Origin of the sequence: Arthrobacter ipis, assembly GCF_014694315.1 — a bacterium.
Classification (GTDB): Bacteria; Actinomycetota; Actinomycetes; order Actinomycetales; family Micrococcaceae; genus Arthrobacter; species Arthrobacter ipis.
The window spans coordinates 816,152-869,042 of record NZ_JAAOXD010000003.1 but is presented as its reverse complement, the minus strand read 5'-3'; the positions used below and the strand labels follow the sequence as shown (position 1 = coordinate 869,042).

43 protein-coding genes, 3 rRNA genes and 1 pseudogene (2 of these 47 cut by a window edge) are annotated in these 52,891 nt (G+C 66.1%); 13 read left to right on the top strand and 34 right to left on the bottom strand.

All coding sequences use genetic code 11. The features are described from left to right. From rrf to G9E11_RS11020, 7 genes are all read right to left on the bottom strand, one after another. Positions 1–6: ribosomal RNA gene (gene rrf, locus G9E11_RS11050) — 5S ribosomal RNA — on the bottom strand (it extends 109 nt beyond the left edge of the window). Between the two features lie 195 nt (positions 7–201). After that, positions 202–3,327, bottom strand: a 23S ribosomal RNA gene (locus G9E11_RS11045). A gap of 523 nt (positions 3,328–3,850) precedes the next feature. After that, positions 3,851–5,374 (bottom strand): 16S ribosomal RNA (locus tag G9E11_RS11040). Together the 16S, 23S and 5S rRNA genes form the textbook arrangement of a ribosomal RNA operon. A 499-nt stretch (positions 5,375–5,873) precedes the next feature. Continuing rightward, positions 5,874–7,187, bottom strand: coding sequence for a tyrosine--tRNA ligase (tyrS, locus tag G9E11_RS11035; protein WP_190605533.1), 1,314 nt, complete (start codon positions 7,185–7,187; stop codon positions 5,874–5,876). A gap of 91 nt (positions 7,188–7,278) precedes the next feature. Beyond that, the gene (locus G9E11_RS11030) at positions 7,279–9,507 is read right to left on the bottom strand and encodes a HelD family protein (RefSeq protein ID WP_190605531.1); all 2,229 of its coding nucleotides are present in this window, start codon (positions 9,505–9,507) and stop codon (positions 7,279–7,281) included. Positions 9,508–9,650: 143 nt separating this feature from the next. Beyond that, positions 9,651–10,208 carry an adenine phosphoribosyltransferase gene (locus G9E11_RS11025; RefSeq protein WP_190605529.1) on the bottom strand — a complete coding sequence of 186 codons (558 nt, stop codon included), beginning with the start codon at positions 10,206–10,208 and terminating at the stop codon, positions 9,651–9,653. A gap of 9 nt (positions 10,209–10,217) precedes the next feature. Continuing rightward, the gene (locus G9E11_RS11020; RefSeq protein WP_190605527.1) at positions 10,218–10,856 is read right to left on the bottom strand and encodes a DNA-3-methyladenine glycosylase; all 639 of its coding nucleotides are present in this window, start codon (positions 10,854–10,856) and stop codon (positions 10,218–10,220) included. A gap of 112 nt (positions 10,857–10,968) precedes the next feature. Between G9E11_RS11020 and G9E11_RS11015 the strand changes: the two genes are divergently transcribed. Continuing rightward, positions 10,969–12,597 (top strand): DNA-3-methyladenine glycosylase 2 family protein, encoded by a 1,629-nt coding sequence (locus G9E11_RS11015; protein ID WP_190605525.1) that lies wholly within the window; start codon positions 10,969–10,971, stop codon positions 12,595–12,597. Positions 12,598–12,651: 54 nt separating this feature from the next. Then, entirely contained in the window at positions 12,652–13,161 is a 510-nt protein-coding gene (locus G9E11_RS11010; RefSeq protein ID WP_190605523.1) for a methylated-DNA--[protein]-cysteine S-methyltransferase, read from the top strand. Between the two features lie 36 nt (positions 13,162–13,197). On the opposite strand, the gene G9E11_RS11005 is transcribed toward G9E11_RS11010, so the two are convergent. The 9 genes from G9E11_RS11005 to argC form a co-directional block, all read right to left on the bottom strand. Further along, positions 13,198–13,968 (bottom strand): maleylpyruvate isomerase family mycothiol-dependent enzyme, encoded by a 771-nt coding sequence (locus tag G9E11_RS11005; protein WP_190605521.1) that lies wholly within the window; start codon positions 13,966–13,968, stop codon positions 13,198–13,200. Positions 13,969–14,102: 134 nt separating this feature from the next. Beyond that, positions 14,103–15,566: an argininosuccinate lyase gene (argH, locus tag G9E11_RS11000; RefSeq protein WP_190606023.1), complete on the bottom strand. Its 1,464-nt coding sequence runs from the start codon at positions 15,564–15,566 to the stop codon at positions 14,103–14,105. Positions 15,567–15,601: 35 nt separating this feature from the next. Next, positions 15,602–16,807, bottom strand: a complete 1,206-nt coding sequence (locus G9E11_RS10995; protein ID WP_190605519.1) for an argininosuccinate synthase — start codon at positions 16,805–16,807, stop codon at positions 15,602–15,604. Between the two features lie 94 nt (positions 16,808–16,901). Next, positions 16,902–17,432 carry an arginine repressor gene (locus G9E11_RS10990; protein WP_190605517.1) on the bottom strand — a complete coding sequence of 177 codons (531 nt, stop codon included), beginning with the start codon at positions 17,430–17,432 and terminating at the stop codon, positions 16,902–16,904. Continuing rightward, positions 17,432–18,439, bottom strand: a complete 1,008-nt coding sequence (argF, locus tag G9E11_RS10985) for an ornithine carbamoyltransferase (RefSeq protein WP_190605515.1) — start codon at positions 18,437–18,439, stop codon at positions 17,432–17,434. The genes G9E11_RS10990 and argF overlap by 1 nt, the downstream gene beginning before the upstream one ends. After that, positions 18,436–19,785 carry an acetylornithine transaminase gene (locus G9E11_RS10980; protein ID WP_194718003.1) on the bottom strand — a complete coding sequence of 450 codons (1,350 nt, stop codon included), beginning with the start codon at positions 19,783–19,785 and terminating at the stop codon, positions 18,436–18,438. Before G9E11_RS10980 ends, argF begins: the two co-directional genes overlap by 4 nt. Next, positions 19,782–20,741: an acetylglutamate kinase gene (gene argB / locus G9E11_RS10975; protein WP_190605513.1), complete on the bottom strand. Its 960-nt coding sequence runs from the start codon at positions 20,739–20,741 to the stop codon at positions 19,782–19,784. The genes G9E11_RS10980 and argB overlap by 4 nt, the downstream gene beginning before the upstream one ends. Before the next feature lie 102 nt (positions 20,742–20,843). Continuing rightward, positions 20,844–22,010 carry a bifunctional glutamate N-acetyltransferase/amino-acid acetyltransferase ArgJ gene (argJ, locus tag G9E11_RS10970; protein ID WP_190605511.1) on the bottom strand — a complete coding sequence of 389 codons (1,167 nt, stop codon included), beginning with the start codon at positions 22,008–22,010 and terminating at the stop codon, positions 20,844–20,846. Next, positions 22,007–23,038, bottom strand: coding sequence for an N-acetyl-gamma-glutamyl-phosphate reductase (gene argC / locus G9E11_RS10965; protein WP_190605509.1), 1,032 nt, complete (start codon positions 23,036–23,038; stop codon positions 22,007–22,009). The genes argJ and argC overlap by 4 nt, the downstream gene beginning before the upstream one ends. 196 nt (positions 23,039–23,234) lie before the next feature. Here argC and G9E11_RS10960 point away from each other — a divergent pair, with 196 nt between their 5' ends. The 5 genes from G9E11_RS10960 to G9E11_RS10940 all read left to right on the top strand — a co-directional run bounded on the left by G9E11_RS10960 (position 23,235) and on the right by G9E11_RS10940 (position 32,010). Beyond that, entirely contained in the window at positions 23,235–24,326 is a 1,092-nt protein-coding gene (locus G9E11_RS10960) for a fatty acid desaturase family protein (RefSeq protein ID WP_190605507.1), read from the top strand. Between the two features lie 125 nt (positions 24,327–24,451). Then, on the top strand, positions 24,452–25,417 hold the full coding sequence (locus tag G9E11_RS10955; RefSeq protein WP_190605505.1) for a quinone oxidoreductase family protein: 966 nt from the start codon (positions 24,452–24,454) through the stop codon (positions 25,415–25,417). 137 nt (positions 25,418–25,554) lie between these two features. After that, positions 25,555–29,529: a Pls/PosA family non-ribosomal peptide synthetase gene (locus tag G9E11_RS10950; protein WP_190606019.1), complete on the top strand. Its 3,975-nt coding sequence runs from the start codon at positions 25,555–25,557 to the stop codon at positions 29,527–29,529. Between the two features lie 23 nt (positions 29,530–29,552). Next, positions 29,553–30,902, top strand: coding sequence for a M1 family metallopeptidase (locus tag G9E11_RS10945; RefSeq protein ID WP_190605503.1), 1,350 nt, complete (start codon positions 29,553–29,555; stop codon positions 30,900–30,902). A 67-nt stretch (positions 30,903–30,969) separates the two neighbouring features. Beyond that, on the top strand, positions 30,970–32,010 hold the full coding sequence (locus G9E11_RS10940) for an AAA family ATPase (RefSeq protein ID WP_190605501.1): 1,041 nt from the start codon (positions 30,970–30,972) through the stop codon (positions 32,008–32,010). A 178-nt stretch (positions 32,011–32,188) separates the two neighbouring features. On the opposite strand, the gene pheT is transcribed toward G9E11_RS10940, so the two are convergent. Both pheT and pheS read right to left on the bottom strand, forming a co-directional pair. After that, complete coding sequence (pheT, locus tag G9E11_RS10935; protein WP_190605499.1) at positions 32,189–34,732, bottom strand: phenylalanine--tRNA ligase subunit beta; 2,544 nt, start codon at positions 34,730–34,732, stop codon at positions 32,189–32,191. Positions 34,733–34,734: 2 nt separating this feature from the next. Continuing rightward, positions 34,735–35,796, bottom strand: coding sequence for a phenylalanine--tRNA ligase subunit alpha (gene pheS, locus G9E11_RS10930; RefSeq protein WP_190605497.1), 1,062 nt, complete (start codon positions 35,794–35,796; stop codon positions 34,735–34,737). 330 nt (positions 35,797–36,126) lie between these two features. On the opposite strand from pheS, the gene G9E11_RS10925 reads away from it, so the two are divergent. Further along, positions 36,127–36,609: a hypothetical protein gene (locus G9E11_RS10925; protein ID WP_246468851.1), complete on the top strand. Its 483-nt coding sequence runs from the start codon at positions 36,127–36,129 to the stop codon at positions 36,607–36,609. Further along, entirely contained in the window at positions 36,602–37,279 is a 678-nt protein-coding gene (locus G9E11_RS10920; protein ID WP_190606015.1) for an SIMPL domain-containing protein, read from the top strand. Before G9E11_RS10925 ends, G9E11_RS10920 begins: the two co-directional genes overlap by 8 nt. An 18-nt stretch (positions 37,280–37,297) precedes the next feature. On the opposite strand, the gene G9E11_RS21490 is transcribed toward G9E11_RS10920, so the two are convergent. After that, positions 37,298–37,723 (bottom strand): pyroglutamyl-peptidase I, encoded by a 426-nt coding sequence (locus G9E11_RS21490; protein ID WP_311764346.1) that lies wholly within the window; start codon positions 37,721–37,723, stop codon positions 37,298–37,300. 43 nt (positions 37,724–37,766) lie between these two features. Further along, positions 37,767–37,958 (bottom strand): annotated as a pseudogene (locus G9E11_RS21485) (pyroglutamyl-peptidase I family protein); the annotation flags it as partial. A 125-nt stretch (positions 37,959–38,083) separates the two neighbouring features. Between G9E11_RS21485 and G9E11_RS10910 the strand changes: the two are divergent. Further along, positions 38,084–39,238 (top strand): Rv2578c family radical SAM protein, encoded by a 1,155-nt coding sequence (locus tag G9E11_RS10910; RefSeq protein WP_190605495.1) that lies wholly within the window; start codon positions 38,084–38,086, stop codon positions 39,236–39,238. Positions 39,239–39,403: 165 nt separating this feature from the next. Here the strand turns inward: G9E11_RS10910 and G9E11_RS10905 are convergent, their stop codons facing one another. From G9E11_RS10905 to G9E11_RS10890, 4 genes are all read right to left on the bottom strand, one after another. After that, positions 39,404–40,207 (bottom strand): MetQ/NlpA family ABC transporter substrate-binding protein, encoded by an 804-nt coding sequence (locus G9E11_RS10905; RefSeq protein WP_190605493.1) that lies wholly within the window; start codon positions 40,205–40,207, stop codon positions 39,404–39,406. 60 nt (positions 40,208–40,267) lie between these two features. Then, entirely contained in the window at positions 40,268–40,969 is a 702-nt protein-coding gene (locus G9E11_RS10900) for a methionine ABC transporter permease (protein ID WP_190605491.1), read from the bottom strand. Next, positions 40,966–41,946, bottom strand: a complete 981-nt coding sequence (locus tag G9E11_RS10895; protein WP_190605489.1) for a methionine ABC transporter ATP-binding protein — start codon at positions 41,944–41,946, stop codon at positions 40,966–40,968. The genes G9E11_RS10900 and G9E11_RS10895 overlap by 4 nt, the downstream gene beginning before the upstream one ends. Before the next feature lie 149 nt (positions 41,947–42,095). Next, positions 42,096–42,554: a (deoxy)nucleoside triphosphate pyrophosphohydrolase gene (locus tag G9E11_RS10890; RefSeq protein WP_190605487.1), complete on the bottom strand. Its 459-nt coding sequence runs from the start codon at positions 42,552–42,554 to the stop codon at positions 42,096–42,098. Between the two features lie 144 nt (positions 42,555–42,698). Here G9E11_RS10890 and G9E11_RS10885 point away from each other — a divergent pair, with 144 nt between their 5' ends. Continuing rightward, entirely contained in the window at positions 42,699–43,904 is a 1,206-nt protein-coding gene (locus tag G9E11_RS10885) for an MFS transporter (protein ID WP_190605485.1), read from the top strand. 122 nt (positions 43,905–44,026) lie between these two features. Here G9E11_RS10885 and G9E11_RS10880 read toward each other — a convergent pair whose 3' ends face one another. Continuing rightward, positions 44,027–44,980, bottom strand: coding sequence for a cation diffusion facilitator family transporter (locus G9E11_RS10880; protein ID WP_190605483.1), 954 nt, complete (start codon positions 44,978–44,980; stop codon positions 44,027–44,029). 232 nt (positions 44,981–45,212) lie between these two features. On the opposite strand from G9E11_RS10880, the gene G9E11_RS10875 reads away from it, so the two are divergent. After that, complete coding sequence (locus tag G9E11_RS10875; RefSeq protein ID WP_003798714.1) at positions 45,213–45,488, top strand: GlsB/YeaQ/YmgE family stress response membrane protein; 276 nt, start codon at positions 45,213–45,215, stop codon at positions 45,486–45,488. Between the two features lie 198 nt (positions 45,489–45,686). Here the strand turns inward: G9E11_RS10875 and G9E11_RS10870 are convergent, their stop codons facing one another. The 4 genes from G9E11_RS10870 to infC all read right to left on the bottom strand — a co-directional run bounded on the left by G9E11_RS10870 (position 45,687) and on the right by infC (position 48,611). Beyond that, entirely contained in the window at positions 45,687–46,583 is an 897-nt protein-coding gene (locus G9E11_RS10870; RefSeq protein ID WP_190605481.1) for a TrmH family RNA methyltransferase, read from the bottom strand. A 53-nt stretch (positions 46,584–46,636) separates the two neighbouring features. Then, complete coding sequence (gene rplT, locus G9E11_RS10865; RefSeq protein ID WP_111904720.1) at positions 46,637–47,092, bottom strand: 50S ribosomal protein L20; 456 nt, start codon at positions 47,090–47,092, stop codon at positions 46,637–46,639. Positions 47,093–47,209: 117 nt separating this feature from the next. Beyond that, the gene (gene rpmI / locus G9E11_RS10860) at positions 47,210–47,404 is read right to left on the bottom strand and encodes a 50S ribosomal protein L35 (RefSeq protein ID WP_009358635.1); all 195 of its coding nucleotides are present in this window, start codon (positions 47,402–47,404) and stop codon (positions 47,210–47,212) included. Positions 47,405–47,522: 118 nt separating this feature from the next. Further along, entirely contained in the window at positions 47,523–48,611 is a 1,089-nt protein-coding gene (gene infC / locus G9E11_RS10855; RefSeq protein WP_311764345.1) for a translation initiation factor IF-3, read from the bottom strand. A gap of 383 nt (positions 48,612–48,994) precedes the next feature. Between infC and G9E11_RS10850 the strand changes: the two genes are divergently transcribed. Beyond that, positions 48,995–49,381 carry a DUF1844 domain-containing protein gene (locus tag G9E11_RS10850; RefSeq protein WP_190605479.1) on the top strand — a complete coding sequence of 129 codons (387 nt, stop codon included), beginning with the start codon at positions 48,995–48,997 and terminating at the stop codon, positions 49,379–49,381. Between the two features lie 137 nt (positions 49,382–49,518). Here G9E11_RS10850 and G9E11_RS10845 read toward each other — a convergent pair whose 3' ends face one another. From G9E11_RS10845 to hisH, 5 genes are all read right to left on the bottom strand, one after another. Next, positions 49,519–50,817 (bottom strand): MFS transporter, encoded by a 1,299-nt coding sequence (locus G9E11_RS10845; protein ID WP_190605477.1) that lies wholly within the window; start codon positions 50,815–50,817, stop codon positions 49,519–49,521. A gap of 59 nt (positions 50,818–50,876) precedes the next feature. Continuing rightward, positions 50,877–51,788, bottom strand: coding sequence for an SseB family protein (locus G9E11_RS10840; RefSeq protein ID WP_414635189.1), 912 nt, complete (start codon positions 51,786–51,788; stop codon positions 50,877–50,879). A gap of 9 nt (positions 51,789–51,797) precedes the next feature. Continuing rightward, the gene (gene priA, locus G9E11_RS10835) at positions 51,798–52,544 is read right to left on the bottom strand and encodes a bifunctional 1-(5-phosphoribosyl)-5-((5-phosphoribosylamino)methylideneamino)imidazole-4-carboxamide isomerase/phosphoribosylanthranilate isomerase PriA (protein WP_087873510.1); all 747 of its coding nucleotides are present in this window, start codon (positions 52,542–52,544) and stop codon (positions 51,798–51,800) included. Between the two features lie 75 nt (positions 52,545–52,619). Further along, positions 52,620–52,778 carry a hypothetical protein gene (locus G9E11_RS10830; RefSeq protein WP_190605475.1) on the bottom strand — a complete coding sequence of 53 codons (159 nt, stop codon included), beginning with the start codon at positions 52,776–52,778 and terminating at the stop codon, positions 52,620–52,622. Further along, on the bottom strand, positions 52,779–52,891 hold the 3' portion of the coding sequence (gene hisH, locus G9E11_RS10825) for an imidazole glycerol phosphate synthase subunit HisH (protein WP_190605473.1). The gene runs 625 nt beyond the window's last position; only the last 113 of its 738 coding nucleotides appear in the window; its start codon lies off the right edge, out of view — the gene reads right to left on this strand; the stop codon is at positions 52,779–52,781.

Genomic DNA, 52,891 nt, shown 5'->3' with positions numbered 1-52,891 from the left:
GCGGGGGGTGGGAAATCTGTGGTTACACGTTCCCGCACCTGGTGGTGCGGTGGTGGTGTTGTTATTCAGTTGTGTTCCTGCAACCAGTACCCGGCGGGTTTGTTGGTTGGGAACCACATAGTGGACGCAAGCAGTCTTGTTTTCTTTTTACCCTCTCCCGGGTGCGAACCCCTTTTGAAACGGGTTCGCGGGAGGGGGTGTGTGGTGTAAGTTATCGGCCTATTAGTACCGGTCAGCTTCACGAGTCGTTAGTCCTCGCTTCCACATCCGGCCTATCAACCCAGTGGTCTGGCTGGGGGCCTCTCACACACAAGGTGTATGGAAATCTCATCTCGAAGCGAGCTTCCCGCTTAGATGCTTTCAGCGGTTATCCCATCCGAACGTAGCTAATCAGCGGTGCACTTGGCAGTACAACTGACACACCAGAGGTTCGTCCGTCCCGGTCCTCTCGTACTAAGGACAGCCCTTCTCAAATTTCCTGCGCGCGCAGCGGATAGGGACCGAACTGTCTCACGACGTTCTAAACCCAGCTCGCGTACCGCTTTAATGGGCGAACAGCCCAACCCTTGGGACCTACTCCAGCCCCAGGATGCGACGAGCCGACATCGAGGTGCCAAACCATGCCGTCGATATGGACTCTTGGGCAAGATCAGCCTGTTATCCCCGAGGTACCTTTTATCCGTTGAGCGACGGCCATTCCACAATGTACCGCCGGATCACTAGTCCCGACTTTCGTCCCTGCTCGAGATGTCTCTCTCACAGTCAAGCTCCCTTGTGCACTTACACTCGACACCTGATTGCCAACCAGGCTGAGGGAACCTTTGGGCGCCTCCGTTACTTTTTAGGAGGCAACCGCCCCAGTTAAACTACCCATCAGGCACTGTCCCTGACCCGGATTACGGGCCGAAGTTAGATGTCCAAAGTGACCAGAGTGGTATTTCAACGATGACTCCACCCGAACTGGCGTCCGGGCTTCAACGTCTCCCACCTATCCTACACAAGCCACTCCGAACACCAATACCAAACTATAGTAAAGGTCTCGGGGTCTTTCCGTCCTGCTGCGCGTAACGAGCATCTTTACTCGTACTGCAATTTCGCCGAGTTTATGGTTGAGACAGCGGGGAAGTCGTTACTCCATTCGTGCAGGTCGGAACTTACCCGACAAGGAATTTCGCTACCTTAGGATGGTTATAGTTACCACCGCCGTTTACTGGGGCTTAAATTCTCAGCTTCGCCTTGCGGCTAACCGGTCCTCTTAACCTTCCAGCACCGGGCAGGAGTCAGTCCGTATACATCGTCTTGCGACTTCGCACGGACCTGTGTTTTTAGTAAACAGTCGCTTCCCCCTGGTCTCTGCGGCCCCGATCCCCTCCCACCAGCAAGTGGTGTTCAAGGTTGGGGCCCCCCTTCTCCCGAAGTTACGGGGGCATTTTGCCGAGTTCCTTAACCATAATTCTCTCGATCGCCTTAGTATTCTCTACCTGATCACCTGTGTCGGTTTGGGGTACGGGCGGCTAAAACCTCGCGCCGATGCTTTTCTAGGCAGCATAGGATCACCGAATCCCCCCTTTACGGGAGTCCCGTCAGATCTCAGGCACATGAACAGCGGATTTGCCTACCGTTCGCCCTACATCCTTGGACCGGGACAACCATCGCCCGGCTCGGCTACCTTCCTGCGTCACACCTGTTAATACGCTTGCCTCCCAGGATCAGGTCCCGCGCTCCACCAAAACCCTTCACCCACAAGGGGTGTCGGGCAGGTCTCGGGCGGTTAGTATCCCCTGTTCAACATGGGCGGTTTTTCGCCGGTACGGGAATATCAACCCGTTGTCCATCGACTACGCCTGTCGGCCTCGCCTTAGGTCCCGACTTACCCAGGGCAGATTAGCTTGACCCTGGAACCCTTGATCATCCGGCGGACGGGTTTCTCACCCGTCTTTCGCTACTCATGCCTGCATTCTCACTCGTGTAGGCTCCACCGCTGGTTTACACCGCGACTTCACCGCCCACACGACGCTCCCCTACCCATCCACACTCCTGAACCACGAAGGCTTGGAAAATATGTGAATGCCACAACTTCGGCGGTGTACTTGAGCCCCGCTACATTGTCGGCGCGGAATCACTTGACCAGTGAGCTATTACGCACTCTTTTAAGGATGGCTGCTTCTAAGCCAACCTCCTGGTTGTCTTCGCAACTCCACATCCTTTCCCACTTAGCACACGCTTAGGGGCCTTAGTTGGTGGTCTGGGCTGTTTCCCTCTCGACTATGAAGCTTATCCCCCACAGTCTCACTGCTGCGCTCTCACTTACCGGCATTCGGAGTTTGGCTGACGTCAGTAACCTTGTAGGGCCCATTAGCCATCCAGTAGCTCTACCTCCGGTAAGAAACACGCAACGCTGCACCTAAATGCATTTCGGGGAGAACCAGCTATCACGAAGTTTGATTGGCCTTTCACCCCTACCCACAGCTCATCCCCTCCATTTTCAACTGAAGTGGGTTCGGTCCTCCACGACGTCTTACCGTCGCTTCAACCTGGCCATGGGTAGATCACTTCGCTTCGGGTCTAGATCACGCCACTGCAACGCCCTGTTCAGACTCGCTTTCGCTACGGCTTCCCCACACGGGTTAACCTCGCGACGTAACACTAACTCGCAGGCTCATTCTTCAAAAGGCACGCCGTCACAACTACAAGGCTGCTCCGACGGATTGTAAGCACACGGTTTCAGGTACTGTTTCACTCCCCTCCCGGGGTACTTTTCACCTTTCCCTCACGGTACTGGTCCGCTATCGGTCATTAGGGAGTATTTAGGCTTATCAGGTGGTCCTGACAGATTCACACGGGATTTCTCGGGCCCCGTGCTACTTGGGATACTCATCAAAGGCGGTGCACAGCATTACGGTTACGGGGCTCACACCCTCTGCGGCCGGCCTTTCAAGACCGTTCACCTATACCAGCACTCACACCTCCCCGGTCCGGCAGAACCAGGACAACAAGTCCCACAACCCCGCCCATGCAACGCCCGCCGGCTATCACACATGGGTCGGTTTAGCCTGATCCGCGTTCGCTCGCCACTACTAACGGAATCACTGTTGTTTTCTCTTCCTGCGGGTACTGAGATGTTTCACTTCCCCGCGTTCCCTCCACGCACCCTATGTGTTCAGATGCGGGTCACCAGATCACTCGCGCGTCTGGCGGGGTTTCCCCATTCGGACACCCTGGGATCACAGTCCGGTTATCGACTCCCCCAGGCTTATCGCAGATTCCTACGTCCTTCTTCGGCTCCTAATGCCAAGGCATCCACCGTGTGCTCTTAAAAACTTGACCACAAAAGATCAAGGAGTAATTTTCGAGAGAACCACAGAAACCAACCACACCAACAACACCCCAAAAGGGCATCACCAGCACAGCCAGATCCAGGTTCATATTCTTGGAAATTGCTTCTTATAAAAGATGCTCGCGTCCACTATGTAGTTCTCAAACAACAACCCCGTACCACACACCCCACACACACCCCCAAACAGGGAAACCATGCGATCGGTGCAGCCAGGAAACCAGAAACAAACATCCCGGGAAGAACAAAACCCTCCCCGGTCCTGTTGCCTCAGGACCCAACAGTGTGCCAAACACTAAACCGCATGAACCCCGCCCCGCACCGTTCCAGGACGACAACCCCCCAAAGAGGGAACCCGTCCGTACTAGACACAGGACAAAACCACGCGGCCGCTATTTGCTGATATTCCACCCATGAGCACCCGCCGCAGAACGATCGCCTGCGCAGCGGGCCTTTACTCCTGACAAACCACACACCCCGCATACACGGGAGAGCAGGCCTGTAGGTGCTCCTTAGAAAGGAGGTGATCCAGCCGCACCTTCCGGTACGGCTACCTTGTTACGACTTAGTCCCAATCGCCAGTCCCACCTTCGACGGCTCCCTCCCACAAGGGGTTAGGCCACCGGCTTCGGGTGTTACCAACTTTCGTGACTTGACGGGCGGTGTGTACAAGGCCCGGGAACGTATTCACCGCAGCGTTGCTGATCTGCGATTACTAGCGACTCCGACTTCATGGGGTCGAGTTGCAGACCCCAATCCGAACTGAGACCGGCTTTTTGGGATTAGCTCCACCTCACAGTATCGCAACCCTTTGTACCGGCCATTGTAGCATGCGTGAAGCCCAAGACATAAGGGGCATGATGATTTGACGTCGTCCCCACCTTCCTCCGAGTTGACCCCGGCAGTCTCCCATGAGTCCCCACCCGAAGTGCTGGCAACATGGAACGAGGGTTGCGCTCGTTGCGGGACTTAACCCAACATCTCACGACACGAGCTGACGACAACCATGCACCACCTGTGAACCGGCCCCAAAGGAGAAACCACATTTCTGCGGCGATCCGGTCCATGTCAAGCCTTGGTAAGGTTCTTCGCGTTGCATCGAATTAATCCGCATGCTCCGCCGCTTGTGCGGGCCCCCGTCAATTCCTTTGAGTTTTAGCCTTGCGGCCGTACTCCCCAGGCGGGGCACTTAATGCGTTAGCTACGGCGCGGAAAACGTGGAATGTCCCCCACACCTAGTGCCCAACGTTTACGGCATGGACTACCAGGGTATCTAATCCTGTTCGCTCCCCATGCTTTCGCTCCTCAGCGTCAGTTAATGCCCAGAGACCTGCCTTCGCCATCGGTGTTCCTCCTGATATCTGCGCATTTCACCGCTACACCAGGAATTCCAGTCTCCCCTACATCACTCTAGTCTGCCCGTACCCACCGCAGATCCGGAGTTGAGCCCCGGACTTTCACGGCAGACGCGACAAACCGCCTACGAGCTCTTTACGCCCAATAATTCCGGATAACGCTTGCGCCCTACGTATTACCGCGGCTGCTGGCACGTAGTTAGCCGGCGCTTCTTCTGCAGGTACCGTCACTTTCGCTTCTTCCCTACTGAAAGAGGTTTACAACCCGAAGGCCGTCATCCCTCACGCGGCGTCGCTGCATCAGGCTTTCGCCCATTGTGCAATATTCCCCACTGCTGCCTCCCGTAGGAGTCTGGGCCGTGTCTCAGTCCCAGTGTGGCCGGTCACCCTCTCAGGCCGGCTACCCGTCGTCGCCTTGGTGAGCCATTACCTCACCAACAAGCTGATAGGCCGCGAGTCCATCCAAAACCGCAAAAGCTTTCCACCCCCCACCATGCGATGAGGAGTCATATCCGGTATTAGACCCAGTTTCCCAGGCTTATCCCAGAGTCAAGGGCAGGTTACTCACGTGTTACTCACCCGTTCGCCACTAATCCCCGGTGCAAGCACCGGATCATCGTTCGACTTGCATGTGTTAAGCACGCCGCCAGCGTTCATCCTGAGCCAGGATCAAACTCTCCGTTGAAGAAAAACAGACACAACCGGAAACCACGGAAATAACGCGGAAACCAGCTGCACAAAATTTGAAACCAGCCAAAAACACCAGACCACACCACGGAGGCGGATAGGCCCGGCAAATTCAACCAATTTAATAAAAAATCGGTATCAACAAACTTGGCACACTATTGAGTTCTCAAACAACAGACACATTCGAATACTTCCCGAAACAATTCCCGATAAAAACCGGTAACTTCCGCTTCGTATTTCGTCGCTGCGATGTTTCTAGCATATTTCATTCATTTTCACTTTGCAAATCCGGTTTATTCACCCGATATTCACTCCGTGGAACGAATCCGCCCAGCACTAAGGGAAGCTTTTCTTCATTCATGCTTTGAAGTCGAAGAATTGCTTCTCAGTGAAGGGGTTTGTCACCGCTCAGCGGCGGCGACTCAGAAGACATTACACGCTCCCCCGCGGCCGGGCAAATCGGCTGCGGAGGAGCGTGCAATCGGTCGGTTCCGGTGCTAGCCGCCGGTCACCTGGACCGTGGCCAGGTTCTTCTTGCCGCGGCGGAGGAGCAGGTACTTGCCGTGCAGGAGTTGGGACGGGGAGATCACGGCGTCCGGGTCCGTGACCTTGGCGTTGTTGACATACGCGCCGCCCTCGCCGATGACCCGGCGTGCCGCGGACTTGCTGTCCGACAGCCCGGATGCCACGAGCAGGTCGATGATGCCCAGGCCCGCTCCGTCCACGGAAGCTGACGGCAGTTCGGCCGTCGCCGCGGCCAGCGTCTGCTCGTCGAGTACCGACAGATCGCCGTTTCCAAAGACAGCGGCAGAAGCGGCAATGACCTTTTCTGTGGCTTCGGCCCCGTGGACCAGGGCCGTCACTTCGTAGGCGAGCTTCCGCTGGCCTTCGCGGGCGAAGGGGCGCTCGGCGACAGAAACCGCCACGTCCTCGATCTCGGCCCGGGTCAGGAAAGTGAACACCTTCAGCCGGTCCACCACGTCCGCATCAGCGGTGTTCAGCCAAAACTGGTAGAAGGTGTACGGGCTGACCATGGCAGAGTCCAGCCAGATGGCGTTGCCCTCACTCTTGCCGAACTTGGTGCCGTCGGCGTTGGTGATGAGCGGAGTGCCCAGAGCATGAACCGTCTTGCCCTCAACCTTGCGGATGAGTTCGGTACCGCTGGTGAGGTTGCCCCACTGGTCGGATCCGCCGGTCTGCAGCATGCAGCCGTAGTCCCGGTAGAGCTGGAGGTAATCCATGCCCTGCAGGATCTGGTAGCTGAACTCCGTGTAGCTGATGCCCTCGTCGGAGCTGAGGCGTGAAGCCACGGCGTCCTTGCGCAACATGGTGCCCACGCGGAAGTGCTTGCCCACCTCGCGGAGGAAGTCGATCGCGCTCAGCGGCGCGGTCCAGTCGAGGTTATTGACCATCCGGGCGGCGTTGGCGCCGTCGAAGCTGAGGAAACGGCGGACCTGGGCCTGCAGGTAGCCGACCCACTCCGAAACGGTGTCCTTGGTGTTCAGGGTGCGTTCCGCCGTCGGACGCGGATCGCCGATCAGCCCGGTGGAGCCGCCCACGAGGCCCAGCGGCTTGTGGCCGGCCAGCTGAAGCCGCCTCATGAGGAGAAGCTGGACCAGGTTTCCCAGGTGAAGGCTCGGCGCCGTGGGATCGAATCCGCAGTAATAAGTGACCGGTTCCCCGGCGAGAAGCTTCTCCAGTTCCACCTCATCGGTGGACACGTGGACAAGGCCGCGCCATTTGAGCTCCTGCCAGATGTTGGCGAAGCTGGGATCGTTCTGCTGGGATTCGAGGTCGTTTAGTTGTGACACGCCTTCTAAGTTAGCAGGATCAGCGGCCCCTGGACCCTCGTGAAGGGCTGAAGACAGGCCGGGCCGCGAACGGCCGGCCCGCCCGCGAACACTAACGCTCGATGCCCGCCGGAACGTCCGCGGCGGCGATCAGCCGTAGCCGCTGGGTGGGGCGGGTCATGGCGACGTACAAATCACCCACCCTGCCGTGCTCGTGGTTCAGCATGGCGCTCGGTTCAAGGACCACGACGCCGTCGAACTCAAGTCCCTTGGCTTCCCGCGGGCTGATGACCACCACGTCCTGTTCGTAACTGCCGGCACCCGTACCGAGCCGGGAGCCATACTTCGCGCGCAGCGCGGCGGTGGCCTCCCGCAGCAGGTCGCCGTCGGCAATCACGGCGAGCAGGCCGCCGTCGAGCGCCTGGAGCTCCTCGGGAAGGACCTCCACCAGCCGGTTCACGAGGCCCGACCTCTCCACGCGGTCGATGATCGGCGACCAGCGGCCTTCCCGGACGGCCTTCGGTGCGGAGACCACCAGGCCGGCGGCGTTGGCCATGCGTGCCGCCGCTTCGGCGATTTGCGACGGCGTCCGGTAGTTCACCGTGAGCTCCTCGAGCTGCCAGCGGTCGCCGAACATCGGAGCGAGGGCTCCCTGCCAGGACTTCGCACCGGCCACGGAACTGGTCTGCGCGATATCCCCCACGATCGTGAAGGACTTGAGCGGGCAGCGCCGGACCAGGAGCCGCCACTGCATGGGCGACAGTTCCTGCGCCTCGTCGACGACGATGTGGCCGAAGGCCCAGGTGCGGTCGCTGGTGGCGCGCTCGGCGGCCGTCAGGCGGGCCTCGCGTTCCTCGTTTTGATCAACGAGTTCCTCGGCAGACATCAGGACATCGACGCCGGCGGACTCCATGTTGACCAGCGTCTGCCGGGCGTTGGCCAGCGCGCGGGCCCGGTCCTGCTCCTGCTGGGCGAGGCCGCGGCCTGCAGCGGGATCCAGTTCACCGAGCAGTTCAGCTGCTTCGTCGAGCAGGGGGACGTCGGCCTCGGTCCAGGGGGCACCCGGAGCCCGCAGCAGGAGCTCGCGTTCCCTGGCGGTCAGCCCTGGGGTGCAGGCTTCAAGGAGCGCCGGCTTGCTGAGAAGTTCGCCCACGAGCTTCTCAGGCGTCATCGGCATCCAGCACAGGTTCAGCGCGACGCGCACATCACGTGCTGTCCGGACGTCCTCGGCAAGGTAGGAACGGTCGGCGTTGTTGCCGATGTTGCCGGCCTCAACGAGCTCAGTCATCTGCTCAGTCAGCTCGCGGAGCAGGATCTTGACGAACGTAACGCGGGCCTCGTTGTGCGGCTTGCCGGTGGAGCGTGCGCGTTCACGGGCGCGGCGGACCTGCCGGGGCGTGAGGGTCAGCCTGCGGCCGTCCACTTCCAGAATGCGGTTTTCCGCCGGAATGCGCTGCCGGTTGGCCACGGCATTGGCAATGACCTCGGCCATCTCCAGCCGGCCCTTGATGGCGGCAACGTCCGCCTCCTGCTCAGGCACCGCGTTGATGCCCGGCATGAGCCGGCCGAGGCTGGCCATGACCACGCCGGTTTCACCCAGCGACGGCAGGACGCGTTCGATGTATTTCATGAACGACGACGACGGGCCCACCAGCAGCACGCCCGCGGACTTGAGCCTGTCGCGATGGGTGTACAGCAGATAGGCGGCGCGGTGCAGGGCCACGGCGGTTTTTCCGGTGCCGGGGCCGCCTTGCACCACAAGGGCGCCGGAGATGGAGGACCGGATGATGCGGTCCTGCTCGGACTGGATGGTGCCCACGATGTCCGACATGCGGCCCGTGCGCTTGGAGTTCAGGGCAGCCAGCAGGGCGCCCTCGCCCTGCAGCGAGTCGGCGTCCGAAAGCATGTCGGCGTCCAGGACGTCATCCTCGATGGCCTTGACCTCGCGGCCCTGCAGGATGAGGTGCCGGCGCCGGCGCACGCCCTGGCGGTCAAACGCTGTGGCCTGGTAAAAATGGCCGGCCTCCGGCGCGCGCCAGTCGACCATGAGCCGGACGAGGTCCTCGGTGGTGAGCCCGATGCGGCCGATGTACTGTGCCTCGCCGGAGTCCAGGTCCAGCCGGCCGAACACCAGGCGGTCATCGACGGCGTCGAGCTGGGCGAGGCGGTCCTCGTACAGGGCCGCGAAGGCATCGCGTTCGGAGACGTTCTGCATGGTGCCGATTGCTCCCGCGCGGCGCACCTGGGCCAGCTGGGCGCGCTTTTCCGCGCGCAGTTCATCAAGCCGTGTGTACAGGCCGGCTACATAGTCCCGTTCGTGGGCCAAATCGGCGTCGTGCATCGTTCCCCTATCGCAAAAGACAGACCGTCCATTCTATAACCTTTTCGGCTTGCGTGGCGGCTGTTGAGCTGCATACAGCAGGTTATCTGACGCAGCAGGTTATCTGACGGCGCGGCTCCGCTGCTCGCCGGCAAGACCGCTGGTCAGAGACGCAGCAGCGACCGCACGCGGTGCCCGGCCAGGGCGGAGCGGCCGCGCAGCTCGCCGAGTTCCATCACCACGCCCACGCCCGAGACATGGACCCCGCAGCGTTCAAACAGACGGGCGGCTGCCCCGAGGGTGCCGCCCGTGGCGAGGACGTCGTCGAGGATCAGCACCCGGCTGCCGCGGGCCAGGTCAGTGGTGTGAAGTTCCAGCGTGGCATTGCCGTATTCCAGGGCGTAGTCCTCCGCGTAAACCTCGCGCGGCAGCTTCCCGGCCTTCCGCACCGTCACCACGCCAGTGCCGGTGGCGTAGGCCGCGGCGGCAGCGAGCAAGAAGCCCCGTGCCTCGACACCGGCCACAGCATCGAACTGCCCCTTGAACGGTTCCACGAGCGCGTCGACGACTGCCCGGAACGCGGGGCCGTCGGCGAAGACGGGGGTCAGGTCCTTGAAGGTGATTCCGGGTTTGGGGTAGTCCGGAACGGTCGCGCAGAGGCTGGTAATGAGTTCGTCCACGGGGACGGGCCTGCGGGCAGGGGCTTGTTCGCTGTGGTTCACCCGTCCAGCCTACGCCCGCGGTGGACGCGCCTTCGCCGCCTTGTAGCGGGACACTGTGGGGTCGCCGGTGAGCCAGAACCGCCATGGATAATCATGTGTGCCGCCATGACCGGCGACGCCCACCCGCGGCCCCGTGCTGACGTGGGCGGCGGGTGCGGGCGGCAGCATCAGGCCAAACGGTGGGCCCAGGGCGTCCCGCCCGCTGTCCTCGGTAGTCAGCCCGAGTGCTGTGGCTAGCCGGGCGGGTCCACTGGCCAGGTCCTTGGCGGCTTTCGACGTCGGGCGCCGGGCGAGGGCCAGCTCCCGGCCCTCAACGATCTCGCCAGCGCGCAGGAGGACTGCGGAGGCGTGGCCGGCCGGACCGCAGACGATGTTGGCGCAGTAGTGCATGCCATACGTGAAGTAGACGTAAAGGTGGCCGGCCGGACCGAACATGGGGACGTTCCTGCGGGTGGGCCCGCGGTAGGTGTGGGAGCCGGGATCAGGATGCAGGGAATCCACGGGGCCCATGTAGGCCTCGAGTTCGGTGATCCGTACGGCGACGGAACCTTCGTCGCTGTCGTGCGTCAGGACGGCTCCCAGGAGCAGCGGGGCGATTTCGCGGGCATCGCCGGACAGGAACTGCCGGACAGGGCCGCTGGTGGTCATGCTCCGACTTTACCCAAGCGCCTGTGGTGCGGGCCTGATGCCTTGGGAAGCCGTCCACGGCCATGTCCGATTTCCGCTAGCACACCCCCTTGGGGACTGGCAGGATGGAGTCATGGACTTCTGGCAGCGCTACCGCGCGATCGACGCGCGGGACACCCGTTTCGACGGGCAGTTCTTTACGGCGGTGCGTACCACGGGCATTTACTGCCGGCCGTCGTGCCCGGCGAGGACGCCCAAGGCGGAGAACGTCACCTTCTATGAGACGTCCGCCGCCGCCCACGACGCCGGTTACCGCGCCTGCAAGCGCTGCCTGCCTGAGGCAGTGCCGGGCACACCGGCCTGGAACCTCCGCTCAGACATTGCCGGCCGGGCCATGCGGCTGATCAATGACGGCGTGATCAACCGCGACGGCGTTGAGGGGCTCGCCTCGCGGCTGGGCTATTCGTCCCGGCAGCTGAACCGGATCCTCAGCCATGAACTCGGCGCCGGTCCCCTGTCCCTGGCCCGGGCCAGCAGGGCACAGACCGCGCGCACGCTGCTGGTCTCCACCACGATGAAGCTCGCAGATGTCGCCTTCGCGGCGGGCTTCAGCAGCGTCCGCCAATTCAACGAGACCGTGGCCGAGGTGTTCGACATGACGCCGACGGCGCTGCGCAGCACCGCCCGGCACCATCCGTCAGCCCCCGCGAGCACCTCACTCACGTTGGCGCTCCCCTACCGCGAACCGTTCGACCCCGGCGTGTTCAGCTTCCTCGCCGTCCGCGCCATTCCGGGGATCGAGGCCGGAACCGCAACGTCCTATGCCCGTACACTGCGGCTTCCGCACGGGGACGCGCGGTTCAGCGTGGAGTACACGGGCGCGGAATACTCCGGTACAGGGATCGGCACCAGAGAGGGCGGAACTGTAAAGTACGACGGCGGGCCGCACGGGAGGCCGCTGGTGCTCACCATCGGTGCTGTGGACCTCCGGGATCTGCCGGCCCTGCTGAGCAGGGTACGCCGGCTTTTTGACCTCGACGCCGATCCCGTCTCCATTGATGGCGCGCTCAGTGCCGATCCCCGGCTTTCGGCGTCCGTGGCGGCAGCGCCGGGGATCCGGCTGCCGGGCGCCCTCGACCCGCAGGAACTGCTCATCCGGGCCATGGTCGGGCAGCAGATCACGGTGGCAGCCGCCCGCACGGCGCTCACTCAGCTGGCCGCGGCCGGCAGTCCCAGCGCGGCACCGGGCGACGGGCTTTCCCGACTGTTCCCGTCGCCGGCGCAGATCGCCGGGGCCGGCGCGGAACTGCTGCGCGGCCCGCGGCGCAGGATAGAGTCGCTGCTGGCCGTTGCCACCGCGCTGGCCGAAAACACGCTGGACCTTGGCTACGGGGACGACCTGCCCAGCCTCTCGGCCAAATTGCTGCCGCAGCGGGGCGTCGGGCCGTGGACCGTGGGATACGTGGCCATGCGGGTCATCGGTGCGCCTGACATCTTCCTCGCCAACGACGCAGCGGTACGCAACGGCATCCGGGCGCTGCCCGGCGGCGCCAGCCCGATCACCGGCGCCAGCCCGATCACCGGTACGCCTGGCAGTGGCGGCGCGCCGTCGTCGGACTTCCCGTTGTCGGACTTCCGCGAAGTCAGCCCCTGGCGTTCGTACGCCACCATGCACCTCTGGCGCGCGGCTGCAGCTGCGCCCAGAACTGCTGTATCCCGAACTCCCGCCGCGCGCAGGGCTCGGCCGAAAGCGACAGTGTGAAGTGAAAGTGACAAGTGCAATGACAAGCGACCGTGCAATGAAAGCGACAGTGCAATGAAAGCCCAGCTGCTCACCATGACCACGCCGGACGGGCCGTTCACCATCATCGCCCGCGACGGCGTGGTGCTCGCCTCGGGCTGGACAGCCGACCCCCTGGACCTGACGGGCCAGATTCATCCGCAGCTGCTGCCGGACGCCTACGAGGCAGTGGAGCATCTCGGCCCGATTTCGGCCGCCGTGGAGGCCTTCTACGCGGGCGATCCGGCTCCTGCCATGAACGTGCCCGTCCTGCAGAAATCGGGCCCGTTCCGCGCCCACGCGTGGGACGTGCTCCGCACCGTCAGCCCGGGTGCACCGGTCACCTACACCCAATACGCTGAGCTGTCCGGCAATGCCAAAGCAGTCCGCGCTGCCGCCAGCGCCTGCGCCTTCAACGCGGCGGCGCTGTTCGTTCCGTGCCACCGGGTGGTCCGCACGGACGGCACGATGGGCGGCTTCCGCTGGGGGCTGCGGATCAAGGAAAGCCTGCTGGCCCGCGAAAAGCAGGGGCTCGCCGCCGGTTGAGCGACTAACGAAGCGGCTAGCGCCCCGGGTTAGGGGCTATTTCGCCGGAACCCCGGATGGCCACGGCAGCAGTTCCGGCAGGTCCACGCCGTCGGCCGCAGCTGAGGCGCGCAGGCTGCCAAGCGACGGTTCCCGGCCCGCGAGCCACGCGGCGACATCGGTGAGCATGCCGCTAATGACCGTGGAGCGGCGGCCGGTCCCGATCGTCACCGGTGGCAGGCCAAGCGGCTGCAGCACCAGCTTCTGCTCCTCCGGCACCCGTGCGGCCAGGAAGGTGAACAGGTGCTCGCAGAACGGCCTGCTCCACGTTTCCGGGCCGCGGCCCGTGTTCAGGTCGGAGGCGTGGATCACGAGCTCGCGCCACAGGGCAAGGCCGCCGTCCAGTACCACTCCCCCTCGGTAGGAAATGGGCGCACGCCAGCCCGCCGCGCCGGCCGCATCAGCGTTCCCGGCATCCGTATCCGCATCGAGCGAATCGAAGGCGCGCAGCGCCCGCTCCAGCGCTGAGTCCAGGTCTGCACGGTGCTGGACCAGTGCGTGCCCGGCGCTCATTTCGATGGCCTTCGTGCGGCCGTCATAGCCGCCGTCGTACAGTTCCACCGTTTCGCCGCGCGCGGCGTATTCGAGCTGCCGCGCCATCGCGTTGGAGATGCCGGTGATGTGCGCGAGGACGTGGCCGCGGGTCCAGCCCGGAAGGACCGAGGGCGCCGGGACGTCAGCTTCGGTGAGTTTGGCCGCCAAGGAGGAAACGGCGTCGGCCGCCTTGTGGAGTTCGGCGAGCAAAGTGTCAGGTGTGATCGCGGTCATGCCGTAATCCTAAACGCTCCCCACCGGCTCCCTGCCTTCGCAAGCTCAGGCCGGGGCCCTCGCCGGCGCGGGCCCCGCCGGTGTGGGCCCCCGCGAAGGAATCTTGCACGCGGGGGCCCAATCTTTGCTGGTGGCTAGCCCGCGTACTCGCGGACGCCGTTGAGCTCAGCTTCCAGCGCGGCCAGTTGGCGTTCGACGGCGGCCGGTGCCGTGCCGCCCTGCGAGTTCCGGCTGTTGAGCGAGCCTTCCGTGCTGAGGACGCTGCGGACCTCCGGGGTGAGGTGCTCCGAAATGGCGGCATACTCCTCGTCCGTCAGGTCCCACAGCTCCACGTTGCGGCTTTCGGCCTGCTTCACGGCCGCGCCGGACAGTTCGTGCGCCTCGCGGAACGGCACGCCCTGGCGGACCAGCCACTCGGCGATGTCCGTGGCCAGCGCGAAGCCCTGCGGGGCCAGCGACTCCATCCGGTCGGCGTTGAACTTCAGCGTGGCGATCATGCCCGAAACGGCCGGCAGCAGCAGCTCGAGCGTGTCGGCGGCGTCGAATACCGGTTCCTTGTCCTCCTGCAGGTCGCGGTTGTACGCAAGCGGCAGGCCCTTCAGAGTGGCCAGCAGACCTGTAAGGTTGCCGATCAGCCGGCCGGCCTTGCCGCGGGCCAGCTCTGCCACGTCCGGGTTCTTCTTCTGCGGCATGATGGACGATCCTGTGGAGTAGGAATCGTGCAGGGTGACGAAGGAGAACTCCTTGGTGGCCCAGAAGATGACCTCCTCTGAGATCCGGGACAGGTCGACGCCGATCATCGCGGCCACCCAGCCGAACTCGGCAAAGACATCGCGGGACGCGGTGCCGTCGATCGAGTTGTGGACGGCGGAGAAGAAGCCCAGGTCCGCGGCCACGGCCTCGGGGTCAAGGCCCAGCGAGGAGCCCGCGAGGGCGCCGGAGCCATACGGCGAAACGCCGGCGCGCTTGTCCCAGTCCTGGAGCCGCTGCACATCGCGCAGCAGCGCCCAGGCGTGGGCCAGCAGGTGGTGGCTGAGCAGGACCGGCTGCGCGTGCTGCAGGTGCGTGCGCCCCGGCATCGCCACGCCGGGGTGGGCCTTGGCCTGCTCCACCAGCGCGTCGATGGTGGCCAGCACGCCGCGGGCGATGATCCGGGCGTGGTCACGCAGGAACATGCGGCCCAGCGTGGCCACCTGGTCGTTGCGCGAACGCCCCGCCCGGAGCTTGCCGCCCAGCTGGGTTCCGGCGCGCTCGATCAGGCCGCGCTCCAGCGAACCGTGCACGTCCTCATCGGATTGAGCCGGCACATAGGCGCCCGAGGCGACGTCCGCATCCAGCTGGTCCAGGGCTGCGAGCATGCCTTCGAGCTCAGCAGCATCCAGCAGCCCGGCCTTGTGGAGCACGCGGGCGTGCGCCTTGGAGCCGGCAATGTCGTACCGGGCCAGGCGCCAGTCGAAGTGCGTCGACTTGCTCAGCGCGGCGAGGGCGTCGGCGGGGCCGCCGGCGAACCGGCCGCCCCAGAGCGCGCCGGTGTTGGTCCCCGAGCGCGCCCCAGCCTCGCTTCGCTCGGCCGGGGACCCCTGCGCTCGTGGGCCCATCTCGGATTTGGTGGTATTCTGCTCAGCCACCGGGGCTACTTTCCTGCGACGCGGATGTCGCGGCCGGACGCAACCTTGGCGGACATGCCCCACAGCTCGATGAAGCCGCGCGCCATGGACTGGTCGAACGTGTCGCCGGTGTCGTAGGTGGCGAGGTCGAAGTCGTAGAGCGAGGTCTCGGAGCGGCGCCCGTTGACGATCGCCTGGCCGCCGTGCAGCACCATGCGGATGTCGCCGGAGACGTACTTCTGGGTGTCGTCAATGAAGGCGTCCAGGGAGCGCTTCAGCGGGGAGAACCACTGGCCGTCGTAGACCAGTTCGGCCCAGCGCTGGCCGACGGTGGCCTTGAAGCGGGCCTGCTCGCGCTCGATGGTGATGTCTTCGAGGTGCTTGTGCGCGGTGATCAGCGCCATGGCACCCGGGGCTTCGTAGATTTCGCGGGACTTGATGCCGACGAGGCGGTCCTCGACGACGTCGATCCGGCCCACGCCCTGGGCGCCGGCGCGGCGGTTCAGTTCCTTGATGGCCTGCAGCGGGGTGACCTTGACGCCGTCGATCGCTACCGGAACGCCGGCTTCGAAGGAGATGGTGACCTCGTCCGGGGCCGGCGGGAATTCCGGCGTGGCGGTGTAGTCGTAGATGTCCTTGGTGGGGGCGTTCCAGATGTCCTCGAGGTAGCCGGTTTCGACGGCGCGTCCCCAGACGTTCTGGTCGATCGAGTACGGGTTCTTCTTGGTGGTCTCGATCGGCAGGCCCTTCTCCTCGGCGAAGGCGATGGCCTTGTCGCGGGTCAAGGCGAGGTCGCGGACGGGCGCGATGCACTTCAGGTCCGGGCCGAGGGTCTGGATGCCCACCTCGAAGCGGACCTGGTCGTTGCCCTTGCCGGTGCAGCCGTGGGCCACGGTGGTGGCGCCAAACTCACGGGCAGCCTTGACCAGGTGCTTGACGATCACCGGGCGGGAGATGGCGGACACCAGCGGGTAGTGGCCCTGGTAGAGGGCGTTGGCCTTCAGCGTGGGCACGCAGTATTCGTTGGCGAACTCGTCAGACGCGTCGGCCACGTAGGCCTCGACGGCGCCGCAGCCGAGGGCGCGCTGGCGGATGGTCTCCAGCGATTCGCCGCCCTGTCCGACGTCGACCGCCACAGCGATGACCTCGGCGCCTGTGGCTTCACCGATCCAGCCGATGGCTACGGAAGTATCCAGGCCGCCTGAGTAGGCCAGAACAATACGCTCAGTCACGGAATATGCTCCTTAGTTGTTGTTTCTGTTTCTTGTTTGTCTGTGTTTATTTGTCGTGGAAGAACTCGGCCGGACGCTACGGGCGCTTTGCGGCTTACTGGCCGGCTTCCTCGGCGAGCTGCAGGAACCGCGCAGCCAGCTCCGGTCCGCCCAGCGGGTCCCGGGCGACGAGCAGCACGGTGTCGTCCCCGGCGATGGTGCCCAGGATCGAGGGCATCACGGAATGGTCGATGGCCAGGGCGAGGAAGTTCGCCGCGCCCGGCGGCGTCCGGAGCACAGCGATGTTGGCCGAGGCTTCCGCCGTGACCAGCAGTTCGCCGCACAGCCGTGCCAGCCTGGCGTCGAGGATTTCCTGGCTGACCCCGCTCTTGGCCGCCCGCTCCCCGCCTTCACCGGGGACGGCGTACACCAGCACGCCTTCCTTGCCGCGGACGCGGACGGCACCAAGCTCCACGAGGTCACGCGACAGCGTGGCCTGGGTGACCTGCACGCCGTCGTCCGCGAGCAGCGCCGCAAGCTCCGCCTGCGAACGCACCGATTCGCCGGTCAGGATCGCGGTGATCCGCGCCTGGCGGGCGGTTTTGGTGGCCGGGCTCGCGCCCGGGGCCGCCGGGTTGGTGGACACTAGAACGTGCTCTCCCCGGTACCCTCAACGGGAGAAAGACCGTCGACAAACGCCAGCCCGGACCGGTGCATGAGCCAGGCCATGAGTCCCTTCTGCGCGTGCAGCCGGTTCTCGGCCTCGTCCCACACGATCGACTGCGGGCCGTCAATCACAGCGGCCGAGATCTCGTAGCCGCGGTAGGCGGGAAGGCAGTGCAGCACGACGGCATCAGCGGCAGCCTGCGCCAGCGCGGCCTCGTCCACGGAGTATTCACGGAACAGCTTCATCCGTGCTTCCTTCTCCGCTTCCTGGCCCATGGATACCCAGGTGTCGGTGGCGACGACGTCGGCTCCCTTGAGCGCCTCCGCCGCATCCGTCGTAATGAGGACGGATCCGCCGGTTTCTGCGGCACGTTCCTCGGCGGCGGCCACCATGCCGGCCGCAGGCAGGTAGCCCTCCGGACCGGCGACGCGGACGTGCATGCCTGCCGTGACGCCGGCCAGCAGGTAGGAGTTGGCCATGTTGTTCGCGGCGTCACCGAGGTACGCCATGGTGAGGCCCTTAAGTTCGCCCTTGTGCTCCTTGACGGTCAGGAGGTCGGCCAGCAGCTGGCAGGGGTGGTAGTCGTCGCACAGGGCGTTGATGACCGGAACCTTGGAGTTTTCAGCCATGGCAACGAGGCCGGAGTGCGCGCCGGTCCGCCACACGATCGTGGAGACCATGCGCTCGAGGACCTTGGCGGTGTCCTCCACGGATTCCTTGTGGCCGATCTGCGCCTCGCCCGGGTTGATGATCAGGGCGTTGCCGCCCATGTCCGCGACGCCGGTGGCGAAGGAGACCCGGGTCCGGGTGGAGGTCTTGTCGAAAATCACCGCAACGGTCTTGCGGCCGCTGCCCTCGGCGGCGAAGGGCTGGACGCTGTACGGCGCCGCCTTCATGCGTCCCGCGAGTTCCAGGACTTCCGCCTGTTCGGCTGGGCTCAGGTCCGTGTCCTTGAGGAAATGGCGGATGGTGCCGGTGGAAGTCACTGTGCGTCCTTTGCGGTTTGCAGGATGGCCGGAAGGGCGGCCAGGAAACGGTCCGCCTGCTCGGTGGTCAGGATGAGCGGCGGGGCCAGGCGGATGGTGCGGGGGCCGGGGCTGTTGATGATGAAGCCGGCGTCCAGGGCCGCGGTCACCGCGGCAGGGGCGACGTCGGCGTCCAGGTCGAAGCCGATCAGCAGGCCTTCGCCGCGCACCCCGGTGACACCGTCGACGGCGGCCAGAGTCTGACGGATGTGCTCACCCACGGCGCGGACATTGTCCAGCACGTGCTGGCTTTCGATGGCGTGCAGGGTGGCCAGGGCCGCCGCGGTGGCCACCGGGTTGCCGCCGAACGTGGTGCCGTGCTGCCCGGCCGACAGCAGCGACGAGGTCTGCTCGCCGAATGTGATGAGCGCACCGATCGGGAAACCGCCGCCGAGGCCTTTGGCCAGGGTGATGGCGTCCGGCACGATCCCGGCGTCCTCGCTGGCCAGCCACTTGCCGGTGCGGGCGATGCCGGTCTGGACCTCGTCCAGGATCAGCAGGGCACCGGCCTCCGCGGTGAATTCGCGGGCGGCCTTCAGGTAGCCGGCCGGAAGGGGGCGGACGCCTGCCTCGCCCTGGATCGGCTCCAGGAAGACGGCAGCCACGGTGTCATCGACGGCGTTGCGCAGCGCTTCGATGTCGCCGAACGGGATGTGCTCAACGCCGCCGGGCATAGGCTCGAAGGGTGCGCGGTAGGCCTCCTTGGCGGTGAGCGCCAGTGCGCCCATGGTCCGGCCGTGGAATGCGCCTTCAAGCGCGATGATCCGGGTGCGGGGCTTGCCGCCGGCCTCCCCGGCGGCAGAACCGGAGTTCCGGCGGGCGAGCTTAAAGGCGGCCTCGTTGGCCTCGGTGCCGGAGTTGGTGAAGAACACCTTGGACCCGGTCGGCGCTGCACTGAGTTCCAGCAGTTTTTCGGCCAGGGCGATCTGGGTGGGGCTGGTGAAGAAGTTGGAGACGTGCCCCAGGGTGGCCAGCTGGCTGGAGATCACCGAGGTCACGAACGGGTGGGCGTGGCCCAGCGCGTTGACGGCGATGCCACCGAGGAGGTCCAGGTATTCCTTGCCGTCGGCGTCCCAGACGAGGCAGCCCGCACCGCGGACCAGCACCCGCTGGGGCGTGCCGAAGACACCCATGAGCGACGAGGAGTAGCGGGCCAGCCACTCGGAGCCACTGCTGTTGGCGACGAGCGTGGTTGCGGCGGCCTCCGCAGCGATGGGGGCCCCGCCCGCTTCACGGTGCCCGACCACACCCGGGCCCCCATCGCTGCTGCGGCCTTCGGCGGAATGGCTTAGTTCAGTGTGACTCATGAATTCACTTCCTCATCGGGAACCACTTGGGTGCCTATTCCGGCGGTGGTGAAAGTTTCAAGAAGCATTGAGTGGGGCAGCCGGCCGTCCACGATGTGCGCCCGTTCCACGCCCTCGTCGATGGCCTTGAGGCAGGCGGCCATCTTGGGGATCATGCCTGATTCGAGGCTGGGCAGCATGTCCCGCAGCTCTGAGGCCGTCAGGGACGAAATGAGCGAGGACTTGTCCGGCCAGTTGGCGTAGAGGCCTTCGACGTCGGTCAGGATGACCAGCTTCGAGGCGCCCAGCGCGGAGGCCACGGCCGCCGCTGCGGTGTCCGCGTTGACGTTCAGGACCTGGCCGGTGGGCTGGAAGCGCGCGGTGCCCGGCACGCTTTCGCCACCGTCGGTGATCTCCGGGGCGACGGTGGAGATCACGGGGATCCGGCCGGCGTCGAGAATGTCCACGATGCCTGCGGGGTCCACTCCCACCACCTCGCCCACGAGCCCGAGGTCAACCTGCTCGCCGTCAACGACGGTTCCGGTGCGGACGGCGCGCAGCAGGCCGCCGTCTTCACCGGACATGCCGACGGCGTAGGGCCCGTGTGAGTTGATCAGGCCCACCAGTTCCCGGCCCACCTGGCCGGTGAGGACCATGCGCACCACGTCCATGGCCTCGGGCGTTGTCACGCGCAGGCCGCCCTTGAACTCCGACTCGATGCCGAGCCGGCCCAGCATGGAGTTGATCTGCGGGCCGCCGCCGTGAACCACGACGGGGTGGATGCCCACGTGGTGGAGGAACACGACGTCCTCGGCGAAGGCGCGCCGCAGCTCGTCGTTGACCATGGCGTTGCCGCCGTACTTGATCACCATGGTGGTTCCGGCAAAGCGCTGGATCCACGGCAGGGCTTCGATGAGCGTGCCTGCCTTGTCTTGGGCATCACTCATGGACGTTGACTCGCGGGTCTGGGTGTTCATGCGGCTGGTTCTCCAGGGTTGCCGGCGGATCTGGCTTGAGTAGGCGGTCTAGCTTGAGTAGGCGGTCTAGCTTGAGTAGGCGGTCTAGCTTGAGTAGGCGGTCTAGCTTGAGTAGGCGCTGTTCTCGTGGACGTAGTCGTGCGTGAGGTCGTTGGTCCAGATGGTGGCCTCCGCATCGCCCGCCTGCAGGTCGATCTCCACGAGCACCTCACGCGGTTCCAGGTCCACGAGCTTGCGGTCCTGGCCGATGCCTCCGTTCTGGCAGATCTGGATGCCGTTCATGGAAACGTTGAGCTGGTCCGGCTCGAACGCAGCGTCGGTGGTGCCCACGGCGGAGAGCACGCGGCCCCAGTTGGGGTCCTTGCCGAAGATGGCTGCCTTGAAGAGGTTGGAGCGGGCCACGGCGCGGCTGACGGTTTCGGCGTCGCGCTCGGTGGCGGCGTTGAACGTCCGGATCGCGATGTCGTGGCTGGCGCCCTCGGCGTCGCCGATCAGCTTGCGGGCCAGTTCGGCGCAGACCTGGGTGAGGCCCTGGCCGAAGGTTTCGGCCGACGGGACGGCCGTGGAAGCGCCGGAGGCCATCAGCACCACGGTGTCGTTGGTGGACATGCAGCCGTCGGAGTCGGCACGGTCGAAGGTGACGCGCGTGGCGTCGCGGAGGACGAGGTCGAGCATTTCCGGCTGGACGTCGGCATCGGTGGTGAGCACCACCAGCATGGTGGCAAGCCCGGGCGCCAGCATGCCGGCACCCTTGGCGATCCCGCCAATGGTGAACTCATTTCCGCCGGCATCCGCCCCGGTGAAGACCGCCTGCTTGGACACCGAATCGGTGGTCATGATGGCCGTGGCGGCGTCGGGTCCGCCGTCGGTGCTAAGGGCGGCCGCAGCGGCGTCGATGCCCGGGACGATCTTGTCCATGGGCAGCTGCTCGCCGATCAGGCCGGTGGAACAGACAAAGACGTCGGTGGCGGACAGGCCCAGCGCCTCGGCCGTCTTCTCCGCCGTCGTGTGCGTGTTCTGGAAGCCCTGCGGGCCGGTGCAGGCGTTGGCACCGCCGGAGTTGAGGATCACCGCGTCGACGCGGCCGTCGGAGACCACCTGGCGCGACCAGTGCACCGGGGCCGCGGCCACCCGGTTGGAGGTGAAGACGGCGGCTGCTGCCTTGGACGGTCCGTCGTTGACCACGAGGGCGAGGTCCGGATTTCCTGAGGCCTTGAGGCCGGCCGTGACGCCGGCGGCGCGGAATCCCTTGGGGGCGGTAACGGTCACGGGGCAACTCCCTGCAGGTTGAGCCCGGCGGTCTCCGGCAGGCCAAGGGCAATGTTCATGGACTGCACCGCTCCACCGGCGGTGCCTTTGGTCAGATTGTCAATGGCGCACGTGACAATGACGCGGCCGACGTGCGCGTCGAACGCCAGCTGCATGGCAGCGTGGTTGGAGCCCTGCACGGACTTGGTGGTGGGCCACTGGCCTTCGGGCAGCAGGTGGACGAACGGCTCGTCGTCGTACGCCTCCGCCCAGGCACGGCGCAGTTCCTCGGCGCCGACGCCGGGCTTGACCCGTGCGGTGGCGGTGGTGAGGATGCCCCGGCTCATGGGGGCCAGTGTGGGCGTGAAGGAAACCGTGACCGGCTCGCCGGAGGCGTTGGACAGGCCCTGCTCGATCTCCGGCGTGTGCCGGTGGCCGCCGCCCACACCATAGGGGCTCATGGAGCCCATGACCTCGGCGCCGATGAGGTTCACCTTCGCTGCCTTGCCTGCGCCGGAGGTGCCAGAGGCGGCGACAATGACGACGTCGTTCCCCTCGAGCAGGCCGCCGGCGAAGCCGGGCGTGAGAGAGAGCAGGGCCGACGTCGGGTAGCAGCCCGGAACGGCGATCCGGTTGGCACCCTTGAGTTTCTCGCGCTGGCCCGGCAGCTCAGGCAGGCCGTACGGCCACGTTCCGGCGTGGTCCGAGCCGTAAAACTTTTCCCAGGCAGTGGCGGACTCCAGGCGGTGGTCCGCGCCGGCGTCGATCACCACCGTTCCCTCGGGGAGCTTGGCCGCGATCTCGGCGGACGCCCCGTGCGGAAGGGCCAGGAACACGACGTCGTGCCCGGAGAGGTTCTCCACGCTGGTGTCCTCGAGAATCCTGCTGGCCAAGCCATGGAGATGCGGCTGCAGTTCGCCTAGTCTTGAACCGGCGTTGCTGTGTGCCGTAATGGCTCCGATGGTGACGTCCGGATGGCCGGCCAGGAGGCGGAGGACTTCGCCGCCGGCGTAGCCGCTGGCCCCGGAAACGGCAACAGAAATAGTCATGAAAACGACTATACAGTAAGACTATGCATAGGTCCCGATATTTATGCAGACCTTCCCGCTGCCTTGATGAGTCGGAAAGCAGCTAAACGGCGATAGACCCTGACCTGACAGCGTATGCTGAGTGGAGGGTGATCCAGACCGTGCAGGCCGAGTGTCGGATGCAGCGTTGCCCGTAACAGTGGCGAGGCAGACATCTATGACCCCAACCATCACCTCGGAGCGCCCGAAATCGCGTGTTGTGAAGGCAAACCCGGTTGTTCAAAGCTATTCCGAACTCTTGAAGAGCGTCAAAGCCGCAGGCCTGCTTGAGCGTCGTGTCGGCTTTTACGTCACAGTCTTCTCCAGCCTTGTCCTCCTGATGACCGCTACCTGGTTCGGTTTCGCCCTGATCGGTGACAGTTGGTTCCAGCTCCTGATTGCCGCGGCCCTGGGCGTCCTTTGCACCCAGCTGAGCTTCCTGGCGCATGAGGCGGGCCATCGCCAGATCTTCGCCTCGCGCCGCGCCAACGACTGGGCGGCAAGACTGCTCGCCACCTCTGTGGCCGGGATGAGTTACTCCTGGTGGGAACAGAAGCACGGCGCCCACCACAATCATCCGAACGTGATCTCCAAGGATCCGGACATCATGGACAGCCCCATCGCTTTCCACGTGGAAGAATCTGCCTCCCGGCAGGGAAGGCTCTCCTCCTTCCTGACCCGAAAGCAGGGATGGTTGTTCTTCCCGCTTCTCCTGCTTGTGGGACTGGGCCTCCAGATCGACTCGGTCAAGTTCGTCTTCCGCCGCGCCAAGGTCACGCACCGCTGGGTTGAACTGCCCATCCTGGTCGTCCGGCTAAGCATTCTTCCCTTTCTGGCTTTCTCGTTCCTGCCGCTTGGAATGGCCTTTGCCTTCCTCTCCGTTCAACTCGCGGTCTTCGGCTTCTACATGGGCGCATCATTTGCCCCCAATCACAAAGGCATGCCCGTCCTGCCGACGAACAGTCGTGTTGACTTCCTCAGCCGCCAGGTCCTGACGTCCCGCAATATTTCCGGCGGGCGTTTCATGGATATCCTCCTGGGTGGCCTGAACCGCCAGGTGGAACATCACCTCTTCCCCGACATGGCCCGTCCCCAGCTGCACCGGGCAAGCGCGATTGTCCGGCAGTACTGTGACAAGCACGGGATTCCCTTCACCGAAACCACTCTGCTTCAGTCCTACGGAATAATCGTGCGTTACCTCAACGAGGTCGGGCTGGCAGCAGGGCGTCACTTTGAGTGCCCAATGGCCACTGTGACCCGCCGGTACTGACCCCCAGTTCTCCGGCTCCGCGTCACCTGACGTCGTATTCGGCTTCGCCGTGACAGTCATGGGTACCTAGGATGGGATTCACGACCCGGACACAGGAAGTCCCTGCCCGGAGAAGGAGTTCCCCCATGACGCACGCCATCGTCGCCCGGCAGCCGGGTGGACCGGAGGTTCTGGACTTTACGGAGATCGACCGCCCTGTCCCCGGCCCCGGCCAACTGCTGGTGAAGGTTGCGGCAACGGGCGTCAACTTCATCGAGACCTACCAGCGCAGCGGCACGTACAAGGTGAAATACCCCTTTACTCCGGGATCCGAAGCGGCCGGCGTCGTCGAGGAAATCGGCGAGGGCGTTGAGGACTACACCGTGGGAAGCCGGGTGGCCACGGCCGAGGGAACAGCGTGCTACGCCGGGTACACCCTGCTGGACGCCGTGAAGGCCCTGCCCGTGCCGGACGGAGTGGACGACCACACCGCCGCCGCGCTCCCCCTCCAGGGCATGACGGCGCATTACCTGATCAACTCCTCGTTCCGCGTTGAGCCCGGACACAACGTGCTGGTCCACGCCGGCGCCGGCGGGGTGGGCCTGCTGCTCATCCAGCTGCTGAAAGCCCGCGGCGCCCGCGTCATCACCACCGTCTCCACTGATGAGAAGGAATCTTTGGCCCGCGGTGCCGGCGCAGACGAGGTGCTGCGCTACGACGGCTTCGCCGACGCCGTCCGGGACCTGACTCACGGTGCAGGCGTGAACGTGGCGTACGACGGCGTCGGGAAGGACACGTTCGACGGTTCCCTGGCCAGCCTGCGCACCCGCGGTTCGCTGGTGCTCTTCGGCGCGGCGTCCGGCCCGGTTCCGCCGGTGGATCCGCAGCGGCTTAATGCCGGCGGCTCGCTGACCCTGACGCGCCCGTCGCTCGCGCACTTCCTCGGCAACCCCCAGGAACGGCTGTGGCGCTCCACGGAAATCTTCAACGCAGCGGCCGACGGCAGCCTCAAGGTCCGCATCGGTGCCACGTACCCGCTGGCTGAGGCCGGCCGGGCGCACGAGGACCTGGAAGGCCGGCGCACCACCGGCAAGGTTCTGCTGGTCCCGTAACAACGCCCGTATTACCGGCCCGCAGCAGGGCGGGCCGGTAACAAAGCAGCCCCGGATGAACGGAGGGGAAACAGTGTCATCTTCCGTTCACCTTTGTGGGGGAGAATCCAGCCGTGATTGAGCCCCTCCGCAAAACCCTGGACACGACCGCTCCCCCTGCCGCCGGCGGACCGGCGGCGGCAGAGGTGCACGCGGCGCAACTGCAGGGTGCTGCCGCTGCCCCGCCGGAGCGGACGCTGGTGGACATCCTGGCTGAGACGGCCGCCCGGTATCCCGACGCTTCCGCGCTCGACGACGGCCGCCGGTCGCTGAGCTACGCGCAGCTCCTGGCCGAGGTAAAGTCCGAGGGCCTGCGCCTGCACCACGCCGGCCTGGGGGCGGGAGACAAAATCGGGGTGCGGATTCCTTCCGGCACCAACGAGCTCTACATCGCGATCCTCGCCGTGCTGCTGATCGGCGCCGCCTACGTCCCCGTGGACGCGGATGACCCGGACGAACGGGCCAAACTGGTGTTCGGTCAGGCCCGCGTGGCCGGCATCCTGCGGGCCAACGGCGAGATCGTCACGGACCACAAGCGTCCGCGCCCCTTCCCGGCTCCGCGCCCGGCCGCCCCCGACGACGACGCCTGGGTCATCTTCACGTCCGGCTCCACAGGGACACCCAAGGGCGTTGCGGTGCAGCACCGCTCGTCGGCCGCGTTCGTGGACGCGGAAGCCCGCATCTTCCTGCAGGACGAACCGGTAGGGCCTCAGGACCGCGTGCTCGCGGGACTGTCGGTGGCGTTCGATGCCTCCTGTGAGGAGATGTGGCTGGCCTGGCGCCATGGCGCCTGCCTGGTCCCTGCCCCGCGCGCGATGGTCCGCACCGGGATGGACCTGGGACCGTGGCTGATCAATCACGGCATCACGGTGGTCTCCACGGTTCCCACTCTTGCGGCGCTGTGGCCGGCAGAGGCCTTGGAGAACGTCCGGCTGCTGATCTTCGGCGGCGAGGCCTGCCCGCAGGAGCTGGCCGAACGCCTGGCCGTGGACGGCCGCGAGGTCTGGAACACCTACGGCCCCACCGAGGCAACGGTCGTAGCCTGCGCCGCTCTCCTGGGCGGAACCTTGCCGGTCAGGATCGGGCTCCCCCTGGACGGCTGGGACCTGGCGGTGGTGGACTCCGACGGCGTCCCGGTGGCCGAGGGCGAGGTGGGCGAGCTCATCATCGGCGGCGTGGGGCTGGCCCGCTACCTCGACCCGCAGAAGGATGCGGAGAAATATGCCCCCATGCCCTCGCTGGGATGGGTACGCGCATACCGCTCCGGCGACCTGGTCCGCTTCGAGCGCGCCGGCCTCATCTTCATGGGACGCGCCGACGAACAGGTCAAGCTTGGCGGCCGCCGGATCGAACTCGGTGAGATCGACGCTGCCCTGCAGTCCCTCCCGGGTGTTGCGGGCGCCGCCGCGGCAGTACGCACGACGGCCGCCGGCAACCACGTCCTCGTGGGTTACCTGGCGCCCGCCGCGCCTATCACTGCGCCGGACCATACTGAATTGGACCTGGCCAAGTTCCGTGACCTGCTCTCCGCCACGCTGCCGGCTCCGCTCATCCCCATGCTGACCATAGTCGACACACTGCCCACCAAGACCAGCGGGAAAGTCGACCGGCATGCGCTGCCATGGCCACTGCCGGGTGCCAGTGCCGCGGCTGCCGATGCCGCGCCCCTGAACCTGCCAGAGGATGCCCAGTGGGTCGTTGACCAGTGGCAGGCCGTCCTGGGCAGCAGCGTGGCCGGCCTCGACGCGGATTTCTTCGCCCACGGCGGAGGTTCGCTGGCCGCAGCGCAGCTCGTCTCCGCGCTCCGGGTCCGCTACCCCACCATCACCGTGGCCGACATCTACGCCACCCCGCGCATCGGTGCGCTGATCGAGACGGCCCGCCAGTCCATGCCCGACGGCGTCTCCGCCGGCCCTGCCCCGGAACGGCCGGTCCGCCCCACGGCCCTGAAGTCACAGGTCTTCCAGACCCTGATGGGCATCCCACTGCACATTCTGGCGGGCATGCGCTGGCTGACCTATCTGATGGCCGCCAACAACATCCTGTTCGCGATTGCCGGGTTCACGGCCGCGCCCACCGTCTCATGGTGGTGGGTGGCCGCCTCCTGGCTGCTCTTCGTCAGCCCGGCGGGGCGGATGGCCCTCTCTGTTGCCGCCGCCCGCCTCCTGCTTCGCAACGTGCAGCCCGGGACCTACCCGCGGGCCGGCAAAGTGCACCTGCGTCTCTGGCTTGCCGAACAGATCCAGGACCTGGCCGGCGCCGTGAGCCTTGCCAGTGCGCCGTGGGTGCCGTACTACGCACGGGCCCTCGGCGCCAGGATCGGGAGCGACGTCCATCTGCACTCCCTACCCCCGGTGACCGGCTTGCTTACCCTCGGCCGCGGCTGCAACATCGAGCCTGAGGTGGACTTGTCGGGGTGGTGGATCGACGGCGACATCGTCCGCATCGGCCATATCCACGTCGGCGCGGGCGCCACGGTGGGAGCCCGCAGCACCCTGATGCCCGGGGCCAGCATCGGCGCCGGCGGCCAGGTGGAACCGGGTTCCGCGGTGCTGGGCAAGGTCAAGGCCGGCCAGGTGGTGGCAGGCTCCCCGGCAGAACGGCGTGGCAAGGCGAAGCAGGACTGGCCCGCGGCGCAGCCGGTCAGTTCCCTCCTGGGGCGCCTCTGGTTCACGGCCTTCGCCGCCGCGTCCGCCGTCCTCGCCCTGATTCCCTACGCTTCAGCCGGAGCCGCCGCCCTGTTGGTCTACCTGTTCATCAGGGGCAGCGAGTCCCTGCTTGCTGCGTGGCCCCAGGTGCTGGCATCGCTTCCACTCGCGGCTGTGACCTGGTTCCTCACCAATATGCTGCTCATCCTTATCACCACCAGGCTGCTGGGAATTGGCCTGCAGGAGGGCTACTACCGCGTCCGAAGCCGTGTCGGCTGGCAGGTGTGGGCCACCGAGCGGGTGCTGGACATGGCACGGGACCTGCTGTTCCCGATTTACGCCAGCCTGTTCACGCCGGTCTGGCTGAGGCTGCTGGGGGCGAAGGTCGGAAAGAACGTTGAGGCCTCCACTGTCCTGCTGCTGCCACGCATGACCACCGTGGGCGAGGGTGCCTTCCTCGCGGACGACACCATGGTGGCCTCCTATGAGCTCGGCGGAGGATGGATGCGGATTGCTCCGGCGAAAATCGGAAAGCGCTCCTTCCTTGGCAATTCCGGCATGACCGCGGCCGGACGCAGCGTGCCAAAGAACTCCCTGGTGGCTGTCCTCTCGGCGACGCCGGGCAAGGCCAAGTCAGGCACGTCCTGGCTGGGCAGCCCTCCGGTCAGGCTGCGGCGCACGGCGGTGGCGTCCGACAGCACGCGCACCTTCCAGCCGCCGGCCCGGCTCAAGGTGGCCAGGACCCTCTGGGAACTGTGCCGGTTCGTGCCGGTGACCCTGACCGTGGGTCTGGCCCTTGGCGTGCTGCTCGTCTTTGACTGGCTTGCCACCACCCTTGGCTACGGTGCGGCGGCAGCACTCGGCGGCGTGGTCCTCCTGTTCGCGGGCGGGGTGGCGGCAGGCTGCTCCGTGGCGGCCAAGTGGCTGCTCGTGGGCAGGATCAAGACCGGTGAGCACCCGTTGTGGAGCTCCTTCATCTGGCGCAACGAGGTGGTGGACACCTTCATCGAGATGGTGAGTGCCCCGTGGTTTGCCCGGTCCGCCAGCGGCACCCCGGCCCTCGTCTGGTGGCTGCGTGCCCTCGGCGCCAGGATCGGCCGCGGCACGTGGTGTGAAAGTTACTGGCTTCCTGAGGCGGACCTTGTGACGCTCGGTGCCGGCTCCACGGTCAACCGGGGCTGTGTTGTCCAGACCCACCTCTTCCACGACCGAATCATGAGCATCGACACTGTTAGTCTCGAAGACGGGGCGACGATGGGCCCGCACGGCGTGATTCTGCCGCAGGCGAGGATCGGCAAGGGCGGGACCGTTGGTCCGGCCTCCCTGGTGATGCGGGGTGAGACCGTTCCGGCCGGGACGTACTGGATGGGCAATCCGGTCAGCCCCTGGGCCGGCCCCGCCGTACCCGCACCGCGCCTGAAATAACAGCTAAGGAAGTCACACGCAGAATGAGCTCCGGAGAATCGCCCGGCCCGGCCGCCGTCCTCTCTGCCGGCGCCGCGGCCACCGGCGACCCCTACGTCCCGGGCCAGGGAACGGACGCCTACCGCGTCCTGCACTACGAACTGGAGCTGGACTACAAGCTCGCCAGCAACCGACTGACCGGCCGGGCAGTCCTGGCTGCTGTGGCAGCCCGCCGCACATCCGCCGTCGTACTCGATATGACGGGCCTCCGCGCCCTGAAGATCCAGCTGAACGGGGTTCGCGTGCGGAAGTTCACGCAGCGGGCGGAACAGCTGGTGGTGCACTGCGAACAGCCCCTTGACGCGGGCACCGAATTCAGCCTCGAGATCCGCTATGACGGCAACCCGCGGCCCCGGAGGGGGCTGTGGGGCGAGGTGGGCTGGGAGGAGCTCACCGACGGCGTCCTCGTCGCCGGCCAGCCCAACGGGGCGCCGTCGTGGTTCCCCTGCAACGACCACCCGCGGGACAAGGCCAGCTACCGCATCACCGTCACCACTGACGCTGGCTACCGGGCCGTCTGCAATGGACTCCTGGTGGGGCAAACGGTGAGGTCAAGCCGCCAGACGTGGGTGTACGAGCAGCGTGAACCGATGGCGACGTACCTGGCGACCATCCAGATCGGCCGGTACGGGCTGGTGAGCCTGCCGGACTCGGCCGGCGTGCCCCAGTTCGTTGCGGCGCCGGCGCGGCTGGTTGCCCGGGCGGAGACAGCGCTGGCCCGGCAGGAAGCCATGATGAGCACCTTCGTGAGCCGCTTCGGCCCCTATCCTTTCCCCGAATACACGGTGGTGGTCACCGCCGATGAGCTGGAAATCCCGCTCGAGGCCACCTCGCTGTCCATCCTCGGCGCCAACCATCTGGATACCGGGTGGGATTCACAGCGCCTGATCGCCCATGAACTGGCCCACCAGTGGTTCGGCAACTCGCTGACGCTCGGCACGTGGAGCGACATCTGGCTGCACGAGGGTTTCGCCTGCTACGCGGAGTGGATCTGGTCCGAGGAAGCCGGCGTCATGTCCGCCCATGAGCGGGCGCTGGCCGCCTGGCGGCGGCTCATCGCCGGCGCCCAGGACCTTCTGGTGGGCGATCCCGGACCCGAGCTGATGTTCGACGACAGGGTCTACAAGCGCGGAGCACTGGCTCTGCACGCCCTGCGCCGCGGCTGCGGCGACCTCGCGTTCTTCGCGCTGCTGCGGGAGTGGACCCGAACGCATGCGCACAGTTCCGTCTCGACGCCCGAGTTCATCCTCACTGCCGACCGCGTCACGGGGCTGGACTCGGAATCGCTGCTGCATCCCTGGCTGTACGAAGAGGCCCTGCCGCCGTTGCCGTAAGTTGCTTCTGGCATCAGGATCTTACCGTTCCCCGCCCAGACCGGGAATCGAGTACTACAGTGTATGTATGGCAACCAGCCGCCATCCGCTCGACGACCTGCGCGAAACCATCGGCCATCTGGCCGATCAGCTCAAGCTGCCCGGTTCGGAGCGCGTCGACGACCTGGTCGGCGATCTCCTCGGTGCGAGGCCCGGGCCGGCCCGGCCGCTGTCCGAGGTGCAGGCCGAGCTCGACGCGCTGGTCGGACTGGAGACCGTGAAGGAACAGGTGCGGGCCCTCGTCGCACTGCTCCAGGTCCAGGCCCGCCGTAAGGCGCACGGCTTGCCGGAGGTGGCCACATCACAGCATCTGGTGTTCCTCGGAAACCCGGGCACGGGCAAGACCACCGTGGCGAGGCTCCTGGCCGAGATGTACCGCGCGGTCGGTCTGCTGCAGAAAGGCCACCTGGTCGAGGTCGACCGTTCGGGTCTGGTGGGGCAGTACGTCGGCGCGACCGCCATCAAGACGGACCGGGTGATCCGGCGTGCGCTGGACGGCGTCCTGTTCATCGACGAGGCGTACGCGCTGGCCCCGGAGGACGGCCGGACGGACTTCGGCCCCGAGGCGATCGAGGTCCTGCTCAAGCGGATGGAAGACCACCGCCACCGCCTGGTTGTGATCGTGGCCGGATACCCGCGGCTGATGGAGTCCTTCTTGCTCTCGAACCCCGGACTGCGCTCCCGGTTCGCCCGCGAGATCACGTTCCCCGACTACTCCGTCGACGCACTCCAGACGATCTTCCACCAGATGCTGGCCCAGCACGAGTACACGCTGGAGCCGGGTGCGGACCAGATGCTGCGCCGCATACTCACGGGGCTCCACGCGGGCGAGGACTCCGGCAACGCACGGTTCGCCCGCACGCTGTTCGAGCAGGCGCTCAACCGCCAGGCGCTGCGGCTGTCGCTCGACGAGGAACAAAGCCTCGATGCGCTCGATCGTGAGGCCGTCATGACGCTCACCGCGGACGACATCGTCGCGGCCGCGCTGGCCTTGGGCGAGGAGCCGGAACCGGAACCGGAACCGACGCCGGAACCGGAGCAGCCACGCTGGTGGCGCTGGCTGGTCTAACCGGATCTGGGGCGTCCCGGATCTGAGGCGTCGCAAACAGCGCCACCGCGGCTTCGCGCTGCTCCTCAGACGACGAACTGCCCTTAAACATGAAACTGCTCCCCGTAAGTTAGAACCGAATTTTCAGTCCAACTTTCGAGGAGCAGTTCAAAAGGCGTGGTCTTTCTTTTATGTGCAGCTAGCGCTGGACGGCACCAAACCGCTCGGCTGCCGCGAAGACGGCGCGCTCCCGCGCCTCCGACGCCTCGTCAGCGGTGAGGGTCCTGTCGGTGGCGCGGAACCGCAGCCCGAAGGCGAGGGACTTCTTGCCGTCCTCGATCCCCTTGCCTGCGTAGACGTCGAACAGGGCGACGTCCTCAAGCAGCTCACCGGCGCCTTCACGCAGCGCTGCCAGCACGTCGTCGGCGGGGACGTCCTGCGGCACCACGAGTGCCACGTCCTGCGTGGCCACCGGGAAGGTGGAGATGTGGCGGGCCACCACGACGTCGGCCGCTGCCTCAAACAGGGCATCCGCGTTCAGTTCCATTGCGACGGCCCGCGCCGGCATATCGTGCGCGGCCAGAAGCTTGGGGTGCAGCTCACCGGCGTATCCCACCACCTCGCCGGAGCGCAGCGACAGCTGCGCGGCGCGGCCCGGGTGGAAGGCCTGGTGCCGGCCCTGCGTGACCACAAGCTCCACACCAAGGACGTCACCGGCCAGGCGGGCGATGTCCAGGGCATCGGCCCAGTCCCACAGCCGCGGGGCGTGGCCGGCCGCAGCAGGCGAATCGTGGCCGGTCAGGACGGCGGCGACGTGCAGCGGCTGGTCCGGGACGCCGTCGTACAGCGCGTCCAGCACCTCATCGGCGGGCTTGACGCCCAGCGGAGGGATGGACGGCGTGCCCAGCGTGTCACCGGGCAGGAACACCATGCCGGCTTCGAAGACGGCCAGGTCGCGGAAGCCGCGGGAGTGGTTGCGCTTGGCGACCTCCAGCAGGCCCGGCAGCACCGATGTGCGCAGGTAACCCTGCTCCTCGCTGATCGGGTTGGCAAGCTTGACCGCGGTCCGGGGTGCACCCTCCTCGGCCACGCCAAAAGTCTCATTGGCGGCCTTCGACACGAAGGGGTAGGCCAGGACCTCGGTGAGACCGGCGTCCGCCAGGGCCTGGAGCAAGCGGCGGCGCTGCTGCTGCACGCGGGTCAGGCCACGGCCGGGAGGCGCCACCGGCAGGGTCGCGGGGATCTGGTCGTAGCCCACCAGGCGGGCCACCTCCTCGGAGAGGTCCTCCTTGGTTTCCAGGTCGTTCCGCCAGCTCGGCGCGGTGACGGTCCAGCCGGCGTCGGACTTTTCGAGAACGGCACCCAGGTCCTCCAGGGACGTGACGATCTGCTCTTCGGTGAAGTCGATGCCAATCCGGGCTGCGGGATATTCCCCTGGCAGCGCGATGGTCACCGGATCCGGCGCGGTTCCGACGTCCGTGCCCGCCTCTTCCGCGGTCCCGCCGGCCAGTTCCACCAGAAGGTCGACGGCGCGCTGCGCCGCGATGTTGGCGACCTGCCAGTCAACGCCGCGTTCAAAGCGCTTGGAGGCTTCGGACGGGAGCTTGTGGCGCCGGCGCGAGCGGGCAATGGAAACTTCCTCGAAGTGGGCAGCCTCGATCAGGACAGCCGTGGTGGCGTCGGTGACCTCGGTGGACGCACCGCCCATGACGCCGGCGACGCCGATGGGGCCGGAAGCGTCGGTGATCAGCAGGTCCTCGGCGTCAAGCGCACGTTCTTTGCCGTCGAGCGTGGTCAGCTTCTCCCCTGCCACTGCACGCCGCACCACGATGTCGCCGGACAGCTTGTCCTGGTCGTAGAAGTGAAGCGGCTGGCCGAGCTCAAGCATCACGTAGTTCGAGATGTCCACCGGCAGCGAGATGGACCGGATGCCGGCCAGGCGCAGTCGGGAAGACATCCACGGCGGCGTGGGCCTGGTGGCGTCCACACCGCGGACGGTGCGCGCCACGAACCGGTCGCAGCCGGGCTTGCCGTAGATGGGCGCATCGTCGTTAATCTTGACGCCATAGCCGCCGGAGAGGACAGCCGGCGCGTTGACCTTCGACGCGGGATCGGTGAACACCGTGCCGGTGGCGTGGGCGTATTCGCGCGCCGCGCCGCGGATTGAGAACGCGTAGCCGCGGTCCGGCGTCACGTTGATTTCCGCGGCCTGGTCGTAGAGACCCAGCAGCTCCATGGCGTCGGTCCCGATCTCGGGGTCCAGTCCGATCCGGGAAAGCACCAGGATGCCGTCGTGGTCCTCGCCGATGCCCAGTTCACGGACGGACGCGATCATGCCCGCGGACATGTGGCCGTAGGTCTTCCGTGCCGAGATGTGGAAGTCGCCGGGCAGGACGGCGCCCGGCAGGGTGACCACCACCTTGTCGCCTTCGACGAAGTTGTGGGCGCCGCAGACGATGCCCTGCACGCCGGACGGATCAATGCCCTTGCCGGTCAGCGTCTGCTCCTGTCCCTCGGGCACGACGCGGACCTGGCACCAGTTGATGGTCTTGCCGTTGGACTGCGGTTCCTTGACCAGGCTCAGGACCTGGCCCACCACGACGGGTCCGCGCAGGGCGTCCGTGGGGCGGTGGACCGCTTCCTCTTCAAAGCCGACCTTGACCAGCTCTGCCATGACGTCTTCGGCCGTGGCTCCGGCCGGTACCTGCGCGAACTCACGCAGCCAGGAAAGTGGGATACGCACTGTTAGATCTCCATCCCGAAGTGCTCGCTGAAACGTACATCGCCCTCGATCATGTCGCGCATGTCGCCGACCTCGTTGCGGAACATGAGCGTCCGCTCGATGCCCATGCCGAAGGCAAAGCCTGAATAGACGTCCGGATCGATACCGGCAGCCCGCAGGACGTTGGGGTTGACCATGCCGCAGCCGCCCCATTCGATCCAGCGGGGCCCGCCCTTGGCGCCGGGGTGGAAGATGTCCAGCTCGGCAGAGGGCTCGGTGAACGGGAAGTAGTTGGGGCGCAGCCGGATTTGTGCTTCGTCGCCGAACATCTGGCGCGCGAAGTGCTCCAGGGTTCCGCGGAGGTCAGCCATGCTGAGCTTCTTGTCGATGGCCAGGCCCTCGAACTGGTGGAACACCGGGGTGTGGGTGGCGTCGAGCTCATCGGTGCGGAACACCTTGCCGGGGCACAGCACGTAGATGGGCAGCTCCCGCTCCAGCATGGACCGGACCTGCACCGGCGAGGTGTGCGTGCGCATCAGCAGGTGCGCTTCCGGCGGCTCCACGAAGAACGTGTCTTGCATTTCGCGGGCCGGGTGGTCCGGTTTGAAGTTCAATGCGTCGAAGTTGAACCACTCGGATTCCACCTCGGGGCCTTCGGCGATTTCCCAGCCCATGCCCACGAAGATGTCCGCAACGCGGTCCTGCAGCGTGGACAGCGGATGGCGGGCTCCGGCCCGGCGGCGGCGCGGGGCTGCGGTGACATCCACTGTCTCTTCGACGAGGATGCGGGCGTCGTTCTCCGCTTCGAGCTCGGCGGTACGGTCCGCGAGCGCCTTGTTAACACGTCCGCGCGATGAACCCATCAGCTTGCCGGCGGCAGCTTTCTGGTCCTTGGGCAGGCTTCCGATCCCACGGTTGGCGAGGCTGAGCGGCGACTTCTCGCCGGTGTGGGCCAGGCGGACTGCCTTGAGTTCATCGAGCGTGGACGCGCCGGCAATGGCGGCGACGGCCTGGTCCACGGCGGCGTTGATGGCGGTTTCATCCAGAGGGTTCGGGACGGCGGCGCCCGGCAAAGTTTCAGTCATCTACTGTTCTTAGCTACGAGTCGGGTGATGCCAGCGGCCGGTGCAGCCGCGCGGTTTCCCCGGCAGCGCATCCGTCGCTGGCACGTCATTGCAGTAAGTCATCCAAGGACGTCATCCAAAGACGGCATCCAAAGACTAGGGCAGGCTCACCGGCGGATGGCCGGCGGGCACTGTTCCCAGTCTAATTGACGGCGCCGGGCTAATTGACAGCGGCCGGCTGCCGCGTCCCCGGGGCTATCGTCGGCGGGATCCGTCCGCCTATCATCGGCAGGCGCCCGGCCAGGCTCCCTTCGCCTGTCACGCATCGCCGCCCGCGGCTAACATGGCCTCATGATTCAAGGCCCCATGCCCCCGGGCCCGCTGACACGAGGACAGCGCCTGAGGCAGCTCGCCAATGTGCTGAACGCCTCCACGCCGCTGGGGCTGGTGCTTGCCGGGCTGGCCCGCACCCGGACGTTCCGGGGTCCCCGCGGCCTGATTGTCGCCACCGGTTATCGCTGGCGGCTGCCGGTGGCTGGCGCCTTCACGGTGGGCAACGTGGTCATCTTCCGCGCGGATCCGGACGCCGCCTTGACGAGCCGCCTGCTCCTGGGCCACGAGGAGCAGCACAGCACGCAATACGCCTGGTGCCTCGGGCTGCCCTTCCTGCTGTTCTATTTCGCGGCCGCGGCCTGGTCGGCCGTGCGGTACGGCGATCCGGCGTCGGGAAATCCCTTCGAGCGGCACGCCGGCCTGGAGGCCGGCGGCTACGTGGACCGGAGGCAAAGGCATGACCGGAAGCACAGGCATGACCGGAAGCACAGGCATGCGTGAACCCGCGGGCCGGGCGGAAGCCCGGACTGTCACAGTCACCGGAATCGGCACCGCGGAGGCCGCGCCGGACCTGCTGACGCTCTCCATGGGCGTGGAATGCCGGCGCGACAGCGCAGGTGATGCCTATGCCGCCGCCGGCGAGGCCTCCTCAGCCGTGACGGCTTCGCTGCGCAGCGGGGGCGTGGAGAACCGGGACATCAGGACGTCGGGGCTCAACGTCCGGGCCGACGTCGTATGGCAGGAGGGCCGGGGCCAGCAGGTCACCGGGTACGTGGCATCCTGCATGCTCAGCGTCCGGCTGCGGGACCTCGCCGCCGGCTCGGGGGTCATGGCTGCTGCCGTGGAGGCCGGCGGGAACGACGTCCGCCTGGACGGCGTGCAGCTCGGTTTTGCCGATGCCGCAGCCGTGATGGCGCTGGCCCGCGAGGCGGCCTGGGCCGACGCGCGGGCAGCAGCATCACAGCTAGCCGCGCTTGCGGGCGCCGAGCTAGGTGAAGTGGCCTCCGTGCGACAGCAACCGGTACCGTCGGCGCCCATCCCAGTGGGCGGGATGCAGCGGGCCTTCGCCGCCGATGCCTTGACCGTGGAACCCGGTGAATCCGGCGTCAGCACCAGCATCACGGTTGAGTGGGAGCTGCGCTCCCGGACAGGGACACCGCCGGTGCGCTAGTGAAGACTGCCGGCTGCGCTAGTGAAGAGTGCCGGCCGCGAGCGCGACGTCGGCTGGCTGGGTTGCGCCGGATGGCTGGGACGGCTTGTTGACCGAGGTCCGGACGACGGCGGCAATCGCCGCCGCCATTGCGGCGACAGGCAGTGACGGGGCGGGCAGTGAGGGGGCAGGCAGTGACGCGACAGTGCTCCCCTGCTCTACCTGGTCAGGTGCGAACGGAACGTGGACGAACCCGCCCCGGACGCCCGGCCGGGGCGCGAGCTCCTGCATGAGCGTATAGAAAGTGTGGGTACAGACGTATGTTCCCGCCGTCTGTGAGACCTCGGCGGGAACACCTGCACTTTCCACGGCAAGAAGGGCTGCCTTGATCGGCAGAGTAGTGAAGTAGGCCGCCGGCCCGCCGGGCACCACCTCCCGGTCGGTCCACGGGCTGGTTCCCTGCATTGTCCGGAATGGGCGCGTCATCGCAGTTGATGGCAACCCGTTCCAGTGACACGCCCCCGCGGCCTCCGGCCTGCCCGATGCACACCACCAGTTCCGGCTCCAGGTCGCCGAGGGCATTCCGCAGCACACTCCCGGCCGCGCCGAACACGCAGGGCAGTTCCACAGCCTCCACGGCGAAGCCTTCGGCCCGGAGCAGATCCCGCGCGGACAGGGCGGCCGCCCATGATGGATTCATCGGCTGGCCACCAAAAGGTTCAAAGCCTGTGAGCAGGATTATGGACCCAGCGTAGTCGCCGGTCCGTGGGAAACGCCCGACGGCGGGCCTTGACTTAAGTTCGAACATACCTTCGAATAGAGGGCATGAGATGGGACGCGCAGGCACTCAAACCGGCACAGGAGGAGATGCCCGGGGCTGCACCGCTGCTGCCCTTGGCCGGCCTGGTGCGGTCTGTGTCCACGCCCGAGTTCGCCGGCGTCACCTTTCACGAGGTCACCGCCAAATCGGTGCTCAACAAGGTGCCCGCCGGCTCACGGATGCCGTTCGAGTGGACCGTGAACCCTTACCGGGGCTGCAGCCACGCGTGCGTCTACTGCTTCGCCCGCAAGAGCCACACCTACCTGGACTTCGACGCCGGGCTTGATTTCGACAGCCAGGTGGTGGTCAAGATCAACGCAGCCGAAGTGCTGCAGAAGGAGCTGGCCAAGCCCTCCTGGAACCGGCAGCACGTGGCACTGGGCACCAACACCGACCCCTATCAGCGGGCGGAGGGCCGGTACCGGCTGATGCCCGGCATCATCGGCGCGCTGGCCGATTCCGGTACTCCGTTGTCCATCCTGACCAAGGGGACTTTGCTGGCGCGTGACATCCCGCTCCTGAAGCATGCCGCGGCGCAGGTGCCTGTGGGCATCGGGATCTCGCTCGCCATGACGGACGAGCAACTCTCCGAGGCCATCGAACCCGGCACACCCGGGCCCAGGGCCCGGCTCAAACTCGTATCCCGGCTCCGGGAAGCCGGGCTGCCCTGCGGGGTGATGGCCATGCCCATCCTCCCGTGGCTCTCGGACAGCGACGACGCACTGGACTCCCTGTTCGCCTCACTGGCAGCCGCGGGTGCCACCGGCGTCACGGCCGGTGCACTCTATCTGAAGCCCGGCACCCGGGAATGGTTCATGCAGTGGATCGCCGCCCGGCATCCGGAACTGGCGGGCCGCTACCGCAGGCTGTACGGCACAGGCTCGTACGCCTCCAAGGAATACCGCACCTGGCTTGCCGGCAGGATCCGCTTCTTCAAAGCCCGGCACGGCTTCACCGGCTCGCACGGGTTCAGCCACCGGGACGTCGAGGATTCCCCCGTCGACGATCCCCGCGGCGAGGAAGCTGCCTACCCCGAGGGAAGCATTCCGCAGGATCGCTCAGGGCAGGCTAGGTCGGCGCAGCACGGGTCCGGGCAGCACGCGTCAGGGCAGCATGGGTCCCAAAGCGCAGCCCGGACGTCCCAGCCCACGCTGTTCTGAGCCTGCCGCCGCGCCGCCAACCAAAAGCGCATCCAACAAATAAGCGAATCCAACAAATAAGCGAATCCAACAAATAAGTAAAGGGCAGGACGGTCACCGTCCTGCCCTCCGCGGGTTTCACTGCGAACCGTCCGCAGTACGCCCGTCAGACTTAGCCGGTCAGCCTTAGCTGGCCGGAATCACCAGGCCCTTGAACTCCGTCTGGACGAAGTCCTTCATCTCCTGCGACGTCAGGATCTTGTAGAGCTTCTGCACCCGGGCGTCGTCCTTCTTGTCCGCATTCACGGCGAGGACGTTGTAGTAGGCGCTGTCCTTGCCCTCGACCAGGATCTGCTTGTCAGTGCTCAGGCCGGCTGGCAGGGCGAACGCCAGGGTGACAATGGCGGCATCCTTGTCGTTCAATGCCTGCGGGAGGCTGGCGTTCTCGATCTCGGTGAACTTCAGGTTCTTTGGGTTGGCGGTCACGTCCTTGAGCGTGATGGGGTTTTCCGTCACCTCGATGAGCCCCTTGGACGCGAGCAGTTTCAGGGCGCGGGCCTCGTTGGTGGGGTCATTGGGGATGGCCACCGACGCGCCCTCGGCCAGCGCGTCCAGGCTCTTCACCTCGTTGGAGTACAGGGCCATCGGCGGCAGGTAAACCTTTCCGACGCTGACCAGGTTCTTGCCGGCGGCCTTGTTGTACGTCTCCATGAACGTGGTGTTCTGGAAGAGGTTGGCATCAATGTCGCCGTCGCTCACGGCAGGGTTCGGCGTGTTGTAGTCGCTGAACTCTTTGTATTCGACCGTGAGGCCCTCCTTGGGCGCGAGCTCCCGCTTGACGTGCTTGAGCATGTCGCCGGCGGGTACCGCGAGGGCACCCACCTTGATGGTCTCCGATGCGCTGGAGGAGCTTGGGCTGCCACAGGCAGAGAGGGCCAGGACGGCGGCGGCTCCGGCAGCAGCGGCCTTGAGGATGGTGGATCGAATCATGCTGAACTCTTTCAGGATGGAGCGGATGGGGATGTAACTGCATGGGGATGAGAACCGCTGTCAGCGGTGGGACAGCCTGCGGGCGGCAAAGTTGCCCAGCGACTGGAACAGCTGGACCAGGAGGATCAGCAGGATGACGACGGCGAACATGTACTCGGGGCTGTAGCGCTGGTAGCCGTAGCGGAAAGCCACATCGCCAAGCCCGCCGCCGCCAACCGCACCCACCATTGCGGAGTACCCGATGAGGCCCACAACGGTGGTGGACAGCCCCAGGGCCAGTGCGGGAACCGCCTCGGCAACCAGGACCTTGGTGAGAATCGTCCAACGCGTGGCGCCGAGCGACTGGGCTGCTTCAACGAGGCCCCTGGGCACTTCGCGGATGCCTATTTCCACGAGCCTTGCGAAGAACGGAATGCCGGCGATCGACAGCGGTACGATTGCCGCCGTCGGGCCGATAAAGGAGCCGACCAGCAGGCGGGTGAAGGGAATCAGAAGGATCATCAGAATGATGAACGGGATGGACCGGCCGATGTTCACCACGACGTCCAGCACCCGGTTCAATGCGACCCCCAGGGCGCGGCTGCCGAATGGCCTGGCCAGCAGCCCGTGAGCCTCGGTGGTAACCAGCAGCACGCCGGCCGCCAGCCCGAAGAGAACGGTGAGGAGCAGGCTCACGCCCACCGTGTAAAAGGTCTCCCCGGCGCCCCTGAGGATGGTGTCCAGCAGGTCCGCCCAGAAGTACGGATCGTTGCGGTCGATCACTTGATTACCTCCACATAAAGTCCTTGGGACCGCAGGTCGGCGACGGCGCCGGACACGGTCCTTTCATCGCCGGGCAGTTCCAGGCGGGTCCGCCCTGTCTGGCGGCCGTGGATGGTCTCCACGGCAGCACCCAGGATTCCCACGTCGATGCCGTGCTGGCGTGCCAGCTGGGCTATGACCGGCCGGTCAGTGGCGACTCCGGTGAAGGTGATCTCTACTACCGCGTTGGAGGTAGGCGGGATGTCGCCCAGGGGGAAGAGTGCCTGGCCAAGCAGGGACTTCTCCGTGGTCAGCAGTTTCTCGACGGAGCCCTGCTCCAGGATCCGCCCCTGGCTCATGACAGCGGCCGAGTCGCAGATGCGCTTGACCACGTCCATCTCGTGCGTGATGAGAAGTACGGTCAGGCTCAGATCCTTGCTCAGCTGCCGGATCAGGTCGAGGATCTGGCGTGTGGTGTCCGGGTCCAGCGCCGAGGTGGCTTCATCACTGAGGAGCACGGACGGGTTGGACGCCAGCGCGCGGGCGATGCCGACGCGCTGCTTCTGCCCGCCCGACAGCTGGGCGGGATACGCGTCCGCCTTGCCGTGCAGATCCACGAGTTCAAGGATTTCCAGCGCGCGCGTCCGCCGCTGGGCCCGGCCCGCACCGGTAATTTCGAGCGAAAGCTCGACGTTGGCCCGCACGGTGCGGCCGCTAAGGAGGTTGAAGTGCTGGAAGATCATGCCGATGTCGTGGCGGGCCTGCCGCAGCTCCCGGCCGGCCAGTTTTGTCATGTCCCGGCCGCCGACGTGAACGGTTCCGGAATCCGGCTGTTCGAGGGAGTTGATGGTGCGGATCAGGGTGCTCTTACCCGCGCCGCTCTGCCCCACGACGCCAAAGATTTCGCCCTTTTCCACAGACATTGTCACGTCGTCGAGGGCGCGGACCTGTGCGGCCCCGGAGCCATAGCTCTTGACGACACGGCTCACGGATATCATGCGGTTCCTTCAGTGCTGGGCGTGGAGACCTCCCGGAACTGTCCAAGGAGTGAGACACCGCGGGGGTGTCCAGCATGTAATTCTGCCCAGCAGTCCCGGACGGCAACAAATCCGAACAATCAGCTCAATGAAGCCGACGTAGGGTGGCGTTAATTTCCGGGGAGGGAGCCCGCGCGGCTCGCTGCGGTGACGCTGGCGAGCAGGGCCTGGACAATCGGGAGGTCGGCCGGAATCCAGGGCAGACTGAGAGCTTCGTCACCTTCGCGGATGCTGACCCAGCGGAGTTCATCGTGATCTTCGAGCGGCCGCGGGTCGCCGTCGGCCACTTCGGCGAACCAGACCCGCATCGCGGCCTTGTCGTTCAGAGGCCAGCCGTCCGGCTCGGGCGCCGCCAGTTCCGCTCCGAGGACGACGCCGATGCCGAGTTCCTCACGGAGCTCCCGGTGCAGTGCACTCTCGGGGGCCTCGCCCGGTTCCACCTTGCCGCCCGGGAATTCCCACATGCCGGCGAACTGCGGCGGTGCTGTGCGGCGCGCAACAAGAAGCCGGGCAGGCGCGGACAACGAGTCCAGCACGGCCCCGCCGACGACTTTAATCAGTTCAGTCACCGGTCCAGTCTATGAGGGCACAGGCTTTTCATGAGGCGGGCCCCGCCCGGTCGGGAATATCACTACCGCCGCGAAGCTTGTTAAAATCACACATATCAGTGGCAACGAGGCCTACTCCGCAAATCCCCTTCGAAAAGCAGGCACATGACTTCCACTGTCCAGGCTCCCCGCGCGCCCAAGGCCGCCACACAAATCGGACCCGCCATCCTGGCCCTGGCCATGGGCGGCTTCGGCATCGGCGTTACCGAGTTCGCCATGATGGGGCTGCTCAAGGAGGTCGAAGTGGGACTCCGGATCACCACTCCCGAGGCCGGCCACCTCATCTCGGCCTACGCCCTGGGCGTCGTCGTCGGAGCTCCAGTGCTTGCCGCCGTCGGAGCGAAACTGCCGCGCAAGTTCCTTGCGCTGGGGCTCATGCTGTTCTTCAGCGTTGCCAACCTCTCCTCGTTCATCGCACCCGATTACGCGAGCATGCTGGTCTCCCGGTTCGCCGCCGGCCTGCCGCACGGCGCGTTTTTTGGCGTGGCCGCGGTCATCGCTGCTTCCTTGGTGGCGCCGACCAAGCGGGGCTGGGCCATCTCCATGGTCATGGCGGGACTCACTGTTGCCAACGTGGTCGGTGTCCCCTTCGCCACCTGGCTCGGCCAGAGCTTTGGCTGGCGGCTGCTCTTTGTCCTGGTGGGAGTGCTGGGACTGGTGACCCTGGCGCTCATCTGGAAATTCGTTCCGTTCCAAAAGGCGCACGCGGACGCCAGCATCCGCAGGGAGCTGGGCGCGCTCAAAAGGGCGCAGGTCTGGCTGGCTATCCTCATCGGCATCGTCGGATTTGGCGGGTTCTTCGCCACGTACACCTACATCTCCCATACCATGACCTCCGTGGCCGGGATCCCCGCCGCACTGCTGCCGTTCGTGGTGGCCCTGTACGGACTGGGAATGGTGGGCGGCAACATCCTCGGTGGCCGGATCGCGGACAAGTCCGTGATGGGGACCATCTACCGCGTCCTGCCGGGAATCGCCGTCGCACTGGTGGTGTACGCCGTGGCGGTGCACTGGCCGTGGTCAGCCTTCCTCATGGTGTTCGTTGTGGGTGGCGCCGGGTCCATGCTCGTGCCCGCCCTGCAGACCCGCCTGCTGGACGCGTCCCCTGACGCGCCCTCGCTGGCGTCCTCGCTCAACCACGCCGCTCTGAACGTCGCCAACGCTTTGGGCGCCTTCCTGGGTGGCCTGGTGATCGCATGGGGCTGGGGCTACGTTGCGCCCGCCCTGGTGGGTGCCGTTCTGGCCATTCTCGGCCTGATCGTGGCCCTGTTCAGTGGCCTGCTGGAACGCAAAAAGCCGCTGGCCCCGTAACAGCAGTCACGGAACCAGCGGCTCAGAATTGCCCGGCTCAAAATTTCACGGAGCCAGCGTCCCATAATTGCCCGGCGCCAGCGGCCCAGAATCTCACGGAGCCGGACCCAGGGCGTAAGCAGCTAGGCGCCTGAGTCGCCCGCAAGCGCGGGCCCGCTGGCCACCTGGGCGCGGCGGATGTCGGGCTCCAGGTAGATGACCCGCGCGATGGGAACTGCCGAGCGGATCCGGGCTTCGGCGTCGTCAATGGCCTTGGCGATGTCCAGCCCGGAATCACCTGCCTCCACGCTGATCTTGGCGGCCACGAGCAGTTCCTCCGGGCCCAGGTGCAGGGTCTTGAGGTGGATGATTGCGGTGCCGTCCGCCTCGATGGCGTGCCGGATCCGGCCGACGTCGTCCTTGGTTGCCGACTCCCCCAGCAGCAGGGACTTGGTTTCCATCGCCAGGATCACGGCAATAGCCACCAGCAGCAGACCGATCATCCCGGTTCCGATTCCGTCCCAGATGCCGTCGCCGGTCAGCAGGGTAAGCCCCACGCCGAACAGAGCGAAGACGAGGCCCAGCAGCGCACCGAAGTCCTCGAGCAGGATCACCGGAAGCTCGGGCTGCTTGGCGGTCCGAACAAAGCTGATCCAGCCCTGGCTGCCGCGGATGTGGTTGGCTTCCATGATGGCCGTCCGGAACGAGAACGACTCGGCGATGATGGCTCCCACCAGCACGGCCAGGGGCACCCACCAGAAGTCACCTTCAATCGCGTGCGGGTGCTGGATTTTTTCCCATCCCTCATACAGGGCGAACAGGCCGCCGACGCTAAAGAGCACGATGGAAACGATGAACGCATAGATGTAACGCTCGCGGCCGTAGCCAAAGGGGTGTTCCGGGCTGGCTGCGCGCTGGGCGCGTTTCCCGCCGACCAGGAGCAGGATCTGGTTGCCGGAGTCCGCGACTGAGTGGATCGCTTCAGCCAGCATCGACGATGATCGCGTCAGCAGGAACGCGACGAACTTCAGGACAGCGATGGTCAGGTTGGCAGCCAGCGCCGCCACAATCGCCTTGTTACCGCCACTTGCAGCCAAGGGAGGCTCACCTCTTCACGTGGATATTTTCAACGGATGGGACAGGGCGGCATGGAACCGCCGTCTAGTAAATACCGTACCCGTCCGGCCCCGGACAGGCGCCGGACACGACTTCACACGCCACGAAAAGAGCCAAAAGTAAGCCTGCTGACAAATAATCACGCGCTGTGTTAGCTTGAAGCCATATCGGGACTGATAAGAATCGATCCCGACGAATATGAAGGAGCAGACAATGGGATTTCTTGCTTGGATTATTCTCGGCCTGATCGTAGGCGCAATCGTTAAAGCCGTTATGCCCGGCAGGGTCGGCGGCGGCTGGGTCACCAGCTTGGTTCTGGGCGTCGTTGGCGCCATCGTTGGCGGCTGGATCGGCAGCCTTCTCTTCGGCAAGGGTGACCTGGCGTTCTTTGACCTTGGCACCTGGATCCTCGCCATCATCGGCGGCCTCGTAGTCGCAGGTATCTACGGCGCCATCACCGGCCGCAGCCACAGCACCCGGGCACCATAACAGGCCCGGATCACAGGCATTGGGCCGCAACAGCCCAGGCCCATAACAGACAAACAGACAGGAGCGGGGGTCCACCGAACGGTGGACCCCCGCTCCTTCGTGCATGGCTGACGACACTGTCTACCAGTGGAGTTTTTGTGCAGATATCGCGACTAATAGTGCCCTTTGCGGCCGATATCTGCAAAAAACTCCAGCGCGCTAGGCGGGCTGCTGGGACCTCGCACTGGCGTAGAGGCAGACGGTGGCGGCCGTTCCAAGGTTGAGGCTCTCAGCGGCGCCGTAGACGGGCACCGCCACCCGATGGTCGGCTAGCGCAAGCTCGTCCTCTGAGAGCCCCTGGGCTTCGTTGCCGAAAAGCCAGGCCGTGGGGTTTTCCAGGGCGTAGTCAGAGCCGGCGGCCGAAGCGCCGAGCCGGCGTGCGGCGTTCTCATCCTGCAGGCGGTCCAGGTTCAGCTGCCCGTAGCCGTCCGCTGCAAGCACGCCGATCCCCCGGTCCTTGCACAGCGCAGCCAGCTCATTGACGTCGGCGCCGAGGACCACCGGAAGGTGGAAGAGGGAGCCGGCAGTCGAGCGGACCGCCTTGGGATTGTAGATGTCCACGCTGGAACCGGTGAGGACCACGGCGTCGGCGCCGGCGGCGTCCGCAGCCCGAAGCACCGTCCCGGCATTCCCGGGATCGCGGACCTGGCAGAGCACGGCAATCAGCCGCGGTCCGGCGTCGAGCACGTCCGCCAGGGCGACATCCACGAAATCGCACACCGCAACGATCCCCTGCGGGGTGACCGTATCCGCCATGGCGGCCAGGACGTCGTCCGTGGCGACCCGGGCGCTGGTTTCCACGGCCAGTTCTTCAAACTCGGGGTACCGGTCCAGGCAGGCCTCGCTGGCATAGACCTCGCGGACTATGCCCGGCTGGCCCGCAGCGATCCGCTTGCCGTGAAGCACCAAGGCCTCACGTACTGCCTGCGGGCCTTCGGCCAGGAACTGCCGGCGCTTTAAACGGGCCGGGCGCCCTGCAAGCTTCGCCACGTCCCTGACCCGATCGGCTCGGGGATTGGAGAGTGGAAAGTCTTGCGGGCGCCCGGTTTCGTTCATATAAGAAACCTTAGTGGCTGTTGCCACCGGTCCTTGAACTGGGAGTTGCCTGCTTACTCGGCAGCTGCAGCAACCGGCTTCTTCGCAGCGCGTGCGCGAGTAGCCTTGGCCTTCGGAGCAGCCTCAGCCTTGGCGGCCGGAGCGGAGGTGTCTGCAGGCAGGGAGTCCTTGGCAACCTGGACCAGCGCAGCGAAGGCGTTGGCGTCGGAAACGGCGAGCTCGGCCAGCATGCGGCGGTCAACCTCGACCTCAGCGGCCTTCAGGCCCTGGATCAGGCGGTTGTAGGTCAGGCCGTTGGCGCGGGATGCAGCGTTGATGCGCTGGATCCACAGGCGGCGGAAGTCGCCCTTCTTCTTCTTGCGGTCGCCGTAGCTGTACACAAACGAGTGCAGCAGCTGCTCTTTGGCCTTGCGGTACAGGCGTGAGCGCTGTCCACGGTAACCTTTGGCGCGTTCGAGGATAACCCGGCGCTTCTTGTGGGCGTTTACCGCCCGCTTCACACGTGCCACGTGCGTACTCCTTCAAAAATCTGATCCCAAGCGACTACTGCCGGTAACCGGCTGGCCTGAGAAGGCTTATTAATAGTTGACTGCTGCCAGGTGGCAGTCAGTCAGAATGCTTGGAAATTAGATGCCGAGCATCTTCCGGATGACCTTGGCGTCGCCCTTGAAGACGATCTTGTCGCCGGCAAGGCGGCGGGTCAGCCTGGAGGACTTGTGCTCGAGGTAGTGGCGGCGGTTGGCCTGCTGGCGGCGCAGCTTGCCGCTGCCGGTCAGCTTGAAGCGCTTCTTAGCACCGCTGTGGGTCTTCATCTTCGGCATGGGAACCGATCTCCTTACGTATCCGCGGACAATGTCCGCAGTTCTATCGTGCAGCCGCCCCTGCGGGCGGCATGCTGGTTGCTGGCTGCCTGAAGGCGATGCCTCCCGCAGTTTCGAACTAGGTGGTCTTCTTGCCCGCCGGCTTCGGCGTGGGCCGAGGCGCTGCGGGGCGTGCAACAGGCTTCGGCGCTGCCGGCCGGGCAACCGGCTTGGGCGGGGCCGGGGCAGCCGCAGGCTTCGGCGCTGCCGGAGCAGGCGACTCAGCTACGGTAGCCTTCGGCTCTGCAGGCGCTGCCGCCTTCGGTGCTGCGGGAGCTGCGGCCCGGGGAGCAGCGGGGGCTGCCTTGGGTGCTGCGGCCTTGGGTGCCTCGCGCTTCGGCTCGGCCTCCTTGGCAACCTTGGTCGCTTCGGCAACCTTGGGCGCTTCGGCAACCTTGGGCGCTTCCGCAACCTTGGGTGCTTCAGCGGCGGGAGCCTCGGCAGCCGGAGCTGCTTCGACCGGAACCGAGGGCGCTTCGACGGCGGCTTCCGGGGCGGCTGCCTCCGCCGCTGCCGGGGCGTCCTGCGCAGGGGCCTCCGTGGAAACCTGGAAGCCTTCCGGCAGAAGGTCCGCTAGCGACTGCGTCAGGGGTGCCTGATCGTCACCGGAGGTGTCCACGCGGCCTGCGGCCTTGGCTTCATTCTGGGCTTTGGCTTCTGCGCGCTGGGTTGCACGGCGCGCTTCGGCCTTGGCTTCCGCCTTGTTCTTCAGCGGACCGATGACCATAACCATGTTGCGGCCATCGATGCGGGGGCTGGACTCCACCACACCGACCTCACCGACATCTTCCGCGAAACGCTGGAGCAGGCGCAGGCCCATTTCGGGACGCTGCTGCTCACGGCCGCGGAACTGGATCATGGCCTTGACCTTGTCCCCGGCGCCGAGGAAGCGGAGGGCGTGGCCGCGCTTGGTCTCGTAGTCATGGGTGTCGATCTTCAGGCGGAACCGGATTTCCTTCAGAACCGTGTTGGTCTGGTTCTTCCGGGCCTCACGGGCCTTGACCGCGGCTTCGTACTTGTACTTGCCGAAGTCCATCAGCTTGCACACCGGAGGCTTGGCCTGCGGTGCAACTTCAACGAGATCCAGGTCGGACTCGGCAGCCAGACGCAGGGCATCCTCAATACGGACGATTCCTACCTGTTCGCCGGCAGGGCCGACCAGCCGCACCTCAGGGACGCGGATACGCTCATTGATTCTTGGCTCGCTAATGTTAAAGCTCCTGTGTTCGTGATGGGTGTTCCACCGGCAAAATAGAGAAGGCCCCCAATTGCCGGAGCAATCGAAGGCCTCAAAGGATCGGATGTGCACATCCCGCGAGGGACTACACGCACTTCCCCAGGCTCCTGCCCGGTGAACCGCCCGACCGTTACCCGGCAACCTTGCTTCCCTGAAACTTCCGGGAAAACGGCTGACGCGGGTGGGAGAGAACTCCGCTTGCAAACTGAATATCAATTCTACATAAAGATGCCCGCTTACCGCACGTTCACGGCAGTGGGCCTCATCCACGGCAAAATAACGACATCCAGTCGGTGTGTGACAAGCTTACCAGTATGAGCACTCCAGACAGCAATTCACACGTCTACCAGGCGCCCGGCGCCGGGGACGACGTCACGCAGCAAGTCCGCGACATCTCCGAAGTTCCAGCGATCGAGGTCATCACCACGGCCGCCGTGCACCTCATGAGTGCCTCCGCCGTAAAGCTCGGCCTGGCCGCTGAGGAGAACGCCGCTGAGCTGAAGGACCTGGACGAGGCCCGCAAGCTCATCACTGCCCTCGCCGGACTGGTGACGGCGGCCGCCCCGGAAATCGGTTCCCAGCATGCCGGTCCGTTGCGCGATGGCCTGCGGTCACTGCAGCTGGCCTTCCGCGAAGAGTCCATCATTCCGGATCCCCCGGGCAAGGGTCCCGGTGAGAAGTTCACCGGCGCAGTGAACTAGAGCGCAGTGAACTAGAGATTGAATTACGACGGCGGCGGGCCGGCTCTTCGGGGCCGGCCCGCCGCCGTTTTTGTCTTCCGGGGCACCGGCTCCGGTAGCGCTCTCCACCCAACCTCTTCCCGCTAAACCGGAGACGGTCAGGATGTGGCGGCGCGGCGGCGGCGCTGCTGCAGGACAAGCCCCACGGCGCAGAGCAGCACCCCTGCCACCCCGACGGACACAAAGCCTCCCGCCGCGCCAATGCTGTCGATGAAAAGCCCGGCCAGCGGAGCCCCCAGTGCCACGCCGGCGGTCAGCGCGGACCCGTACCAGCCCATGGCCTCGCCCCGCCTGGCCTCGTCTACCAGTTCGGCCACCCTCTCGGAGGCTGCCGAAAGCACCGGAGCACACAGCAGCCCCGGCAGCAGCGACAGCAGGCTGAGGGTAAGTGTGTCGGTGGCAAACCCCATGGGAATCGTGAGGGCAGCCATGCCCAGAAGCAGGAGGATCGGCGAGACGGGCCGGTGCATGGCCCCGTAGACGAGGCCGCCGACCACCGACGCGGCGCACCAGAAGAGAAACACCACGCCGATCTCGCCTTGGCGGCCGCCGGTCTCCAGAGCAGCCACGATTCCCACATCGGTGCCGCTGAGCACCATGCCGGCGCCGGCGGCTACGGCGAACACTGCGGCTACCGCGGCGGTGAACCAGCCGAAGCTGTGGGCCACCCTGCGTCTCAGGCCCGCCCGCCGCCTGCTGCCGGCAGCCGCCGGACCGAGTTCAGCGGCAGCCTCCTGCAGATGTGCGGGGGCGGCGGCCACAACGGCTACCTCTGCGGCAACCTGTTCGTCCGCCTCGAAGGTTTCGCTGCGGACAGCGCTGCGGGTGGGCGGGTTGAACCACATGAGGAAGAGCCCCGCCAGCGATGTCGATACGCCGACGGCGGTCAGCCCCAGCACGGAATTGCCGCTCGTGGCCACCACGGCACCCGCGGCCGGGCCGATCATGAACACCATCTCCGTGCTGACAGCGTCCAGCGCGAAGGCGGTCCTGCGCTGGTCGCCGTCCGCCAGGACTCCCAGGGACTGCCGCACCACACTGAAGATGGGAAGCGTCAGCAGGCCGCCGACGAACACGAGCGGCAGCAGCCACTGGTAGGAGACGTGCGGCACGATGGACCAAATGACGGTTTCCGAAATCACGGAGGGTATCAGCGCCGTCCGCAGGCCCACCGTATCCACCCGGCGGCCGCGCCAAGGAGCGCCGAGCGCGATGCCGATGGTCATCACGGCCGCCGCCGCTCCCGCAGCCGCATAGCCCTCACCGAGGGTAAGGACGATGTGCAGGGTCAGCAGGACGCCCGCCGCCGAGTGGGGAATGCGGGCAATCATGCCGACCGCCAGGAGCCGGCGGATGGGCCGGACGGCCAGCAGCTCCCGGTACAGGCTGAAATTCACAGGTGGGTCCTCAGTTCCGCCGCCGGACAGCGCCGGAACGGACCCCACCGGGCCGGCAGCTACTGCGCGGCGCGCCTTAGCTTGACTTCGATCGAATCAACGCGCTCACCAAACAATACATTCCGGCTCCACTCGGTCTGGAGGCCGGCAACGAGTGCCTGGACCGCGGCCGCATCGAGTCCGTCCTCCAGGTACAGCACCACCCGCAGTTCCGGTCCGGCACCGCCGCCATCGACGCGGCTGCCCGAAGCCGTGGTGGTGGCGACTCCCCCGCCGGGAAGGACCTCAAGGCCGCGGACGGCGGGTTTGCTTTCCGCTCCGGCACGCAGCACCGCGGCCAGCTCGGCGTCCAGGTAGGCCGGCACCCATTGCCGCTGCTGCGCGAGGGCCCAGACGCCGGGGCGCCGGACCACGAAGGTCACTTCCGAACCGGGGTCCACCACCAGCAGCTCGGCCCCCTCGGCAACGGCGGACAGGGCCGCCCTCGCGGCGTACACGGCCACCGGCCGGGCCTCCGCGTGCCATGCCGCCAGCGCTTCCGCCGAAGTGAACACAGGCATGGCGAGGCGGCCGTCGGGAGCCTTGAGCGTCACCAGCGCCATGTCCGCCTGCTTGTCGGCGTGCACGCCGTGCGCGCCCTCAGCTTCCTCCGCCAACTGTGCCACGACGGGGACAAAGACACGGGCGCTGGCGAGCGAGGTAACCACCGCCGCCTCGTCGCCGTCGCCCGCAACAAGAGCAGAGACTGCGGTGAGGTAGCCGGCGTCGGCCGTGCCGTCGTCGTCCTCGAAGTTGTGTATTTTCGCGTCTTCACCGGCGAGGCTGCGCCCGGCCCAGGGCTGGCCGGCGGAATCGGCGGCGCCACCTGCCCCGGCCAGGGCGGCCTCGATGTGACCGGGCAGTCGGCGTACCGGGGGCAGGTCCGCCGCCTGTCCGCCGCCGTCCGCCGGATTGCTCTGCTGCTCGGTCACGGCGATGTCCTAGCGGCGGCCGGCGACGTCGAGGGCCTCGGGCAGGGTGAAGGCGCCGGCGTACAGGGCCTTGCCCACGATGGCACCTTCGACGCCGAGCGGCACCAGGGAGCGCAGGACCTTCAGGTCATCGAGGCTGGAGATACCGCCGGAGGCCACCACGGGCTTGCCGGTCTTCTCCACCATCTGCCGCAGAAGTTCGACGTTCGGCCCCTGCAGCGTCCCGTCCTTGGTCACGTCGGTGACGACGTAGCGGGCGCAGCCGGCCTCCTCGAGGCGGCCCAAAACGTCCCACAGGTCCCCGCCTTCCTTGGTCCAGCCGCGTCCGGCGAGGGTGGTTCCCCGGACGTCCAGGCCGACGGCGATCCGGTCACCGAAGCGGTCAATGGCCCGCGCGGTCCATTCCGGGTTCTCCAGGGCCGCGGTGCCGAGATTTACCCGGGCGACGCCCAGATCCAGCGCCTTCTCCAGGGATTCGTCGTCCCGAAGACCGCCGGAGAGCTCGACCTTGATGTCCAGCCGGCCCACCACTTCGCGCAGCAGGTCCGCGTTCGAGCCGCGTCCGAAGGCAGCGTCCAGATCCACCAGGTGGACCCATTCCGCGCCCTGCTGCTGCCAGTTGAGCGCCGCCTCCAGGGGCGTTCCGTAGCTTGTTTCGCTGCCGGCCTCGCCCTGGACCAGGCGGACGGCCTGGCCGTTCACGACGTCGACGGCGGGAAGCAGTTCAAGTACCGGCAGCTCGTTTTGGCTGGTCATCAGGGGTCCTCAGTTCTTGTAGGCGCTGGTTCCCGTGGGCGGCGGCTTCTGCGGCGCACACGGCGGGTTAGTGGGTTATGTGCCGGGAAGGGTCAGCAGGTAGGCGGCCAGCAGCGACATGGCGGCCAGCACGTAGAAACCGATCTGGATCCAGAGCGGCTTGCGCTGCTGCCTGAAGGACAGGCCACCGCCCACCAGGAGACCGGCCAGTCCCATCAGGACAATTGACCACATCTAGGCGTCCGCCGTCTGCCGGGAGTGCGGTGCGCGGAGCCCGTCGACCCAGTTTTTCAGCAGGCGCGCGCCGGCGTCACCGGACTTTTCCGGGTGGAACTGGGTGGCGCAGA

Bases quoted from the DNA above. Each gene is read 5' to 3' on its own strand.
- G9E11_RS11030 (WP_190605531.1), bottom strand. From the start codon at position 9,507: ATGCACGACGCCGATTTGGCCCACGAACGGGACTATGTAGCCGGCCTG.
- G9E11_RS10925 (WP_246468851.1), top strand. From the start codon at position 36,127: ATGATTCAAGGCCCCATGCCCCCGGGCCCGCTGACACGAGGACAGCGC.
- G9E11_RS11015 (WP_190605525.1), top strand. From the start codon at position 10,969: ATGGACTTCTGGCAGCGCTACCGCGCGATCGACGCGCGGGACACCCGT.
- pheS (WP_190605497.1), bottom strand. From the start codon at position 35,796: ATGACTGAAACTTTGCCGGGCGCCGCCGTCCCGAACCCTCTGGATGAA.
- G9E11_RS10875 (WP_003798714.1), top strand. From the start codon at position 45,213: ATGGGATTTCTTGCTTGGATTATTCTCGGCCTGATCGTAGGCGCAATC.
- G9E11_RS11010 (WP_190605523.1), top strand. From the start codon at position 12,652: ATGAAAGCCCAGCTGCTCACCATGACCACGCCGGACGGGCCGTTCACC.
- argH (WP_190606023.1), bottom strand. From the start codon at position 15,566: ATGGGCCCACGAGCGCAGGGGTCCCCGGCCGAGCGAAGCGAGGCTGGG.
- priA (WP_087873510.1), bottom strand. From the start codon at position 52,544: ATGACCAGCCAAAACGAGCTGCCGGTACTTGAACTGCTTCCCGCCGTC.
- G9E11_RS10940 (WP_190605501.1), top strand. From the start codon at position 30,970: ATGGCAACCAGCCGCCATCCGCTCGACGACCTGCGCGAAACCATCGGC.
- argB (WP_190605513.1), bottom strand. From the start codon at position 20,741: ATGAACACCCAGACCCGCGAGTCAACGTCCATGAGTGATGCCCAAGAC.
- G9E11_RS10955 (WP_190605505.1), top strand. From the start codon at position 24,452: ATGACGCACGCCATCGTCGCCCGGCAGCCGGGTGGACCGGAGGTTCTG.
- rpmI (WP_009358635.1), bottom strand. From the start codon at position 47,404: ATGCCGAAGATGAAGACCCACAGCGGTGCTAAGAAGCGCTTCAAGCTG.
- G9E11_RS10920 (WP_190606015.1), top strand. From the start codon at position 36,602: ATGCGTGAACCCGCGGGCCGGGCGGAAGCCCGGACTGTCACAGTCACC.
- argC (WP_190605509.1), bottom strand. From the start codon at position 23,038: ATGACTATTTCTGTTGCCGTTTCCGGGGCCAGCGGCTACGCCGGCGGC.
- G9E11_RS21490 (WP_311764346.1), bottom strand. From the start codon at position 37,723: ATGCAGGGAACCAGCCCGTGGACCGACCGGGAGGTGGTGCCCGGCGGG.
- G9E11_RS10850 (WP_190605479.1), top strand. From the start codon at position 48,995: ATGAGCACTCCAGACAGCAATTCACACGTCTACCAGGCGCCCGGCGCC.
- G9E11_RS10945 (WP_190605503.1), top strand. From the start codon at position 29,553: ATGAGCTCCGGAGAATCGCCCGGCCCGGCCGCCGTCCTCTCTGCCGGC.
- G9E11_RS10960 (WP_190605507.1), top strand. From the start codon at position 23,235: ATGACCCCAACCATCACCTCGGAGCGCCCGAAATCGCGTGTTGTGAAG.
- G9E11_RS11020 (WP_190605527.1), bottom strand. From the start codon at position 10,856: ATGACCACCAGCGGCCCTGTCCGGCAGTTCCTGTCCGGCGATGCCCGC.
- G9E11_RS11005 (WP_190605521.1), bottom strand. From the start codon at position 13,968: ATGACCGCGATCACACCTGACACTTTGCTCGCCGAACTCCACAAGGCG.
- G9E11_RS10905 (WP_190605493.1), bottom strand. From the start codon at position 40,207: ATGATTCGATCCACCATCCTCAAGGCCGCTGCTGCCGGAGCCGCCGCC.
- G9E11_RS10830 (WP_190605475.1), bottom strand. From the start codon at position 52,778: ATGTGGTCAATTGTCCTGATGGGACTGGCCGGTCTCCTGGTGGGCGGT.
- G9E11_RS10910 (WP_190605495.1), top strand. From the start codon at position 38,084: ATGAGATGGGACGCGCAGGCACTCAAACCGGCACAGGAGGAGATGCCC.
- G9E11_RS10980 (WP_194718003.1), bottom strand. From the start codon at position 19,785: ATGAGTCACACTGAACTAAGCCATTCCGCCGAAGGCCGCAGCAGCGAT.
- G9E11_RS10895 (WP_190605489.1), bottom strand. From the start codon at position 41,946: ATGATATCCGTGAGCCGTGTCGTCAAGAGCTATGGCTCCGGGGCCGCA.
- G9E11_RS10885 (WP_190605485.1), top strand. From the start codon at position 42,699: ATGACTTCCACTGTCCAGGCTCCCCGCGCGCCCAAGGCCGCCACACAA.
- G9E11_RS10870 (WP_190605481.1), bottom strand. From the start codon at position 46,583: ATGAACGAAACCGGGCGCCCGCAAGACTTTCCACTCTCCAATCCCCGA.